The organism is Kitasatospora sp. SC0581, assembly GCF_048159585.1.
In the GTDB taxonomy this organism is placed as follows: domain Bacteria; phylum Actinomycetota; class Actinomycetes; order Streptomycetales; family Streptomycetaceae; genus Kitasatospora.
The window spans coordinates 1-57,185 of the sequence record NZ_JBLRWA010000020.1 but is presented as its reverse complement, the minus strand read 5'-3'; the positions used below and the strand labels follow the sequence as shown (position 1 = coordinate 57,185).

Annotated in this window: 47 protein-coding genes and 1 pseudogene (1 of these 48 running past the window's edge); 15 read left to right on the top strand and 33 right to left on the bottom strand. The window is 72.9% G+C overall.

The window, feature by feature from the left end:
- A protein-coding gene (locus tag ACLWS4_RS25885; protein ID WP_416875329.1) for a hypothetical protein crosses the window boundary here: on the top strand, positions 1 to 488 show its 3' portion. 331 nt of this gene lie to the left of the window's left edge; the window shows 488 of its 819 coding nt (coding positions 332–819); its start codon lies off the left edge, out of view; the stop codon is at positions 486 to 488.
- Positions 489 to 613: 125 nt separating this feature from the next.
- Here the strand turns inward: ACLWS4_RS25885 and dapC are convergent, their stop codons facing one another.
- Entirely contained in the window at positions 614 to 1,762 is a 1,149-nt protein-coding gene (gene dapC, locus ACLWS4_RS25880; RefSeq protein ID WP_074001371.1) for a succinyldiaminopimelate transaminase, read from the bottom strand.
- Positions 1,763 to 1,782: 20 nt separating this feature from the next.
- Complete coding sequence (gene fdxA, locus ACLWS4_RS25875; protein ID WP_030061559.1) at positions 1,783 to 2,109, bottom strand: ferredoxin; 327 nt, start codon at positions 2,107 to 2,109, stop codon at positions 1,783 to 1,785.
- 289 nt (positions 2,110 to 2,398) lie between these two features.
- On the opposite strand from fdxA, the gene ACLWS4_RS25870 reads away from it, so the two are divergent.
- Both ACLWS4_RS25870 and ACLWS4_RS25865 read left to right on the top strand, forming a co-directional pair.
- Complete coding sequence (locus tag ACLWS4_RS25870) at positions 2,399 to 3,253, top strand: GNAT family N-acetyltransferase (RefSeq protein ID WP_416875328.1); 855 nt, start codon at positions 2,399 to 2,401, stop codon at positions 3,251 to 3,253.
- Positions 3,254 to 3,351: 98 nt separating this feature from the next.
- Positions 3,352 to 4,224, top strand: a complete 873-nt coding sequence (locus ACLWS4_RS25865; RefSeq protein ID WP_074001369.1) for a transglutaminase-like domain-containing protein — start codon at positions 3,352 to 3,354, stop codon at positions 4,222 to 4,224.
- Positions 4,225 to 4,265: 41 nt separating this feature from the next.
- On the opposite strand, the gene ACLWS4_RS25860 is transcribed toward ACLWS4_RS25865, so the two are convergent.
- Positions 4,266 to 4,895 (bottom strand): response regulator transcription factor, encoded by a 630-nt coding sequence (locus tag ACLWS4_RS25860; protein ID WP_049657358.1) that lies wholly within the window; start codon positions 4,893 to 4,895, stop codon positions 4,266 to 4,268.
- A gap of 64 nt (positions 4,896 to 4,959) precedes the next feature.
- On the opposite strand from ACLWS4_RS25860, the gene ACLWS4_RS25855 reads away from it, so the two are divergent.
- Positions 4,960 to 5,901 (top strand): MerR family transcriptional regulator, encoded by a 942-nt coding sequence (locus ACLWS4_RS25855; RefSeq protein WP_416875327.1) that lies wholly within the window; start codon positions 4,960 to 4,962, stop codon positions 5,899 to 5,901.
- On the top strand, positions 5,898 to 6,389 hold the full coding sequence (locus ACLWS4_RS25850; protein WP_074001366.1) for a GNAT family N-acetyltransferase: 492 nt from the start codon (positions 5,898 to 5,900) through the stop codon (positions 6,387 to 6,389). The genes ACLWS4_RS25855 and ACLWS4_RS25850 overlap by 4 nt, the downstream gene beginning before the upstream one ends.
- 52 nt (positions 6,390 to 6,441) lie before the next feature.
- Here ACLWS4_RS25850 and ACLWS4_RS25845 read toward each other — a convergent pair whose 3' ends face one another.
- Genes ACLWS4_RS25845 through murJ form a run of 3 tightly spaced genes read right to left on the bottom strand, consistent with a single transcriptional unit; the run spans position 6,442 to position 8,707 of the window.
- Entirely contained in the window at positions 6,442 to 6,795 is a 354-nt protein-coding gene (locus ACLWS4_RS25845; protein ID WP_117489428.1) for a hypothetical protein, read from the bottom strand.
- 14 nt (positions 6,796 to 6,809) lie between these two features.
- Positions 6,810 to 7,130 (bottom strand): hypothetical protein, encoded by a 321-nt coding sequence (locus ACLWS4_RS25840; RefSeq protein WP_049657348.1) that lies wholly within the window; start codon positions 7,128 to 7,130, stop codon positions 6,810 to 6,812.
- Positions 7,127 to 8,707 carry a murein biosynthesis integral membrane protein MurJ gene (gene murJ / locus ACLWS4_RS25835; RefSeq protein ID WP_416875326.1) on the bottom strand — a complete coding sequence of 527 codons (1,581 nt, stop codon included), beginning with the start codon at positions 8,705 to 8,707 and terminating at the stop codon, positions 7,127 to 7,129. Before murJ ends, ACLWS4_RS25840 begins: the two co-directional genes overlap by 4 nt.
- Positions 8,708 to 8,874: 167 nt before the next feature.
- Between murJ and ACLWS4_RS25830 the strand changes: the two genes are divergently transcribed.
- Positions 8,875 to 9,540 carry a response regulator transcription factor gene (locus ACLWS4_RS25830; protein ID WP_049657347.1) on the top strand — a complete coding sequence of 222 codons (666 nt, stop codon included), beginning with the start codon at positions 8,875 to 8,877 and terminating at the stop codon, positions 9,538 to 9,540.
- A 3-nt stretch (positions 9,541 to 9,543) separates the two neighbouring features.
- A complete protein-coding gene (locus ACLWS4_RS25825; protein WP_387821817.1) occupies positions 9,544 to 10,962 on the top strand; it encodes a sensor histidine kinase in 1,419 nt (472 codons plus the stop codon).
- A gap of 17 nt (positions 10,963 to 10,979) precedes the next feature.
- On the opposite strand, the gene ACLWS4_RS25820 is transcribed toward ACLWS4_RS25825, so the two are convergent.
- From ACLWS4_RS25820 to ACLWS4_RS25805, 4 genes are all read right to left on the bottom strand, one after another.
- Entirely contained in the window at positions 10,980 to 12,242 is a 1,263-nt protein-coding gene (locus ACLWS4_RS25820) for a sensor histidine kinase (protein ID WP_380741173.1), read from the bottom strand.
- A gap of 8 nt (positions 12,243 to 12,250) precedes the next feature.
- The gene (locus ACLWS4_RS25815) at positions 12,251 to 12,973 is read right to left on the bottom strand and encodes an ABC transporter permease (protein WP_416875325.1); all 723 of its coding nucleotides are present in this window, start codon (positions 12,971 to 12,973) and stop codon (positions 12,251 to 12,253) included.
- Entirely contained in the window at positions 12,970 to 14,004 is a 1,035-nt protein-coding gene (locus ACLWS4_RS25810; RefSeq protein WP_416875324.1) for an ABC transporter ATP-binding protein, read from the bottom strand. Before ACLWS4_RS25810 ends, ACLWS4_RS25815 begins: the two co-directional genes overlap by 4 nt.
- 195 nt (positions 14,005 to 14,199) lie before the next feature.
- Positions 14,200 to 16,353 (bottom strand): prolyl oligopeptidase family serine peptidase, encoded by a 2,154-nt coding sequence (locus ACLWS4_RS25805; RefSeq protein WP_416875323.1) that lies wholly within the window; start codon positions 16,351 to 16,353, stop codon positions 14,200 to 14,202.
- A gap of 313 nt (positions 16,354 to 16,666) precedes the next feature.
- Between ACLWS4_RS25805 and ACLWS4_RS25800 the strand changes: the two genes are divergently transcribed.
- The 5 genes from ACLWS4_RS25800 to ACLWS4_RS25780 all read left to right on the top strand — a co-directional run bounded on the left by ACLWS4_RS25800 (position 16,667) and on the right by ACLWS4_RS25780 (position 22,847).
- The gene (locus tag ACLWS4_RS25800) at positions 16,667 to 16,861 is read left to right on the top strand and encodes a DUF2304 family protein (protein ID WP_049658010.1); all 195 of its coding nucleotides are present in this window, start codon (positions 16,667 to 16,669) and stop codon (positions 16,859 to 16,861) included.
- A gap of 31 nt (positions 16,862 to 16,892) precedes the next feature.
- A complete protein-coding gene (gene mshB / locus ACLWS4_RS25795; protein ID WP_049658011.1) occupies positions 16,893 to 17,801 on the top strand; it encodes an N-acetyl-1-D-myo-inositol-2-amino-2-deoxy-alpha-D-glucopyranoside deacetylase in 909 nt (302 codons plus the stop codon).
- On the top strand, positions 17,798 to 18,256 hold the full coding sequence (locus tag ACLWS4_RS25790) for a DUF6113 family protein (protein ID WP_220450057.1): 459 nt from the start codon (positions 17,798 to 17,800) through the stop codon (positions 18,254 to 18,256). The genes mshB and ACLWS4_RS25790 overlap by 4 nt, the downstream gene beginning before the upstream one ends.
- 244 nt (positions 18,257 to 18,500) lie before the next feature.
- A complete protein-coding gene (locus ACLWS4_RS25785) occupies positions 18,501 to 20,969 on the top strand; it encodes a hypothetical protein (RefSeq protein ID WP_416875322.1) in 2,469 nt (822 codons plus the stop codon).
- Between the two features lie 165 nt (positions 20,970 to 21,134).
- Positions 21,135 to 22,847: an ABC transporter family substrate-binding protein gene (locus ACLWS4_RS25780; protein ID WP_117489416.1), complete on the top strand. Its 1,713-nt coding sequence runs from the start codon at positions 21,135 to 21,137 to the stop codon at positions 22,845 to 22,847.
- A 13-nt stretch (positions 22,848 to 22,860) separates the two neighbouring features.
- Here the strand turns inward: ACLWS4_RS25780 and ACLWS4_RS25775 are convergent, their stop codons facing one another.
- From ACLWS4_RS25775 to ACLWS4_RS25685, 19 genes are all read right to left on the bottom strand, one after another.
- Positions 22,861 to 23,910, bottom strand: a complete 1,050-nt coding sequence (locus ACLWS4_RS25775) for an ABC transporter ATP-binding protein (RefSeq protein ID WP_074001357.1) — start codon at positions 23,908 to 23,910, stop codon at positions 22,861 to 22,863.
- Positions 23,911 to 24,067: 157 nt separating this feature from the next.
- A complete protein-coding gene (locus ACLWS4_RS25770) occupies positions 24,068 to 25,162 on the bottom strand; it encodes an ABC transporter ATP-binding protein (protein WP_074001356.1) in 1,095 nt (364 codons plus the stop codon).
- Entirely contained in the window at positions 25,152 to 26,204 is a 1,053-nt protein-coding gene (locus ACLWS4_RS25765) for an ABC transporter ATP-binding protein (RefSeq protein ID WP_074001355.1), read from the bottom strand. The genes ACLWS4_RS25770 and ACLWS4_RS25765 overlap by 11 nt, the downstream gene beginning before the upstream one ends.
- Before the next feature lie 16 nt (positions 26,205 to 26,220).
- Positions 26,221 to 27,135 (bottom strand): ABC transporter permease, encoded by a 915-nt coding sequence (locus ACLWS4_RS25760; RefSeq protein WP_117491938.1) that lies wholly within the window; start codon positions 27,133 to 27,135, stop codon positions 26,221 to 26,223.
- A gap of 76 nt (positions 27,136 to 27,211) precedes the next feature.
- Entirely contained in the window at positions 27,212 to 28,138 is a 927-nt protein-coding gene (locus tag ACLWS4_RS25755; RefSeq protein WP_049654864.1) for an ABC transporter permease, read from the bottom strand.
- Positions 28,139 to 28,253: 115 nt separating this feature from the next.
- Complete coding sequence (locus tag ACLWS4_RS25750; protein ID WP_049654867.1) at positions 28,254 to 29,879, bottom strand: peptide ABC transporter substrate-binding protein; 1,626 nt, start codon at positions 29,877 to 29,879, stop codon at positions 28,254 to 28,256.
- A gap of 203 nt (positions 29,880 to 30,082) precedes the next feature.
- Entirely contained in the window at positions 30,083 to 31,099 is a 1,017-nt protein-coding gene (locus tag ACLWS4_RS25745) for an ABC transporter ATP-binding protein (protein ID WP_074001353.1), read from the bottom strand.
- Positions 31,092 to 32,141, bottom strand: a complete 1,050-nt coding sequence (locus ACLWS4_RS25740) for an ABC transporter ATP-binding protein (protein WP_074001352.1) — start codon at positions 32,139 to 32,141, stop codon at positions 31,092 to 31,094. Before ACLWS4_RS25740 ends, ACLWS4_RS25745 begins: the two co-directional genes overlap by 8 nt.
- 20 nt (positions 32,142 to 32,161) lie before the next feature.
- Positions 32,162 to 33,103, bottom strand: coding sequence for an ABC transporter permease (locus ACLWS4_RS25735; protein WP_375874152.1), 942 nt, complete (start codon positions 33,101 to 33,103; stop codon positions 32,162 to 32,164).
- Positions 33,096 to 34,022, bottom strand: coding sequence for an ABC transporter permease (locus ACLWS4_RS25730; RefSeq protein WP_074001350.1), 927 nt, complete (start codon positions 34,020 to 34,022; stop codon positions 33,096 to 33,098). Before ACLWS4_RS25730 ends, ACLWS4_RS25735 begins: the two co-directional genes overlap by 8 nt.
- A 140-nt stretch (positions 34,023 to 34,162) precedes the next feature.
- The gene (locus ACLWS4_RS25725) at positions 34,163 to 35,806 is read right to left on the bottom strand and encodes a peptide ABC transporter substrate-binding protein (protein WP_416875321.1); all 1,644 of its coding nucleotides are present in this window, start codon (positions 35,804 to 35,806) and stop codon (positions 34,163 to 34,165) included.
- Positions 35,807 to 36,237: 431 nt separating this feature from the next.
- Positions 36,238 to 38,142, bottom strand: coding sequence for a translational GTPase TypA (gene typA / locus ACLWS4_RS25720; RefSeq protein ID WP_049654883.1), 1,905 nt, complete (start codon positions 38,140 to 38,142; stop codon positions 36,238 to 36,240).
- A 353-nt stretch (positions 38,143 to 38,495) separates the two neighbouring features.
- Complete coding sequence (locus tag ACLWS4_RS25715; RefSeq protein ID WP_416875320.1) at positions 38,496 to 40,307, bottom strand: ABC transporter family substrate-binding protein; 1,812 nt, start codon at positions 40,305 to 40,307, stop codon at positions 38,496 to 38,498.
- Between the two features lie 93 nt (positions 40,308 to 40,400).
- Positions 40,401 to 43,001, bottom strand: a complete 2,601-nt coding sequence (locus tag ACLWS4_RS25710) for a SpoIIE family protein phosphatase (protein ID WP_375874154.1) — start codon at positions 42,999 to 43,001, stop codon at positions 40,401 to 40,403.
- 228 nt (positions 43,002 to 43,229) lie between these two features.
- The gene (locus ACLWS4_RS25705; protein ID WP_416875319.1) at positions 43,230 to 45,989 is read right to left on the bottom strand and encodes a SpoIIE family protein phosphatase; all 2,760 of its coding nucleotides are present in this window, start codon (positions 45,987 to 45,989) and stop codon (positions 43,230 to 43,232) included.
- Between the two features lie 139 nt (positions 45,990 to 46,128).
- Positions 46,129 to 46,617 carry an NUDIX domain-containing protein gene (locus tag ACLWS4_RS25700; protein ID WP_416875318.1) on the bottom strand — a complete coding sequence of 163 codons (489 nt, stop codon included), beginning with the start codon at positions 46,615 to 46,617 and terminating at the stop codon, positions 46,129 to 46,131.
- A gap of 100 nt (positions 46,618 to 46,717) precedes the next feature.
- A complete protein-coding gene (locus ACLWS4_RS25695; protein ID WP_049660479.1) occupies positions 46,718 to 46,912 on the bottom strand; it encodes a hypothetical protein in 195 nt (64 codons plus the stop codon).
- A 168-nt stretch (positions 46,913 to 47,080) separates the two neighbouring features.
- Positions 47,081 to 48,613, bottom strand: a complete 1,533-nt coding sequence (locus ACLWS4_RS25690) for a DUF4190 domain-containing protein (RefSeq protein WP_416875317.1) — start codon at positions 48,611 to 48,613, stop codon at positions 47,081 to 47,083.
- Between the two features lie 171 nt (positions 48,614 to 48,784).
- On the bottom strand, positions 48,785 to 49,603 hold the full coding sequence (locus tag ACLWS4_RS25685) for a methyltransferase domain-containing protein (RefSeq protein WP_375874158.1): 819 nt from the start codon (positions 49,601 to 49,603) through the stop codon (positions 48,785 to 48,787).
- 165 nt (positions 49,604 to 49,768) lie between these two features.
- Between ACLWS4_RS25685 and ACLWS4_RS25680 the strand changes: the two are divergent.
- Positions 49,769 to 50,910, top strand: a pseudogene (locus ACLWS4_RS25680) (dihydrofolate reductase family protein).
- A gap of 76 nt (positions 50,911 to 50,986) precedes the next feature.
- Positions 50,987 to 51,649 carry an HAD-IA family hydrolase gene (locus ACLWS4_RS25675; RefSeq protein WP_074001343.1) on the top strand — a complete coding sequence of 221 codons (663 nt, stop codon included), beginning with the start codon at positions 50,987 to 50,989 and terminating at the stop codon, positions 51,647 to 51,649.
- Positions 51,650 to 51,843: 194 nt separating this feature from the next.
- On the opposite strand, the gene ACLWS4_RS25670 is transcribed toward ACLWS4_RS25675, so the two are convergent.
- From ACLWS4_RS25670 to ACLWS4_RS25660, 3 genes are all read right to left on the bottom strand, one after another.
- The gene (locus ACLWS4_RS25670; protein WP_380743709.1) at positions 51,844 to 53,511 is read right to left on the bottom strand and encodes a DUF262 domain-containing protein; all 1,668 of its coding nucleotides are present in this window, start codon (positions 53,509 to 53,511) and stop codon (positions 51,844 to 51,846) included.
- A 251-nt stretch (positions 53,512 to 53,762) separates the two neighbouring features.
- Entirely contained in the window at positions 53,763 to 54,836 is a 1,074-nt protein-coding gene (gene ychF, locus ACLWS4_RS25665; protein ID WP_049658400.1) for a redox-regulated ATPase YchF, read from the bottom strand.
- An 84-nt stretch (positions 54,837 to 54,920) separates the two neighbouring features.
- Positions 54,921 to 55,310: a VOC family protein gene (locus ACLWS4_RS25660; protein WP_387821768.1), complete on the bottom strand. Its 390-nt coding sequence runs from the start codon at positions 55,308 to 55,310 to the stop codon at positions 54,921 to 54,923.
- 188 nt (positions 55,311 to 55,498) lie between these two features.
- Between ACLWS4_RS25660 and ACLWS4_RS25655 the strand changes: the two genes are divergently transcribed.
- On the top strand, positions 55,499 to 56,140 hold the full coding sequence (locus ACLWS4_RS25655) for a DUF6542 domain-containing protein (protein WP_074001337.1): 642 nt from the start codon (positions 55,499 to 55,501) through the stop codon (positions 56,138 to 56,140).
- Positions 56,141 to 56,241: 101 nt separating this feature from the next.
- Here the strand turns inward: ACLWS4_RS25655 and ppgK are convergent, their stop codons facing one another.
- Positions 56,242 to 56,988, bottom strand: coding sequence for a polyphosphate--glucose phosphotransferase (gene ppgK, locus ACLWS4_RS25650; protein WP_049651727.1), 747 nt, complete (start codon positions 56,986 to 56,988; stop codon positions 56,242 to 56,244).
- Positions 56,989 to 57,185 lie beyond the last annotated feature (197 nt).

The window sequence follows — 57,185 nt, the reverse complement described above, 5'->3', positions numbered from 1 at the left end:
TCGACCAGACCGCGGCGACCGCGGGCCAGCTCTCCTCGGTCACCCCGAAGGTCGCCTCGTCCCTGGCCGGCAAGCTCGGCGAGGCCGTCACCGGCAAGAGCGCGGAGACCCGCAGCGCCACCGCCGGCACCGGCCCGCTCGGCGGACTGACCCAGACCGGCTCGGTCACCCAGGCCGTGCCCGGTGCCGAGACGCTCACCGGCGCCGTCCCCGGCGGCACCGCCGTCGCCGACGCCCTGCCGGTCGGCGCGGTGCAGCGCGCGCTGCCGCTCGGCTCGGTCGAGCACGCCCTGCCCGCCGACCTGCCCGCCACCGACGTGCTCGGCCTGGCCGAGCACGGGTCGGCCAACCGCCTCGGCGGTGCCGACCTCGGCGCGAACAGCCCGCTGTCCGGTCTCACCGGCGTGCTCGGCCCGCTCGGCGGCCTGCTGGGCGGCCTGGGCGGCGGCAACCTGAGCGGCGGCAGCCTCAGCGGCCTGCCGCTGTAACCCCCGCCGCCGCACAACCCCCGGCTCGGGGAGAACCCCGAAGGGGGCCGGTGTCCGTGACACCGGCCCCCTTCGGGGTACGGTCGCCCGCTACGGTCGGCGCGCCGAGCTCGGCGCGGTCGCGGTCAGCTCGCCGCGCCCAGCCGCTCCACGGCCGCGGCGACCCGCTCGTCGGTCGCCGTGAACGCGACCCGCACGAAGCGGTCGCCGGCCGGCCCGTAGAAGTCGCCGGGCGCCACCAGGATGCCCAGCCCGGCCAGTTCGGCCACGGTCTCCCAGCACGGGCGGTCCTGGGTCGCCCACAGGTAGAGGCTCGCCTCGGAGTGCTCGATCCGGAAGCCGTACGCCTCCAGCGCCGCCCGCAGCGCCGAGCGCCGGGCCGCGTACCGCTCGCGCTGCTCGGCCACGTGGGCGTCGTCCGCGAGCGCGGCGACCGTCGCCGCCTGGACCGGCGCCGGCACGATCATGCCGCCGTGCTTGCGCACCTCCAGCAGTTCCCTGACCACCACCGGGTCGCCCGCCACGAAGGAGGCGCGGTAGCCGGCCAGGTTGGAGCGCTTGGAGAGCGAGTGGACGGCCAGCAGGCCCTCGTGGCCGTCGCCGCAGACGTCCGGGTGCAGGACGGAGACCGGCTCGGCCTCCCAGCCCAGCTCCAGGTAGCACTCGTCGCTGACCAGCAGCGCCCCGTGCTCCCTGGCCCACTCGACGGCCCGGCGCAGCTCGTCCGCGCCCAGCACCCGGCCGGTCGGGTTGGACGGAGAGTTCACCCAGAGCAGGCGCACCCGGGAGCCGTCCAGCTCGTCCACCGAGTCGTACTCGACCGGCTCGGCGCCGCACAGCCGGGCGCCCACCTCGTAGGTCGGGTAGGCCAGGCGCGGGTAGGCGACCTGGTCGCCGGGGCCGAGGCCGAGCTGGGTCGGCAGCCAGGCCACCAGCTCCTTGGAGCCGACGGTCGGGAGCACGGCCTGCGGGCCGGTCTCCGCGCCGAGGCGGCGGTGCAGCCAGCCGGCGATCGCCTCGCGCAGCTCCAGCGGGCCCCAGACGGTCGGGTAGCCGGGGGTGTCGGTGTGCGCGGCCAGCGCCTTCTGGATCACCTCGGGGACCGGGTCCACCGGGGTGCCGACGGAGAAGTCGCAGAGCCCGCCGGGGTGGGCCAGGGCGGTCGCCTTGTACGGCTCCAGCTTGTCCCAGGGGAAGACGGGGAGCTTGTCCGAAACGCGGCGCGCCGCCCCCGGGTGACCCGGGAACGGCGCGCGCGTGCTGTTGGTACTCACAGCTGTTGTGCCACCGATCGTCAGTGGTCGGCGTTCTGCGGCGGCAGAGCGGCGATGAACGGGTGGTCACGCTCGATCAGACCGAGCTTGGAGGCGCCGCCGGGGGAACCCAGGTCGTCGAAGAACTCGACGTTCGCCTTGTAGTAGTCCTTCCACTCCTCCGGAGTGTCGTCCTCGTAGAAGATCGCCTCGACCGGGCAGACCGGCTCGCACGCGCCACAGTCGACACACTCATCCGGGTGGATGTAGAGCGATCGCTCGCCCTCGTAGATGCAGTCAACCGGGCACTCTTCGATGCACGCCTTGTCCTTCACGTCGACACAAGGCTGCGCGATGACGTAGGTCACGCTGTCGTTCCTCCTCGGAAGGGCCTGGTGGCCCGTTCTGTTCTGCTGCCGTGCGCGGTGAGCGCGGCGTCGTCGATGCCCGCCCCTAGTATCGCGGGTCGGAGACCGCAAATGCACAGGAGGTGGCCAGATGGCGACGCACGACCCGGTCGGCGACCGTCCGGAAGTCCGGATAGACCGCTCTGACGTGGGACGACGCGTGTCCGTCCGCCGCCTCGCGGAGTTCGTGGACGACCGGCCGGTGTTCCGGGATTCGATCGGCGTGCTCACATCGTGGGACGATCATGGGTTGACGATCGCCCCTCGAACCGGCGATCCGGTGTTCTTGCCGGAGAAGCTGCTGGTCGCAGGCAAGACCGTGCCGCCGTTCCCGGCCCGGCGCGTCCCGTTGCCGGTCACCGAGCCGGTCGAACTGCAGCGGATCGCGGGCCGCGGCTGGCCGGCCGTCGAGCAGGAGCCGCTCGGCGAGTGGACGCTGCGCGCCGCCGCCGGGTTCACCCGGCGGGCCAACTCCGTCCAGGCGCTCGGGGACCCGGGACTGCCGCTGCCCCGGGCGCTGGCGGCCGTCCGCGCCTGGTACGCGGCGCGCGGACTGCCCGCGTGCGTCGAGGTGATCTCCCCCGGCTCGCCCCCGGCGCTGGTCGCCGAACTCGACCGGCTCGGCGCCGGGTACGCGCCCACCCTGGTCCGCACCGCCCCGCTGGCCGGGCTCGCCCGGGCCGGCGCCGGGCACGACAGGGTGCGCCTCGCGCGGACCGCGGACGACCGGTGGCTGTCGGTGTACCGGCGGGTGAGCGGCGACCCGGCGGTGGAGGAGGCGGCCCGGCGGGTGCTGCACGGCGGGCCCTCGGTCTGGTTCGCCACCGTGCCGGGCGCCCCCGGGCAGCCGCCGCTGGCGATCGGACGCTGCGTCATCGAGGGCGCCTGGGCCTGCTTCGGCGCGATCGAGGTCCAGCCGTACGCCCGGCGGGCCGGACTGGCGACGACGGTCATGGCGGTGCTCGCCTCGCGCGCGGCCGAGGAGGGCGCGAGCGGCGGCTACCTCCAGGTCGAGGCGGAGAACGCGGGGGCGATCGCGCTCTATGACGGACTCGGCTTCACGACCAGTCACACTTACCACTACGCGCTCCTCCCCCAGGGGTAGCCGCCAGGCCGTACCGTCCGTCCGTTCGTCCGATCGCCCCGCCCGATCGTCCGTCCGCCGCCTTGTCCGTCCGCCGTACGAAAGCCGTCGCCGTCACCGTGACCGAGCAGAGCAGAGACCGCTTCCGGACCGCCGCCCGCGCCGAGCAGCCCGACCCGGTGCTGCTGTGCCTGCTCGCCGCCGCCGAGCACGGCATGGTGCCCGACCCCGGCGACCCCGGCGAACCGCCGGGCGTGGACGCGCTGCTCGCCGCCTGCGAGGCCGCGTTCGAGCGGCACGCGGCGGCGGTCCGGACGGCCGTCGCCGAGCGGGCGCCGACCGGGCCGGAGGAGACCGCCGCCCTGCTCGCCGCGGTGCTCGGCGGGCGGGAGCGCTTCCACGGGCGGCAGTCGGACTACCGGCGGCTGGAGTCCTCGCTGCTGCCCGAGGTGCTGCGGCGCCGGCGCGGGCTGCCGATCACGCTCTCCCTGGTGTGGATGGCGGTCGGCCGGCGGGCCGGGCTGACCGTCCACGGCATCGCGCTGCCCGGCCACTTCATCGTCGCGGTGGGCGGCCCGGCCGGCGGCGAGGACTACGTCCTGGCCGACCCGTTCCACGGCGGGCGGCTGCTCGACCCGGCGGACGTCGAACGGCTGGTCGCCGCCGCCGGGGCGGAGTTCACCCCCGCCCTGCTCACCCCGGCCCAGCCGCTGGAGGTCGTGCTGCGGGTGCTCGGCAACATCCGGCTCTGGGCCGCCGACCGCCCCGAGCACGCCCGCACCCAGCTCTGGGCCACCGAACTCGCCCTGCTGCTGCCCCGGCACCCCGCCCAGCTGCGCCTGGAACGGGCCGAACTCCTCGTCCGCACCGGGGACTTCCTCGGCGGCTCGGCGGAGATGGACGCCTACGCGCAGATCCTCGACGCCTTCGACCCGGACACCGCCGCCAAGGTCCGGCAGGAGGCCCGGGCGGCCCGGCACCGGCTCAACTGACCCCCGTCTGCGGGCCGACGCCGGGGGCTTGAAGACGGGCCCTACAGCCAGCCCTTCTCCCGGGCGATCCGGACCGCCTCGGTGCGGTTGCGGGCCTCGGTCTTCTGGATCGCCATCGACAGGTAGTTGCGCACCGTCCCCTCGGACAGGTGCAGCCGCCGGGCGATGTCCGCGTTCACCGCGCCGTCGGCCGCCGCGCCCAGCACGTCCCGCTCGCGCGGGGTCAGCGGGTTGGCGCCCTCGGCCAGCGCGGCGGCGGCCAGCGCCGGGTCGATCACCCGCTCGCCGCGCAGCACCCGGCGGATCGCCTCCGCCAGCTCGGCGGCCGGCGCGTCCTTCACCAGGAACGCGTCCGCGCCCGATTCCATCGCCCGGCGCAGGTAGCCGGGCCGGCCGAAGGTCGTCGCGATGACCACCTTGGTCCGGGGCGCCCGGTCGCGCAGCTCGGCGGCCGCCTCGATGCCCGTCATCCCCGGCATCTCGATGTCCAGCACGGCGACCTGCACGTCGTTCGCGAGCACCGCCGCCACCACCTCGTCCCCGCGGCCGACCTGCGCGACGACGTCGATGTCCCCCTCCAGCCCGAGCAGCGCGGCCAGCGCCTCCCGGACCATCCCCTGGTCCTCGGCGAGCAGCACGCGGATCGAGGCCCCGTTGTCAGTGTCGTTCATGGCCACGACCTTAGAGGGCCGCGGGCTTGCGTCTCCGGTAAGGGGAGAGTCCAGAGTGGTCCCCATGGACGGCAGCGAAACGCTCTACCCGATCGGCGACCTCGCCCGGCGCACCGGACTCACCGTCAAGACCATCCGGTTCTACGCCGACACCGGCCTCGTCCCGCCCACCGGGCGCAGCGCCGCCGGCTACCGGCTGTACGACGTGCACGCCCTCGCCCGGCTGGACCTCGTCCGCACCCTGCGCGAACTCGGGCTCGACCTGCCCGCGATCCGCCGGGTGCTGGAACGGGAGGCCCCGCTGCACGAGGTGGCCGCCGCACACGCCGAGGCGCTGGAGGTGCAGATCCGCACCCTCCGGCTGCGCCGGGCGGTGCTGCTCGCCGTCGCCCAACGCGCTTCCACACCCGAGGAGATGGGACTCATGCACAAGCTCGCCAAACTCTCCGACGCCGAACGCCGGCGCCTGGTCCACGACTTCGTCGACGAGGCCTTCGGCGGCCTGGACGCCAACCCCGAGTTCGTCGCCATGATGCGCTCCGCCATGCCCGAACTGCCGGACGAGCCAAGGACGGAGCAGGTCGAGGCCTGGGTCGAACTCGGTGAACTCGTCCAGGACCCGGACTTCCGCGCGGCCGTCCGGCGGATGGCCGAACAGCAGGCCGCCGAACGGGCCGAGGGCGACCGCGGCGGGCTGCACCACGCGCTCACCGAGACCGTACGGTCCCTGGTCGGTGCGGCGCTGGCCGCCGGCACCGACCCCGCCTCCCCCGCGGCCGGCCCCGTCCTCGACGCCCTCACCGCCGCCTACGCCGAGACCTTCGGCCGTCCCGACGACGCCGGGTTGCGGCGCTGGCTGCTCGACCGCCTGGAGAGCGCCGACGACCCGCGCGCCGAGCGCTACTGGCAGCTGCTGGCGGTCATCAACGGCTGGCCCGTCCCGGAGAGCCTCACCGGGGTATTCCGGTGGTTCACCGGGGCGCTGCGGGCCAGACTGGCGCGATGATCACCCTGGAACCCCTGCGCCCCGACCACGCCGAGGCCCTGCTGGCCTTCGAACGCGCCAACCGCGCGTACTTCGCCCGCAGCATCCCGGACCGCGGCGACGCCTACTTCGCCGGCTTCGCGGACCGCCACGCCGCCCTCCTCGCCGAACAGGCCGAGGGCACCTGCCGGTTCCACGTGGTGCTCGACGCGGCCGGCGGGCTGGTCGGCCGCGCCAACCTCGTCGACCTCGCCGACGGCAGCGCCGAACTCGGCTACCGGATCGCCGAATCGGCCGCCGGCCGCGGCGTCGCGAAGGCCGCCGTCGCCGAGGCCTGCCGCCTCGCGGCCACCGCCTACGGCCTGACCGTCCTGACCGCCGTCACCACCGTCGACAACCCCGCCTCCCAGGCCGTCCTCGCCCGCAACGGCTTCGCGCTCAGCCACCGGTTCCTCCTCGCCGACCGCCCCGCCCTCGCCTACCGCCGCCCCCTGGGCGACCTCGGCTGAGCGCGGGCCCGGCGCGGGCCCGGCGCGGGCTGAAGGCCGGGCCGGCGTCCCGCTACGGCAGCCAGCGGCGGGCGGCCTCGACGCTGTCGGCGGGGCTGGTGTTGAAGGCGACGGCCGCCTGCGGGGCGTGACGGCGGACCAGGTTGACGACCGCCTCGAAGAACGGCAGCGCCGGTTCGGGCTTGCGGATGCCGCCGCCGATGACGACGACGTCCCAGCGGCGCCCGGCGAGGGCCGCCACGACGGCGGGTTCGGCGGTGTCGTCGGGGGCGACCAGGGTCACGGCGGCGTCGATGCCGTGCTCGGTGAAGCGGGCGAGTTCGGCGTCGAGGAGGGCCCGCACCGCGTCGCCGTCCACGCCGGGGACGGTGTGCGGGTCGAAGCCGAGGATGAGAACGGTGGGCATGCCCGGTACGACGCTCACTCCGGCCGCCCGGGTTCCCCGCCGAGGTAGCGGGCGGCGTCGACGAGGGTGAGCTTGGGGTCGGTCCAGGAGCAGACCTCCAGCCAGGAGAGCCGGCCGTCCTCGGCGAAGAGCAGGATCTCGCCGTCGGAGCCGATCGCCGCCTCGGCGACCACCTCCGAGCGGGCGCCGTCCTGGACGCCGGCGAACAGGGCGGTGCTGCAGCCGCACCGGCAGCGGGACTCGACGCGCAGGTGCGGGACCTGGGCGCGCAGGGGGTGGCCCTCGGGGAGGAGGAAGTCGAGGACCCGGGCGACGTCGCTGGGGAGGAGGGTCATGGGCGCCTGCGCAATCGTGTGGTGAGGACGGACAGTTCTTCGATCCGGAGGAGGTGGGCGAGCAGGAGGTAGCCGACGGCGAGGGCGGCGGCGGCCGGCAGGAGGCCGTACCGGGTGGCCCACCAGGCGCCCGCGGCGGCCGGCAGGGCGGCCAGCAGCGGCTTCCCGTGGGCTCCCAGGACCCGCAGCGGCCCGAGCCGCCGGCGCAGCAGCAGGGCGGCGGCCGCGCAGGTGAGCAGGAACGACGCCCCGTAGCAGCCGGCCATCCCGGTGACGGCCCAGCGCAGCGGCAGCAGCCGGTGGCAGAGCACCGCGCCCAGCGCCGTGGCGGCGACCGGCAGCAGGTTGAGCAGGAAGGGCGTACGGCTGTCGCCGAGCGCGTAGAAGACGCGGGTCAGCGCGTAGCCGGCGGAGTACAGGACCAGGCCGGGCGCGAAGGCGGTCAGCATCCCGGCGATGGCCCGCACGTCGTCGGCGCCGGTGCTCCCGTGCCCGAAGGCGAGCGCGCACAGCTGCGGTGCGAGGACCGCGAACGCGCAGGCCGCCGGGACGGTGACCACCGCGATGGTGCGGACGGTGCGGGCGAGCAGCGCGCGGACGGCCCGCGGGGAGTCGGCGGCGGCGGTGAGCGCGGGAACGACCGCCGTCACCACCGACACCGTGACCACCCCGTGCGGCACGATCCACAGCAGGTACGCGCTGCTGTACGCGGTGTACCCGACGCCCGGCAGCCCGGCCTCGGCGGCCCGCGAACCGACCGAGGTCGACAGCCGGGTCACCACCCAGTAGCCCACCTGGTCGCCGAGCACCAGCAGCAGCGTCCACCCGGCGGCCCGCAGCGGCTCGCCGAGCCCGGCCTGCCGCCAGTCCCAGCGCGGCCGGGGCCGCACGCCGGCGGCCCGCAGGCAGGGCAGCAGCACCAGGCTCTGCGCCACCACCCCGGCCGTCGTACCGGCCCCGAGCACGGTCACGTCGGCCGTGGAGAAGGACCGTTGGCCGAGGTACCCGGCGAACACCCCGATCACCACCAGGTTGTTGAGCACCGGAGCCCAGGCCATCGGCGCGAACCGCTGCCGGGCGTTGAGGAGTTGGCCGAGCACGGTGAACAGTCCGTAGAAGAACACCTGCGGCAGGCACAGGTACGCCAGCAGCACCGTCCGGTCCAACTGCGCACCGCCGTAAGCGGTGTAGGCACGCACGAGGTACGGCGCGCCCGGCACCACCACCGCCGTCAGCACCAGCAGGGTGACCACCAGCACCGTCACCAGCCGGTCGACGTGCGCCGCCCCGCCGTCCGCCGACTCCTTGGCGGCGCGCACCAGGTGGGGCACCAGCGCGGTGTTCAGCGCGCCGCCGATCAGCAGCACGAACAGCAGATTGGGCACCGTGTTGGCCACGTTGTACCCGTCCGCGAGCAGCCCCGAGCCGAGGACCGCCACCAGCAGCGCCGAGCGGACGAAGCCGGTGGCCCGGGAGACCACCGTCCCGGCCGCCATCACCAGGCTGGGCGGCGGCGTGCGGCGCGGCCGCCGGTGGCGGGCGGGCCGCGGCGGACCGGGCAGCGGAGGGCGGGGCAACGGAGGACCCTCCAGTACGGTCATCCGCCGGCACCTCCCGTGTCAGGCACCGACTCGAACTGATCGGCGGAAACGGCGAGAGCATGCACCCGCGCCCCTGAAGCGGGGCTGAGAAAGCTGAAGACGGCTTAAGGAACGGATCCGGCGCCGGTGGCATCCTGATCCGCATGGAGATTCTGGTGGTGGAGGACGACGCCCAGGTCGCGGCCGCCGTACGGCGCGGCCTGGAGGTCGAGGGCTACACCGTCGACCTCGCCCCGGACGGCCTCACCGGCCTGCGGCTGGCCCAGCGGCACGCCTACCGGGCGATCGTGCTCGACATCATGCTGCCCGGCCTGAACGGCTACAAGGTGTGCGAGGCACTGCGCGCCGACGGCGTCACCACCCCGATCCTGATGCTGACCGCCAAGGACGGCGAGTACGACGAGGCCGAGGGCCTGGACACCGGCGCCGACGACTACCTCACCAAGCCGTTCTCCTACCTGGTCTTCCTGGCCCGGCTGCGCGCCCTGATCCGCCGCAGCCAGACGCCGGGCCCGCTGCTGCGGGTCGGCGACCTCTGGCTGGACCCGGCGGGCCGCCGCTGCGGCCGGGGCGGCGCCGAGATCACCCTCACCGAGCGGGAGTTCGCCGTCCTGCGCTGCCTCGCCGAGCACCCCGGCGAGGTGCTGTCCAAGCGCCGGATCGTCGACGAGGTGTGGGACATCGCCTTCGACGGCGAGGAGTCCATCGTCGAGGTGTACGTCAGCATGCTGCGCCGCAAGGTGGACGCGCCGTTCGGCGTCCGTTCGATCACCACCGTGCGCGGCGTCGGCTACCGGCTGGAGGCCTGACCGGTGCCCGGCAGGCTCTCCACCCGGCTGCGCACCTCGCTGGCGGCCGGCCTGGCCGCGCTGCTGCTGCTCGGCGTCGGCGCCTGGTGGCTGCGCGGCCACATGTACGACGCCCAGCTGGAGGCGGCCGAGGCGGACGCCCAGGCCCAGGCCCGCGAGATCAGCAGCGGCTACAAGCACGGCCAGCAGCTCGCGGACTACGGGCGGCTGCCGTACCTCGTGCTGGACAGCGACGGCCGGGTGCTGACCATGGGCGGCCCGCTGACCACCCAGCACCTGGCCGGGGACCCGCCCGCCGCCGTACCGAAACTCGCGCCGGACGACTGGCAGTCGGTCCAGCGGGTCGCCATCGGCCCGGCCGGGGAGGCCGCCGCCAACCGCTACTCGGGGCGCACCTTCACCGCGCTGGGCAGCTGGAGCCCGCTGCTGCGGCAGAACGACGAGAACGGCCAGCCGGTCAAGCCGGTGGTCGGCCCGTTCACCGTGTACGTGCTGGCCACCCCGTTCGCCGCCGAGGCCTCGCTGCACACCATCGACCCGGTGCTGCAGGTGGGCGTGCCGGCCGCCGCGCTGCTGGTCGCGCTGACGGCCTGGGCGGCGACCAGCCGGGCGCTGCGCCCGGTGGAGGCGATCCGCGCCGAACTGGCCGAGATCGGCGAGCACCGGCTGGACCGCCGCGTCCCGGTGCCGCCCGCCGGCGACGAGCTCACCCGGATGGCCCGGACCACCAACGCCACCCTGGACCGGCTGGAGCGCTCGGCCGTGCAGCAGCAGCGCTTCGTCGCGGACGCCTCGCACGAGCTGCGCAGCCCGATCGCCGCGCTGCGCACCAATCTGGAGGTGTCGCTGGCGCACCCCGACCGCACCGACTGGCCGGCCACCACCCGGGAGGCGCTCACCTCGGTCGAGCGGCTCCAGCAGCTCACCGAGGACCTGCTGTTCCTGGCCCGGGGCGCGCACCCGGCGACGGCCGGCCGGCTCACCACCGTCGACCTGTCCGCCGTGCTGCGCGAGCTCGCCGACCAGTACCGCCCCGGCCTCGGCGCCCGGCTCGCCCTGCGGGTGGACGCGCCCGAGGCGGTGCCGGTGCTCGGCAGCCGCATCCGGCTGCACCGGCTGGTGCGCAACCTGCTGGACAACGCCCGGCGGCACGCGTCCGCCGAGGTGGTGCTGTCCGCGCGGCGGACCGCGCACGGCTGCGTCCTGGAGGTCCGGGACGACGGCCCGGGCGTGCCGCCGGAGGACCGCGAGCGGATCTTCGAGCCGTTCACCCGGCTCGACGAGGCCCGCAGCCGGGACTCCGGCGGCAGCGGCCTGGGCCTGGCCATCGCCGCGGACATCGCCACGCGGCACGGCGGCACCCTGCGGGTCGCCCACGCCCCGCGCGGCGCCCGCTTCGTCCTGGAGCTCCCCCCGGCCTGACGGCCTGCGCGGCAGCCCTAAAGAGGCTTCGACACCGGCGCCGGCGCCGCAGTGGGCGCCGTCCGCAGCGGCACCGAGGCCCGCAGCCGGAAGCCCCGCCCGCGCTCCCCCGGCCCGGTCTCCAGCCGCCCGCCGACCAGCGCCAGCCGCTCCTCCAGCCCGGACAGCCCGTTGCCCGGCTGGGACTTGCCCGGCCCGCGCCCGTTGTCGACGATCTCCAGGACGGCGTAGCGCTCGCCGCTCGCCTCCCAGCTCTCGTCCGCCGTGACCGTGCAGACGGTGGCGCCCTCGCCGTGCCGGACAACGTTGGTCACGGCCTCGCGCAGCGCCCAGGCCAGCGCGCCCGTCTCCTCCTCGGCCAGCGACGGCCAGGCGTCCACCAGCTCCGGCGCGGCCTCCAGCCGGACCTGCGCGGCGGCCAGCGCGGTACGGGCGGCGGCCAGTTCCACCGGCAGGGTCGGCCGGCGGAAGCCGGTCACCGCCTCCCGGACGTCGATCAGCGACTGCCGGGCGACCTGCTCGATGTCGGCGACCTGCGCCCGCGCCGCCTCGTCCTTGCCCGCGTCCATGAACCGCCCGGCCAGCTCGCTCTTCAGGGTGATCAGCGACAGCGAGTGCCCGAGCAGGTCGTGCAGGTCGCGGGCCATCCGCAGCCGCTCCTCGGAGGCGGCCAGGTGCGCGACGGCGGCCCGGGCCTCGCGCAGCTCCTTCATGGTGGCGACCAGCCGCTGCAACCCGGTCATCGCGACGCCGGAGAGGAAGGCGCTGAGCGCGAAGGTGGTGATGTTGTCGTTGCCCGCCCCGATCGCCGCCCCGACCACGGCGGTGAGCACGGCCATGGCGATCAGCACCCGCAGCGCGTAGCGGGCCGGCGTGATGATGGCGACGCACACCGAGGCGTAGATGAACAGCGTCAGGAAGGCGGAGCCGAGGACGACCGAGGTGGCGACGGCCAGCGCGACCATCGTCGTGACGATCGCCAGGCAGGCCCGCGGCCGCATCCCGGCCTGCGAGCGGAAGATCACCAGCAGCACGTAGGCGCCCACGAACCCGGCCAGGCAGCACCAGCCGAGCACCGTCCCGGCCGTGGTGTGGGCGCCGCTCAGCAGGTCGCCGGCCGGGTAGGCCAGGTAGAGCATCCACAGCAGCATCCAGGCGACCTTGACCAGCAGCTGCCGCCTGGTCTCCACCGGGGAGCCGGGCACGTTCATGAAGGAGGCGCGCGCCGCTCCCGCCTCCGGCGGTTCGTCGGTGCGGTGGGTCCGGCGCGCGTCGCTCATGCCGGTCATCATGCCTGGCGGGTGTCGCGGCGGTACAGCGCCGCCGCGGCGGCGGCGAACACCACGAGGAAGCCGGCCAGACCGGCGACCGCGACGGTGTCCAGGGAGTGCCCGGGCCGGGTGAAGCCGGCCAGTTGGTTGTACAGGTACACCGGGTTGAACCGGGCGAACTTCTCCAGCGAGCCGCTCACCGGGAACCAGGTGCCGCCGAGCAGGGCCATCGCCATGTAGGTGATCATCACGATCGGCTGCACCGCGTCCGGCGCGGCCGCGTACCCGAGCGCCACCCCGAGCGCGGCGAAGACGAAGCTGCCCAGCCAGAGCGCGGCCGTCAGTCCGGCCCACTGCGGCACGGTCAGCGAGACCCCCTGGCTCGCGCCGACCGCGAAGACCACCAGGATCGCCGGCAGCGTGGTGACCGCGGTCGCCGCGATCTTGCCGACGGTGTACGCCCGGCCGGGCAGCGCGGTCAGCCGCAGCTGGCGCACCCAGCCGCTCTTGCGCTCCAGCGAGATCCGCTGCGCGCCGCCGGTCAGCACCGCGCCGACGGCGCCGAAGGTGGCCATCGAGACCATGAAGTAGGTCTTCACCGGCAGGCCGCCGGCCAGCTGGGTGGAGCCGTAGGCGTTGATGAAGAAGAAGTACATCAGCGCCGGGTAGGCGATGGTGAAGAGCAGGTAGCGCCGGTTGCGCAGGGTCCGCAGGATCTCCAGCTTGATCAGGGTGGTCATCGCACGCTCTCCTTGTCGGCGCTCCGCTCGTCGGCGCTCCGCTCGTCGGTGCTCTGCTCGTCGGTGCTCTGCTCGTCGGTGCTCTGCTCGTCGGCGCGCCGGGCGCCGTCCTGGCGGTCCAGTTCGCCGGTGATGGTCAGGAAGGCCTGCTCCAGGCCCACGCCGGCCACCTCGAGCCCGCGCGGGTACAGCCCCGCCCGGTAGATCCCGGCCGCGGTGGCGTCGGCGTCCGCGGTCCGGATCCGCACCGTCCGCACCCCCGGGACCCGCGCGGTGACGTCCAGCGACTGCACGCCGGGCAGCGTGCGCAGCACGGACTCCTCGAACCCGCCGTCCGCGTCGTGGAGTTCGAAGGCGATCCGGCGGGCGCCGGCCCGCGCCTTGATCTCCGCCGAGCTGCCGTCGGCGATCAGCCGGCCGCGGTGCAGCACCAGGACGCGGTCGGCGATCGAGTCGGCCTCCTCCAGGTAGTGGGTGGCGAACAGCACCGTGCGCCCGGCGTCGGCCTGGGCGCGCATGCTCGCCCAGAACGACTGCCGCACGCTGACGTCCATGCCGGTGGTGGGCTCGTCGAGCACGATCAGGTCGTTGTCGCCCGCGATGGCCAGGGCGAAGCGGACCCGCTGCTCCTGGCCGCCGGACAGCTTGTCGACCCGGCGCTCCGCGAACTCGGTGATCCCGGCGTCGGTCAGCACCTCCGTGACCGACCGGCCGCGCGGGTGCACGTCGCAGGCGAGCTGGACCAGCTCGCGCACCTTGACGTCGGACATCAGCCCGCCGCTCTGCAGCATCGCGCCGACCCGGCCGTCCTCGATCGCCGCCCGCGGGGCGCCGCCGAACAGGGTCACGCTGCCCCGGTCGGGCTCGCGCAGGCCGAGCAGCAGGTCCAGGCTGGTGGACTTCCCGGCGCCGTTCGGCCCGAGCAGGGCGACGGTCTCGCCCGGTCGGAGCACGAGGTCCAGTCCGTCCACGGCGCGCACCCGCCCGTAGCTCTTGCCCACGCCGCGGAAGGCGGCCACCTCGGTAACCATTGCCCGGCTCCTCTTCCCTGACGGTGTCACGCTCGTGGTGTCACGACCGGTGCTGTTCGCACCACCTCAGAGTCCCGCGCGGGCGGGTGGCGGCGGCAGTGTCCGCCGTCGTGCCTTCGGCATGACGGATGTCATGCCGGCGGCCGGTACCCCCGTCAGGGGCACCGGCCGTCGAAAGCGCTGGTCAGACGGGTGTCACACGCCCAGCGAGCGCTTCACGAAGTCGACCTGGAGCAGCAGCAGGTTCTCCGCGACCTCCTCCTGCGGGGTCATGTGGGTGACGCCGGACAGCGGCAGCACGGTGTGCGGACGCCCGGCGGCGAGCAGCGCCGAGGACAGCCGCAGGGTGTGCGCGGCCACCACGTTGTCGTCCGCCAGCCCGTGGATGATCATCAGCGGGCACTCCAGCCCGGCCGCGTACCCGCTCAGCGAGTTGGCGGCGTACACCTCGGGCCGCTCGGCCGGGTCGCCCAGGTAGCGCTCGGTGTAGTGGGTGTCGTACAGCTCCCAGTCGGTCACCGGCGCCCCGGCCACCGCCGCGTGGAAGACGTCCGGGCGGCGCAGCACGGCGAGCGCGGAGAGGTAGCCGCCGTACGACCAGCCGCGGACGGCGACCCGGTCGAGGTCCAGCGGGAACTCCTCGGCGAGCGCCCGCAGCGCCTCCACCTGGTCGTCCAGGGTGGCCCCGGCGAAGTCGAAGGCGATCGACTTCTCCCAGGCCGGCCCGCGCCCGGGGGTGCCGCGCCCGTCGGCGACCACCACCGCGAAGCCCTGGTCGGCGAACCACTGCGAGTTGAGGTGCGGGTTGTGCGCCTGGAGGACGCGCTGGCCGTGCGGGCCGCCGTATGGGTCCATCAGGACGGGCAGCAGGCCGTCCCGCTCGCGGTCGTAGCCGGTGGGCAGGAAGACGGCGGACGGGATGCGGCGCTCGCCGGCGAAGCGGAAGACCGGGCGGGCGGTGATGGCCGGGGTCTCGGCGTACGAGGCGATGGTGGCGACGTCGTCGACCGCCAGGCCCTCCGGCAGGTCCCGGGCGACGGTGACCAGGGTGCCGGGCAGGTCGGGCTCGGCGGTGGCCCGGACGGTGATCCCGCCGCCGTGCACCGCACTGGTGACGGAGGTGAACGGCCGGCCGTTGGCGGACTCCCAGCCCAGCCGCGTGCCGTCGTGGCTGATCCGGCCGACGCCGATCCAGCCCGGCTCGGGGTCGGTCTCCTCGGCGCCGCCGGCGGCGCTGAAGAACACCTCCCGCTCGGTGACCGCGACGACCGAGCGGACGTGCAGGTCGGCCCCGGTCACGGCACGGTCGCCGATCACCAGCGCCCGCACTCCCCCCTCGTCGGAGATCCGGACCAGCTTGCCGTCCGGGGTCCAGGCCGGTGCGCCCTGGAACAGCTCCAGCCAGGCGCCGTCCTTCTCCTCGTGCAGCACCTCGGTGGCGCCGGTGGCCGTGTCCAGGCCGAGGATCCGCTGGCCGCGCTGGTCGCGGGTCTGGACCAGGAGCAGCGGCACACCGCCCTTCGACCAGTGCACCCGGCCCAGGTACGGGTAGGCCTCGCGGTCCCAGACCACCTCGGTGCGCCCGCCGTACAGGTCGAGCAGCCAGAGCCCGACCTCGGCGTTGGCGCCGCCGGCCGCCGGGTAGGCGACCTCGGCGGGCTCGCGGTCCGGGTTCGCCGGGTCGGCGATCCACCAGCGGCGCACCGGGCTGTCGTCGGCGCGCTCGACCAGCAGCCGGTCGCTGTCCGGGGACCACCAGAAGCCGCGGTCGCGGTCCATCTCCTCCTGGGCGATGAACTCGGCCTGGCCCCAGGTGACGTTCGGGCCGTCCGGCTCGGCGAGCACCCGGTCGCCGCCGCCGTCGGTGCGGGTCAGCCGCAGCTCGCCGGCGGCGTTGGCGTACGCGACGTGGGCGCCGTCCGGGGCCGGGCGCGGGTCCAACAGCGGGCCCTCGGCGGGCAGTTCGGCGGTGGCGCCGGTGCCGAGGTCGGCGGTGAACAGTCGGCCGGAGAGGGCGAAGGCGGCCAGCGCGCCGGACGCGTCCAGGGCGTAGCCGACGATGCCGGCCGAGCCCTCGCGGCTGCGCTCGCGGCGGGCCTTCTCGGCCGGCGACAGGTCCTCCCCGTCGCCGCCGAGCAGCGCGGCCGGGTCGGCGGCGACCCGCTCCTCGCCGGTGGCGGTGTCGAGGGTCCAGAGCAGGTTGGCCCGGTCGCGGCCCGAGCCGGAGCGGAGGAAGACGACCCGCGAGCCGTCGGGCGCGACGGAGAAGGAGCGGGGCGCGCCGACGGTGTAGCGCAGGGTCCGCGCGTACTGCCGTGGGAAGGTGTCGGCAGGGGTGTGGGAGGTCATGGCACCAGACCTTATGACGCCGGACCACCACCCCCGGGCGTGCACTGATCACTCGTTCGGAGCATCGTCGGCAAGTACGCCCCAAAGGGGTCCAAACCGCCTCCGACCGGCCCATGCGCCCCTCGGATGCCACGATGCCCCGGCGCGCGTGGCCTCACCGAGGGTAATGCCACCCTTACTCATCGGGTATGACTTGTCGCGCGAGCGGCCGTCCGGCCCCGTCCCGGACCGCGGTCGCCCGCAGCCCCCAGTCCCGCACCGTCCCTCGCCGCCTCCCCGGAGGCGGCGTGCCCGAGAAGGGGTGTGAGCCGACATGGCCATGAACATCTCCGCCGCCGTGCTGATGCTGGTCATCGTGGTGATCCTGATCCGCCGGTCCGGCCTGAAGCTGGCGCACGCGATCGTCTGCGCGCTGCTCGGCTTCTACCTGGCCTCCAGCTCGATCGCCCCGTCGATCAGCCAGGTCACCAGCAACCTCGCCGGAATGATCAACGGCCTGAGGCTCTGACCCCCACCGGCCGGTGGTTAGGCTTCACCCCATGACCGCGACTACCGGCCGCCGCCTCCTCCTGGTCCACGCGCACCCCGACGACGAGTCGATCGGCAACGGGGCCACCATGGCCCGGTACGCCGCCGAGGGCGCCCGGGTCACGCTGGTGACCTGCACCCTCGGCGAGGGCGGCGAGGTGATCCCCCCGGAGCTGGCCCACCTGACGGCCGATCGGGACGACACCCTCGGCGCGTACCGGATCGGCGAGCTGACCGAGGCGATGAGCGCCCTCGGCGTGTCCGACTTCCGCTTCCTCGGCGGCCCGGGGCGCTACCGCGACTCCGGGATGATGGGCGTGCCCGAGAACGACGTGCCCGGCTGCTTCTGGCAGGCGGACGTCGACGAGGCGGCCGGCCACCTGGTCGCGGTGGTCCGCGAGGTGCGCCCGCAGGTGCTGGTCACGTACGACCCGGACGGCGGCTACGGGCACCCGGACCACATCCAGGCGCACCGGGTCGCGATGCGCGCGTACGAGCTGGCCGCCGACCCGGCGCACCGGCCGGAGCTGGGCCCGGCCTGGCGGATCGCCAAGGTGTACTGGAACCGGATGCCCTGCTCGGTGATCGAGGCCGGGCTCGCCGAGGCCGCCGCCAAGGCGTCCTTCCCGGGTGTCGCGCAGCCCGCCGACGTCCCCGGCGTGGTCGACGACGAGGTGGTCACCACCGTGCTGGACGGCGCCGCGCAGGCGGGGCGCAAGACCGCCGCGATGACCGCCCACGCCACCCAGATCACCGTGGACGGCGCCTTCTTCGCGCTCTCCAACGACCTGGCCCAGCCGCTGTTCACCACCGAGTACTACCAGTTGGTGCGCGGCCAGGCCGGGCCGGGCGAGCCGGAGGACGACCTGTTCGCCGGCCTCGCGCCCGACGCCGCGCCCGCCGAGGAGGGCACCCGATGAGCAAGCCCGCCGCCCGGCCGACCCGCCGCCCGCTCGCCGCCGCCGTGCTCGGCACCCGCGAGGAGCGGCTGGCCGAGCCCCAGCCCCCGCGCGCCGCCCGGATCGCCGCCTACGCCCTGTTCTTCCTGCTGGGCGTCGCGGTGTCGGTCTGCGGATCCTTTGTGCAGGCCCTGTGGCCGCCGGTGGGGGTCCTGTTGGCGCTCGCCGCGACCGCGGCCACCTTCTACGCCGGCCTGCGGGTCACCGGCACCCGGCTCGGCGCGGGCGCGCCCGCGGCCGGCTGGTTCCTGGCGATGCTGCTGCTGATGGTGCCCCGGCCCGAGGGCGACAACGTGCTGTGGTCCAACGCCACCTCGCTGGCCTGGCTGTTCGCCGGCTCGGTACTGGGCGTGATCTGCGCCACCCTGCCCACCCGCACCAGCTGGTTCCCCGGGGTGCCCGGCCCCCCGCGCTGACCCCGGTCGTGCACGGCGTACCGTACCGCGTACGACGCGCAGTCAGGAGCGTACGGCCTTACTCTCATACCGGAGGAACCGGACGTATCAGGATCTGTCCGAAGCCGTTCGCCGCTCTGTTCTTCCCAGTATGGTGGTCCCGCAGAACGCCGTACCCGACCGCCGCCCGCCCCCGTCAAGGCCCGGCGACCACGAACCGCGGTCGCGCCGCACGGCCCGCCCGCGAACCCGGAGCAGAGCAGCATTGAGCAGCCGCGAATCTGACAACGCCCACCCGACGCCCCGGCGCACGGGTCCGGACGCCTACCCGTCGGGCACCCCGCCCTACGGCACACCGGGGCTCCCCGGCGGCGACCGGGCGGACGCCGGACCGGGCGCCGCGTCGGGCGGCGAGGACGACGGTCCGAAGACCGAGACCACCCTGACCACCCGGGTCCGGATCAACATCCCCGGCTCGCGTCCGATCCCGCCGGTCGTCGTCCGCAGCGCCGTCAAGAACGAGGACGGCCCCGGCGATGACGCCCCGGCGGCGGCCGCCGCCGAACCGGGCGGCCCGCGGCACCGGTCCGCGCCGACCTCGCCCGTCCTCGGTGTGATGGAGGACGGCGGCCGCCAGGCCGCCCCGCCGAACCTGCCGCCGGAGTGGCAGATCCCGCCGATCCCGCCGGCCACCTCAGAGTCGGAGTCCACCGGCGCCTGGTTCCGGCCGCGTCAGAAGAAGGCCCCGGTCGCCGAGCCCGCCCCGGCCGCCGTGCCCGCCGCCGTGCCGGCCGGTGCCGCCGGAGCGGCGGAGGCCCTGGCCGTGCCGGGCGCCGTCGCCGAGCCGCGCCCGCAGGGTGCCCACCCGGCCGCGGGCCAGGCCGCCCGCGCCAACGGCGCCCCGAACGGCCGCCCGGTGCCCGCCCAGGGCAAGCAGCCGCGCCCGGCCGCGCCCGCCGCGCCGTTCCAGGCCGAGGCCCCGGTGGAGGAGCCCGGCGTGTACGAGGCCGCCGCCCCCTTCACGCCGGTCGCCGATCCCTTCGCCCCGGTCGCCGACCCGTTCGCGCCGACCGCCGACCCGTTCGTCGCACCGGTCGCCGACCCGTTCGGCACCTCCGTCCCCGACGCCGGCCAGCAGGGCGGCCTCCCCCGGCGGGGCGGCGGCCAGCGGAACCGTCAGCAGCCGGGCGGGCAGCAGCTCGACGACCGGGCGGGCGGCCCGCGCCAGTCCGGTCCGCGCAACGACTTCCAGGCGAACGGCCACCCGGCCCCCGCACCGCACCCGCAGGCCGGACCGGCCGGTGAGCCGGGCCCGGAGGACACCTCGGTCGACGGCTTCGCGCCGATCCGCGACACCACCCCGCCGCCCACCGCGATACCCGGCCTGCCCCGGAACGGCGCCCCGCACGGCGCCGACGGCCGTCCGCAGCCGGGCCTGTTCGCCTCGGCCCCGACCGGCACCGACCCGTTCGCCGCCCAGCGCCCGACCGCTCCCGGCCAGGACGCCCCCGCCACCCCGGCGGGCCCCGGCGCCCTCTTCCCGGGCGCTCCCGGCGGCGCCCCGCAGCCCGGCGACCCGGAGGCCACCGCGGTCACCCCGCTGCCGGCCCCGGCCCCCGGCCCCCGGCCCGAGGCCGCCACGGACACCAAGGGCGGCAAGGGCAAGGCCGGCAAGGGTGGAAAGGGCACCAAGGACGCCAAGGGCGACAAGGCCGCCCCCACGCCGGCCCCCGCCAAGGCGAAGGCCGAGCCCGCCGCCCCCGCCAAGGCCAAGCGCGGCGGAGCCGGCAAGAAGCTGGTCAAGCTGGGCGTCTACGGCGGCGTCGCGGTGCTGTTCCTCGGCGCGGCCGCGTACGGCACCGGTCTGATGCTCAACCAGTCCGACGTCCCCAAGGGCACCGTGGTGCTCGGCGCCGAGATCGGCGGCAGCAGCCGCGACCAGGCGATCCACCAGCTGGACGAGTCGGTCGGCAAGGCCGGCCAGCAGCCGCTCAAGCTGAAGATCGGCGACCAGGCCGTGGACCTCGACCCGGCGGTCGCCGGGCTGAGCTTCGACACCACCGCCACCGTGGACGGCCTGGCCCAGCACAGCTACAACCCGGTCGACGTCATCAAGTCGCTCCAGGGCGGCACCAAGGCCGTCGCCCCGGAGGTCAAGGTCGACAAGGCCAAGCTCCGGGCCGCCCTGGACACCCTCGCGGGCGGCTCCGGCCAGGGCCTCCAGGAGGGCTACATCAAGTTCGGCGACGTCAACGGCGAGCCGATCGTCGTGCCCGGCCGGGCCGGGCAGGCGGTGGAGTCGGCGAGCGCCCTGGAGGCGATCGAGCAGGCCTACCGCGACCGCGCCGACGGCAAGCCCGACCAGCCGATCGCCCTCGCCGTCACGGCCGCCCAGCCGAAGATCTCCACCCAGGCCCTCCAGGCCGCCGCCGACAGCCTCGGCAAGCAGATCGCCGCGGGCAAGGTGCACGTCGTGGCCGGCGCGAAGACCTGGGACTTCGGCCCCAAGACCGCGGCCAAGGCGCTCACGCTCGTCCCGGACGCCTCCGGCAAGATCGTGCCCAAGTGGGACCTCGACGCGCTCGCCGCTCAACTGGGCACCGCGTTCGACAAGGTGAAGGTCAAGAAGAACGGCCAGGTCGCCGCGATCACCCCGCAGGACGTCGCGGACGGCATCACCTCGGTGTTCGACAAGACCGGCGACAAGGACCGCACCTTCAAGTTCGTGGTCTGACCCGTCCGCGGTCGGACACCCGCACGGTCGGGCGCGTCCGCCCCCGACGAACCCGCGCCCACGGGGGGCGGGCCCGCATCCGGGCCCGCCCCTCGACAACGCCCCCTCCCGGTCAGCAAGATGTGACGCCACACCATCCGCCACATCCACCCCGGGAGCACGCCGATGCACCGCCGCCTCCAGCGCCACGGGACGGCCCTGCTCGCCGGTCTCACCGCCCTCACGCTCTCGCTGGCGCTCTGCTCCTGCACCGCCGGCCAGGGCGGCGGCGACGCGCTGCCCTCCGGCACCACAGCGCCCAAGCTGACCGCGATCGACATCAACCCGCACGACCGGGCCCGACTGCGCCAGGGCGGCACCCTGAACCTGGCGATCGCCCAGTTCTCCCGCCAGTGGTCGCCGATCCACGCCGACGGCAGCGAGTCCTCGACCGTCATGGTCAGCAAGCCGCTGCTGCCGACCTTCTTCCGCTCGGACGCCGCCGGCACCCAGACGCCCAACCCCGCCTACCTGCAGGAGGCGCACGCGGAGCTCAGGGACGGCCGGCAGGTGGTCACCTGGACGCTCAACCCGAAGGCCCACTGGTCCGACGGCACCCCGATCACCTGGCGCGACATCGAGGCCAACTGGCGTGCCCTGAACGGGAAGGACCCGGCCTACAAGGCCTCCAGCAGCACCGGCTTCGAGCTGGTCTCGGCGGTCGAGCGCGGCAAGGACGACTACCAGGCCGTGATGACCTTCGACCGCCCGTTCTCCGAGTGGCAGTCGATGTTCAACAGCGCCGGCAACGCCCCGCTGCTGCCGGCCAGTAGGGTCTCCACCCCGGAGCTGTTCAACAGCTCCTACCTGGACGGGTTCCCGGTCAGCGCCGGCCCGTTCAAGGTCGAGCAGCTGGACCGCGCCACCCAGACCGTCACGCTGGTCGCCGACCCCTCCTGGTGGGGCGACAAGCCCGTGCTGGACCGGATCGTCTTCCACGCGATGCTGCCCGACGCGATGCCCGCCGCCTTCGCCCAGGGCCGGATCGACCTCGTCAACAACGGCCCGGACGTGGCCGGTTACCAGGTCATCAGGAACACCAAGGGCGCCGTGGTGCGCCGGGCCGGCGGCCCGGACTTCCGCCAGCTCACCCTGAACGCCCGCACCCCGGCGCTCAGCGACGCGACCGTGCGCCAGGCCGTCTTCCAGGCGATCAACCGGGACGTGGTGATCCGCGCCGACCTCAACGGCCTGGACTGGCCCGCCGTCCCGCTCAACAACCACCTGCTGGTCACCAACCAGAACGGCTACCGCGACAACTCCCTGGGCCTGGCCCGCTACGACCCCGCCGAGGCCGCCCGCAAGCTGGACGCGGCCGGCTGGAAGCTGGACGGCGACGTACGGAAGAAGGACGGCCGCGAGCTGAACCTGCGGATGGTCGTCCCGGCCGGCGTCACCCCGGCCCAGAGCGAGGCCGCCAACGCCACCGCCATGCTCAAGGACGTCGGCATCAAGGTGACCACGGTGACCGCCCCCGCCAACGAGTTCTTCGACCGGTACGTCAACCGCGACGACTTCGACATCGCCGCCTACTCGCTGATCGGCACCCCCTTCCCGGCCAGCGGCAACCGCGCCAACTTCGTCCAGAGCGGCGGCACCAACCACGTCGGCGCGGGCAGCCCGGCGGTGGACGCCGCGCTCGACCGGGCCGCCGCCGCGGCCGACGCGGGCACCGCCTCCGAGGCGATCAACCAGGCCGACGGCGAGCTCTGGAAGGTGGCCGGCGTCCTGCCGCTCTACCAGCGCCCGCAGCTGTACGGGGCCCGCGCCGACCTCGCCAACATCGGCGCGCAGGGCCTGTCCGACATCGTCTGGGAGAACGTCGGCTTCGTGAAGTAGCGGGTGGACGGGCTCAGCCGTGCAGCGTCTCGCGCCAGTAGTGGCAGGCGCTGCGGCGGCCCGCCAGCTCCGTCCCGTACTCGCTGGTGACCGGTGTCAGCGCCGGGAGTTCGGTGCGGCAGCGGTCCTGCGCCCGGTCGCAGCGCGGGTTGAAGGCGCAGCCCTCCGGCAGGCTCAGCAGGCTCGGCGGCAGGCCCTTGATGGCGTGCAGGTTCTGGCCCTTCTGGTCGAGCCGGGGGATCGAGTCCAGCAGGCCCCTGGTGTATGGGTGCGCGGGCCGGGCGTACAACTCCCTGACGGGGGCGGTCTCCACGATCCGGCCCGCGTACATCACCGCGATCTTGTCCGCGACGTCGGCGACCACGCCCAGGTCGTGGGTGATCAGGATCAGTCCCATGTTGTACTCGGCCTGCAAGTCGGCCAGCAGGTCCATCACCTGGGCCTGCACCGTCACGTCCAGCGCCGTGGTCGGCTCGTCCGCGATGATCAGGTCCGGCTCCAGCGCCAGCGCCATCGCGATCATGATCCGCTGCCGCATCCCGCCGGAGAACTGGTGCGGGAAGTCCCCGACGCGCTGCCTGGCGGCCGGGATGCGCACCCGGTCCATCAGCTCGACGGCCTTCTCCTTCGCCTCCTTGCGGGACACCCCCCGGTGCGCCCGGAACATCTCGCCGAGCTGGTAGCCCACGCTGAGCACCGGGTTCAGCGCCGACAGCGCGTCCTGGAAGATCATCGCGATGTGCCCGCCCCGGATGGACCGCCGGGCGGCCGTGCCCATGGTCAGCAGGTCCTCGCCGCGGAACAGGATCCGCCCCGCGGTGATCCGCCCCGGCGGCATGTCCAGGATGCCCATGACCGCCTGAGCCGTCACCGACTTGCCCGAGCCGGACTCCCCCAGCACCGCCAGCGTCTCCCCCGCCGCGACGGAGTAGCTCACCCCGTTCACCGCCTTGGCGACCCCGTCCCGGGTGTGGAACTCCACGTGCAGGTCGTCGACCTCCAGCAGCGGCGTCCCGGGCTCCACGCTCCCCCGGCCACCGCCGATCACCTCCACCGCGTCCATCAGAGCCGCCCTCCTCAGCACCGCGGCACCCACCGCTGGGCGCAGAGCAACTATCAGGGAAGGGAGGGTACTTGGCGAGCCCGCGGCAGATCTCTTTTCCGTCACGGGAAAGGGCGCGCCCCCACCTGCGAGGACGCGCCCTGGTAAGGGGGCGGTGTCAGCCGGACTCCCGCTCGACGCCCCGCTCCGCGGCGAAGTGGCACGCCGAGTCGTGCCGCGCCGCGTCGCCAAGCCAGGACGGCGCGACCAGCAGCGGCTCCTCGACCTCGCACCGCTGCTGCGCCTTCCAGCAGCGGGTGCGGAAGCGGCAGCCGGACGGCGGGTTGGCCGGCGAGGGCACGTCGCCGGTGAGCACGATCCGGTCCCGCGTCTCGCGCGCCGTCGGGTCCGGCACCGGCACCGCCGAGAGCAGTGCCTGGGTGTACGGGTGGGTCGCGTGGTCGTAGATCTCCGCGTCGCTGCCGATCTCGACCATCTTCCCCAGGTACATCACCCCGACCCGGTCGGAGATGTGCCGGACGATGGAGAGGTCGTGCGCGATGAACATGTACGACAGGTTGAAGTCGCCCTGCAGCTGCTCCAGCAGGTTGATCACCTGCGCCTGCACCGAGACGTCCAGCGCGGAGACCGGCTCGTCGCAGATGATGACCTCCGGCTTGAGCGCCAACCCCCGGGCGATGCCGATGCGTTGGCGCTGCCCGCCGGAGAACTGGTGCGGGTAGCGGTTGATGTACTCGGGGTTGAGCCCGACCACGTCCAGCAGGTCCTGGACGGCCTTGCGGCGGTCCCCCTTGGGCGCCACCTCGGGGTGGATCTCGAACGGTTCGCCGATGATGTCGCCGACCGTCATGCGCGGGTTGAGCGAGGTGTACGGGTCCTGGAACACCATCTGGATGTTCCGCCGGACGGCCTTCAGCCCCGCCCCGGAGAGCCGGGAGATCTCCTCCCCCTTGTAGCGGACCGATCCCGAGGTGGCCGGCTCCAGGTTCATCAGCACCTTGGCCAGCGTGGACTTCCCGCAGCCGGACTCGCCGACGATGCCGAGCGTCTCACCGTGCATCAGGTCGAAGGTGACCCCGTCGACCGCCTTCACCGCCCCGACCTGCCGCCGGAGGATGATGCCCTTGGTGAGCGGGAAGTGCTTGACCAGGTCCCGGACTTCGAGGATCGGCTCGCCGCGCGGCACCTCCCGCGCGAGGGCGACCTCCTCCGGCACCACCGCGCCCAGTGCGCTGGACCCGTTAACGGTCATGGAGGGTCTCCTTCCAGAAGAAGCAGGCGCTGCCGCGCCCCTCCAACGGCGTCCCGTCCTCCTCGGCGACCGGGAACAGCTCCGGCACCTCGGCCCGGCAGACGTCCTGGGCGCGCGGGCAGCGCGGGTTGAAGGCGCAGCCCGGGGGGATGCGCAGCAGGTTGGGCGGCAGGCCCTTGATCGCGTAGAGCTCCTGGCCCTTCTGGTCGAGCCGGGGGATCGAGTCCAGCAGGCCCCGGGTGTACGGGTGCGCGGGCCGGGCGTACAGCTCGTGCACCGGGGCGGTCTCCACGATCCGGCCCGCGTACATCACCGCGATCTTGTCCGCGACGTCGGCGACCACACCGAGGTCGTGGGTGATCAGGATCAGGCCCATGTTGTACTCGGCCTGCAGCTCGGCGAGCAGGTCCATCACCTGCGCCTGTACCGTCACGTCCAGCGCCGTGGTCGGCTCGTCCGCGATGATCAGGTCCGGCTCCAGCGCCAGCGCCATCGCGATCATGATCCGCTGCCGCATGCCCCCGGAGAACTGGTGCGGATAGTCGTTCACCCGCTCCTTGGCGGCCGGGATGCGCACCCGGTCCATCAGCTCGACGGCCTTGTCCCGCGCCTCCTTGCGGGACACCCCCCGGTGCGCCCGGAACATCTCGCCGAGCTGGTAGCCCACGCTGAGCACCGGGTTCAGCGCGGACAGCGCGTCCTGGAAGATCATCGCGATCTTCTGACCGCGGATCCGCCGCCGCTCCTCCTTGCCCATCCTGAGCATGTCCTGGCCCCGGTAGAGGATCTCGCCGCGCGGGATCCGGGCCGGCGGCATGTCCAGGATGCCCATGACCGCCTGCGCCGTCACCGACTTGCCCGAGCCGGACTCCCCCAGCACCGCCAGCGTCTCCCCCGCCGCGACGGAGTAGCTCACCCCGTTCACCGCCTTGGCGACCCCGTCCCGGGTGGCGAACTCGACGTGCAGGTCCCGGACGTCGAGCAGCGGCCCCTGGTACGGCGCCTTCCGCTCGTGCCCGGTGGTGTCCACCGCTGTACTCACGATGCGCTCCCCTCGCTCAGCGAAGCTTCGGATCGAGGGCGTCGCGCACCGCGTCGCCCAGCATGATGAAGGCCAGCACGGTGATCGAGAGCGCCGCGGCCGGGAAGAACAGCACGTACGGCGCCGTCCGGATCACCTTCTGGGCGGAGGAGATGTCGATGCCCCAGGAGATGGTCGGGTCCTGAAGACCGATGCCGAGGAAGCTCAGCGTCGCCTCGGTGGCGATGTAGCCGCCGAGCGCGATCGTCGCCACCACGATCACCGGGGCGATCGCGTTCGGCAGGATGTGCCGGAACATCAGCCGGCCCGTCCCGGCGCCGAGCGCCCGGCCGGCCACCACGTAGTCGGCCTGCTTGACGGTCAGCACCGCCCCGCGCATCACGCGGGCGATCTGGGTCCAGCCGAGCACGCCCAGCGCGATGACCACGCTCCACACCGTGCGGGTGGCGAAGGCGTTCAGCAGCACCAGCGCGCCGAGCAGCAGCGGGATGCCGAAGAAGATGTCGGTGATCCGGGAGAGCAGCGCGTCGACCCAGCCGCCGAAGAAGCCGGCCACCATCCCGGTCAGCCCGCCGAGCAGGGTGACGGCGGCGGTCACGAAGATGCCGACGGTGATCGAGGCGCGGGCGCCGTACACCACCCGGGCGTAGATGGACCGGCCCTGGGCGTCGTACCCGAACCAGCCGGCCCCGAAGACGTCGCCCCAGTTCGGCCGCCTGAGGTAGTCGTTCACCAGGTCGGCCTTGCGCGGGTCCGCGGAGGTGAACGCCCAGGGGAAGATCGCCATCACCACCAGCAGCACGATCAGCACCGCCGAGATCAGGAAGATCGGCCGCCGGCGCAGGTCCCGCCAGGCGTCGGCCCACAGGCTGCGGGCCTCCTCCCGCTTCACCACGTCCGGTTCGACTAACGTCTCCTGCTCGACCGCCATGCCCTGCTCGCCCGCGTAGTCGAGGCGCGAGACCCCGGGCTTGGGGTGCGGCTCGTACGAGTCCTCGTCGTGGATGTCAGGCATAGCGGATCCTCGGGTCCAGGACCGCGTAGAGCAGGTCGACGAGCAGGCTGGCGACCAGGTAGATGATCACCAGGACGGTCACGATGCCGACCACGGTGGGGCCCTCCTTCTGGTTGACCGCCCGGTACAGGACGTTGCCGATGCCCTGCACGTTGAAGACGCCCTCGGTGACGATCGCCCCGCCCATCAGCGCGCCGAGGTCGGTGCCGAGGAAGGTGATCACCGGGATCAGCGAGTTGCGCAGCAGGTGGCGGGAGATGATGGTGCGCCGGGGCAGGCCCTTGGCGACCGCGGTGCGCATGTAGTCGGCCCGCAGGTTCTCGCCGATCGACGTCCGGGTGAGCCGGGCCACGTACGCGAGCGAGAGCGAGCCCAGGACGACGGCCGGCAGCACCAGTTGGGTCAGGTCGTAGCTGTCCTGCACCGTCGGGGTGACCCAGCCCAGGTTGGTGGCGAACACCGTCTGGGCGATGTAGGCCAGCACGAAGACCGGGATCGAGATCACCACCAGGGTGAAGACCAGCACCAGGGTGTCCGCGACGCTGCCGCGCCGCAGGCCGGAGACCAGGCCGAGGGCCAGGCCCGCGATCATCTCGAAGACGAAGGCCATCAGGGCGAGCCGGATGGTGACCGGGAAGGCGTCCGCCATGATGTCGGTGACCGGACGGCCGGTGAAGCTGGTGCCGAAGTCCCCCTGGAAGAGGTTCCCCATGTAGTGCAGGTACTGCTTCCAGAGCGGCTGGTCCAGGTAGTACGTGTGCTTGATGCTGGCGACCACGGCCGGGTCGGCGGCCTTCTCCCCGAACAGCGCCGCCACCGGGTCGCCGGGCAGCGTGTAGACCATCAGGAAGATCAGCAGCGTGGTGCCGAAGAACACCGGGATCATCTGCAGCACCCGACGCAGCACGTAACTGCCCATCCGAGCCTCCTTCCTAGGTGTCCGACTGGGTGCCCGGCCGACCGGACCGGTCGGCCGAGAGACCGCGCCCCGCCCTCCGTGCGGGGAGGGCGGGGCCGGCGCGAGGGCTCGGGGCTCAGCCCTTGACCTCGACCTGGGTCCAGGCCGGGTTGCCGAAGGAGTCGAACTTCACGTTCTGCACCTTGGTCGAGTAGCCCGAGTTGGTGCGGTAGTACCAGAGCGGGATGGCGGGCATCCCGCTCGGCAGCACGGCCTCGGCCTGCTGGTAGCCGGTCACCGTGTCGGCGACGCTGGCGGCCTCGTCGGCCCTGGTGGCCGCGTCGTCGAACTGCGGGTTGCTGTAGCCGAAGTCGTTGGACGCGGCACCGGTGCGGTAGACGTCGGCCAGGAAGTTGGCGTTCAGCGGGTAGTCCTGCACCCAGCCGGTGCGGAAGGCGCCGTTGAGGGTGTGCCCGGTGATCGCGGCCCGCGCGGTCTTGAAGTCGGGCTTCGGGTCGCCCAGGCAGTCGACGCCGGTGTTCTGCCGGATCGAGTTGCAGACCGCGTCGACCCACTCCTTGTGGCCGCCGTCCGCGTTGTAGGTGATCAGCAGCTTGTTGCCGGGGACGCCGCCGCCCTCCTGGATCAGCTGCTTGGCCTTGGCCGCGTCGAACGTGCAGAACTCGCCGCAGGCGCCGTCCTTGTAGCCCTCGACGCCCTCGGCCACCCAGGCGGTGGCGGGCTTGCGGGAGCCCTGGAGCACCGTCTTGGTGATGGTGGCGCGGTCGATCGCCATCGACAGGCCCTGGCGCACCTTCGCCTTGTCCGGCGACGCCCAGTCGGCCTGGTAGAGCGTGAAGCCGATGTTCTGGATGGCGCCCTGCGGCGCGTCCACCGCCCGGTCCCCGAGGTCGCTCTTGTAGGTGGCCAGCGCGGACGGCGGCACCTGGTCCATCACGTCCAGGTTGTTGGACTGGAGGTCCGCGTAGGCGGCCTCGGACGTGGTGTACATCTTGAAGACGATGCCGCCGTTCTTCGGCTTGTCCACGCCCTGGTAGTCCGGGAAGGACTTGGTCACCACGTTGTTGTTGTGCGACCAGCTGACGAACTGGTACGGGCCGTTGCCCACCGGCTTCTGCCCGTACCCGGCCGGGTCCTTGAAGAAGCCCTCGGGCAGCGGCGAGAAGGCGATGTAGCCGAGCTTGTACTCGAAGTACGAGACCTTGTGGCTCAGCTTGACGGTGAAGTGCAGCTCGTCGGTGACGGTCAGCCCGGACATCTTGTCCGCGGTGGGCTGGCCGGAGGTCGGGTGGACGTCCTGGTAGCCCTCGATGTCGGAGAACCAGGAGCTGTTGATCTGGTTGTTGGCCGGGCTGGCGCCCCAGTTCCAGGCGTCGACGAAGTTCTGGGCGTGCACCGGGGTGCCGTCGTGGAACTTCCAGCCGTCCTTCAGCGTGATGTCGAAGGTCTGCGAGTCACTGGTGTCGATCTTGTCGGCGACCTGCATCCGGATCTTGGCGTTGCTCGGGTCGTAGTCGACCAGCCCCTTGAAGAGGTTCTGGATGATGCGACCGCCGCCGACCTCGTTCGCGTTGGCCGGCTGCAACGGGTTCTGCGGCTCGTTGCTCTGGTAGCTGAAGGACTTGCCGGCGTCCGACGAACCGCTGCCCCCTCCGCCGCTACTGCTGCTGCAGCCGGTGGCCACCAGGGCCACGGAGGTCGCAACGGCGAGGACCCAACGAGCACGGGCGGCTACGGGCATGGAGGTCCCTCCTCAGGGTGTGTTTCGCATCACACCCCATGAGAAGCGCGCCCCGGCGACGGCGCGCGTCAGGTGCACCCGGACGGGTGCGGTGACCCCCTGCCGAGTTGACGCGGCGCCGGACGACGCGGCGTGGGACCGGCGGAACGCGGGAAGGGCCCGCGGCGCGAACGCCACGGGCCCTTCCTGCGACTACCGGGGGATCAGGCCGCGGCCTGCTCCCGGACCTCAGGGAAGTGGCAGGCCGACTCGTGGGCGGCCGCGCCCTCCAGCAGCGAGGGGACCGCGAGCAGCGGGACCTCCTCGGAGCACCGCTCCTCCGCCTTCCAGCAGCGGGTGCGGAAGCGGCAGCCGGACGGCGGGTTGGCCGGCGAGGGGATGTCCCCGGTGAGGATGATCCGCTCGCGGGACTCGCGCGCCGTCGGGTCCGGCACCGGCACTGCGGAGAGCAGCGCCTGGGTGTACGGGTGGGTGGCGTTCTCGTAGATCTCCTCGTCCGAGCCGATCTCGACCATCTTGCCCAGGTACATCACGCCGACGCGGTCGGAGATGTGCCGGACGATGGAGAGGTCGTGCGCGATGAACATGTAGGAGAGGCCGAACTCGCCCTGCAGCTGCTCCAGCAGGTTGATCACCTGCGCCTGGACGGACACGTCCAGCGCGGAGACCGGCTCGTCGCAGATGATGATCTCGGGCTTGAGCGCGAGGCCGCGGGCGATGCCGATGCGCTGGCGCTGGCCGCCGGAGAACTGGTGCGGGTACCGGTTGATGTACTCCGGGTTCAGACCCACGACGTCCAGCAGGTCCTGGACGGCCTTGCGGCGGTCGCCCTTGGGCGCCACCTCGGGGTGGATCTCGAACGGCTCGCCGATGATGTCGCCGACCGTCATGCGCGGGTTGAGCGAGGTGTAGGGGTCCTGGAACACCATCTGGATGTTCCGGCGGACGGCCTTCAGGGCGGCGCCCTGCAGGGTGGAGATGTCCTCGCCCTTGAACAGCACCTGGCCGGAGGTGGCCCGCTCCAGGTTCATCAGCACCTTGGCCAGCGTGGACTTGCCACAGCCGGACTCGCCGACGATCCCGAGCGTCTCGCCCTTCTTCAGCTCGAAGGAGATGCCGTCGACCGCCTTGACCGCGCCGACCTGCTTCTTGAAGAGGATGCCCTGGGTCAGCGGGTAGTGCTTGACCAGGTCCTTGACCTCCAGGATGTTCTCAGCCATGGAGGGTCTCCTTCCAGAGGTGGCACGCGCTGCGGCGGCCGGTGAGCTCCTTGCCGTCCTTGTCCGTGACGTGGTGCAGCGCCGGGATCTCGGTGCGGCACAGGTCGGTGGCGACGTCGCAGCGGGGGTTGAACGCGCAGCCGGTCGGAACCTTCAGCAGGTTCGGGGGCAGGCCCTTGATCGCGTACAGCTCCTGGCCCTTCTGGTCCAGGCGCGGGATGGAGCGGAGCAGGCCCTTGGTGTACGGGTGCGCGGGGTTCGCGTACAGCTCGTGCACCGGGGCGGTCTCCACGATCCGGCCCGCGTACATCACGGCGATCTTGTCCGCGACGTCGGCGACCACGCCGAGGTCGTGGGTGATCAGGATCAGGCCCATGTTGTACTCGGCCTGCAGCTCGGCGAGCAGGTCCATCACCTGGGCCTGGACGGTCACGTCCAGGGCGGTGGTGGGCTCGTCCGCGATGATCAGGTCGGGCTGGAGCGACAGCGCCATCGCGATCATGATGCGCTGGCGCATGCCGCCGGAGAACTGGTGCGGGTAGTCGTTCACCCGCTCCCGGGCGGCGGGGATGCGCACCCGGTCCATCAGCTCGATGGCCTTCTCCTTCGCCTCCTTGCGGGAGGCGCCCTGGTGCACGCGGAACATCTCGCCGAGCTGGTAGCCGACGGAGAGCACCGGGTTCAGCGCGGACAGCGCGTCCTGGAAGATCATCGCGATCTTCCGGCCGCGGATCCGGCGCCGCTCCTCGTTGCTCATCGTGAGCATGTCCTTGCCGCGGTACAGGATCTGGCCCTGGGTCACCTTGCCCGGGGGCATGTCCAGGATGCCCATGATGGTCTGCGCCGTCACGGACTTGCCGGAGCCGGACTCGCCGAGCACGGCGAGCGTCTCGCCGGCCGCGACGGAGTAGTTGACGCCGTTCACGGCCTTGGCGACACCGTCCCGGGTGTGGAACTCCACATGGAGGTCCTTCACCTCGAGAAGAGGAGTGCCAACTTCGAGACGGTCGTTCTTCTGGTCGTTCTCGATCACGGTGGTCATCGGGGTCGTCACCTCTTCTCTCAGCGGAGCTTCGGGTCGAGGGCGTCGCGCACCGCGTCGCCGAGCATGATGAACGCGAGCACGGTAAGGCTCAGCATTCCGGCGGGGAAGAACAGGGCGAACGGAGCCGTACGGATCACCTTCTGGGCCGAGTTGATGTCGATGCCCCAGGAGATGGTCGGGTCCTGAAGACCGATGCCGAGGAAGCTCAGCGTCGCCTCGGTGGCGATGTAGCCGCCGAGCGCGATGGTCGCGACGACGATCACCGGGGCGACCGCGTTCGGCAGGATGTGCTTGAACATGATCCGCCAGGTGCCGGCGCCGAGCGCCTTGGCGGCCGTCACGAAGTCGGCCTGCTTGACCGTGATCACCGAGCCGCGCATGACACGGGTCATCTGGGTCCAACCCAGGGCGACCAGCGCGAAGACCACGCTCCACACGGTGCGCGAGGTGAAGGCGTTCAGGACCACCAGCGAGCCGAGCAGCAGCGGGATGCCGAAGAAGATGTCGGTGACGCGGGAGATGATCGTGTCGACCCAGCCGCCGAAGTAGCCGGCCACCATGCCGGCCAGGCCGCCGAGGATGGTCACACCCAGGGTGACGCAGATGCCGACGATGATCGAGGCGCGGGCGCCGTAGACGACGCGGGCGTAGATGCTGCGGCCCTGGAGGTCGTAGCCGAACCAGTCCGCCTGGAACAGGTGGCCGTAGTTCGGCTTCGTCAGGTAGTGGTTGCGCAGGTCGCCGGCCCGCGGGTCCACCGAGGTGAACAGACCGGGGGCGATCGCGATGACGATCAGCAGCAGGATCAGCACGGCGGAGATCACGAAGATCGGCTTGCGCCGCAGGTCGTGCCACGCGTCGGAGCCGAGGCTGCGGGGCTTCTCGGGCTTGGCGGCCGCGGTGGCGGCGCGCTGCGCCGGGATGTCCCCGGCGGTCTTCTTCTCGGTCAGGTCAGGCATAACGGATCCTCGGGTCCAGGACCGCGTAAAGCAGGTCGACGAGCAGGCCGGCGGCCAGGTAGACGATCACCAGGAAGGCGACGAAGCCGGAGACCGTCGCGCCCTCCTTCATGTTGATCGCTTGGAAGAGCGCGTGGCCCACACCCTGGACGTTGAAGATGCCCTCGGTGACGATCGCCCCGCCCATCAGCGCACCGAGGTCGGTGCCGAGGAAGGTGACCACCGGGATCAGCGAGTTGCGCAGCAGGTGGGTACCGATCACCTTGCGCCGCGGCAGGCCCTTGGCCACCGCGGTGCGGACGTAGTCCGCCTTGATGTTCTCGGCGATGGAGGTACGGGTGAGGCGCGCGACGTAGGCCAGCGAGAGCGAGCCGAGCACCACGGCCGGCAGCACCAGCTGGGTGATGTCGTTGCTGTCCTGGACCGTCGGGGTGACCCACTTCAGGTTCTGCCCGAAGACCGTCTGGAAGATGAAGCCGAGCACCGGGACCGGGATCGAGATCAGCAGCAGGGTCATGACCAGGGCGCCCTTGTCGAAGAGCTTGCCGCGGCGCAGACCGGCGTACAGGCCGATCCCGATGCCGAGCACGATCTCGATGAGGAACGCGAACAGCGCCAGCCGGACCGTGACCGGCAGCGCCTCGGTGATCTTGTCGATGACCGGACGCTGGTCCAGGCCGATGCCGAAGTCACCGGTGAACAGCTTCCCCATGTAGCTGAGGTACTGCTGCAGCAGCGGCTTGTCGAAGCCCTGCTGGTGCCTCAGGGCGGCAACCTGCACCGGGTCCGGCGCCTTGTCGCCCCACAACGCTGCGACCGGGTCACCGGGCAGCAAGTGCACCATGAAAAAGATGAGTGCGGTCGTTCCGAGGAACACCGGGATCATCTGGAGCAGTCGCCTTGCGACAAAGCGCCCCATCGTGCCTCCATGTATGACTCTGCCGGGCCCGTCAACCCGGCAAGAGATAAGTCGGCGTGCCAACGGCCGGTGCCAGTCCTCGCCCTTGTGGGGATGGACGGGCACCGGCCGTTGTCACCGGGTCAGGCGGTGCCGACCGATTACTTCTTCTTCTTGACCTCGACGTCGGTGTAGACCGGGTCGCCGAAGGAGTTGAACTTCACGTTCTGGACGTTCTTGGAGTAGCCGGAGCTGGTCTTGTAGTACCAGAGCGGGATGGCCGGCATGTCCTTGGCCAGAACGGCCTCGGCCTGCTGGTAGAGCTCCGCGGTCTTCTCGACCGTGGTGGCGGCGTCCGCCTCCTTCGACAGCTTGTCGAACTCCGGGCTGGAGTAGCTGCCGTCGTTGGCCGCGGCACCGGTGCCGTAGACGTCGCGCAGGAAGTTGGCGTTCAGCGGGTAGTCCTGCACCCAGCCGGTACGCATCATGCTCTGGACCTGCTTGTTGGTGACCAGGTCACGCGAGGTCTTGAAGTCCGGCTTCGGGTCACCGAGGCACTCGACGCCGACCGACTGGCGGATCGAGTTGCAGACCGCGTCCACCCACTCCTTGTGGCTGCCGTCGGAGTTGTACAGGATGGTGATCTTGCCGCCGGGAACGCCGCCGCCCTCGGCGATGAGCTGCTTGGCCTTCTCCGGGTTGAACTTGCAGGCGTCGCCGCAGGTGCCGGCCTTGTAGCCCATGACGCCGGGCGCCACGAACGAGTCGGCGGGGATGCGGTTGCCGTTCAGCACGGTCTTGGTGATGGTGTCGCGGTCGATCGCCATCGAGAGGCCCTGACGGACCTTCTCCTTGCCCTGCGCGTTCCAGTCGCCCTGGTACAGCGCGAAGGAGATGTTCTGGATGGCGCCCTGCGGCTGGTCGACCGCGCGCTTGCCCAGGTCGTCCTTGTACTTCGGCAGGTCGGTCGAGTCGACCTGGTCCAGGACGTCCAGGGTGTCGGACATCAGGTCCTTGTACGCGGCCTCACCGGCGGTGTAGTTCCGGAAGACGACGCCGCCGTTCTTCGGCTTGTCGATGCCCGTGTACTTGTCGTAGGCGGCCAGCGTGATGGCCTTGTTGTGCTCCCACGAGACGAACTTGTAGGGGCCGTTGCCGACCGGCTTCTGGCCGTAGCCGGCCGGGTCGGTGAAGAAGCCCTCGGGCAGCGGGAAGAAGGCCGAGTAGCCGAGCTTGTACGTGAAGTACGAGACCGGGGTGGACAGTTCGATCGTGAAGTGGGTGTCGTCGACGACCTTCAGACCGGACATCTCGGTGGCCGTCGGGTCACCCTTGTCCTTGTCCGGGTGGACCGCGTCGTAGCCGACGATGTCGGAGAACCAGTCCGAGTTGATCTGGTTGTTCTTCGGGTTGGCCGACCAGTTCCAGGAGCTCACGAAGGACTTGGCGGTGACCGGGGTGCCGTCGTGGAAGGTCCAACCGGACTTCAGCGTGACGGTGTAGTTCTTGGCGTCGGTGGTCTCGATCTTGTCGGCCACCTGGTTGCGCAGCGCACCGGTCGCGGGGTCGTAGTCGACGAGGCCCTTGAAGAGCTGCTTGACGATACGGCCGCCCTGGTTCTCCATGGCGTTGGCCGGCTGGAGCGGGCGCTGCGGCTCCGCGCTCTGGTAGCTGAAGCTGGCGCCCGGGTCGACCGCAGCGCTGTCGGAGCTGCCCCCGGAGGAGTCGCTGCTGCTGCACGCAGTCGCAGCGAGGGCGACAGCAACAGCTGCGACAACCCACTTGGCCTGGCTCGCACCGCGCATCGGTGTGCCTCCTGAATTCGACGTTGCAACGAGGAGGGCACTGCGGAACGGTTCCCACCGGACCCGCTGTGCCGTCCGCGCTCGTGGTTTCGGCGCGCACCCCTGCGCGTTCACCCTTGACCCGAGCCTGACTGCACCCACTATCCGTCACGCACGGACACGAAAGTGACCAGTGACGATCTCAATTAGGTCACATGAACAGTCGGTAAGTTTCGAAAACCGGACATTTGAGACATAGCCAGACAGGCACCAAACGGACAGTCGTCACGGATGACGAACTGTCACGTCCGCTCAGCGGACACCTGGGTGTGATGAGCGCTATTCCGTGAATAGCGGCCCCGACAACTTGGAGTAGTTGAAAAAGTTCGCCCCCCTCTCCATGGGAAAGGGGGGCGAATCATTCCGGCCAATGGCCGTTCAGTGCGTCCGGATCACGCCTTCTTGGCGCGCGAGGCGGTGCGACCGCGGTCCTTCTGGTCGAGGACGACCTTACGGATGCGAACCGTCTCCGGGGTCACCTCGATGCACTCGTCCTCGCGGCAGAACTCCAGCGACTGCTCCAGCGAGAGCTTGCGCGGCGGGACGATCGACTCGGCCACGTCGGCGTTCGCCGAGCGCATGTTGGTGAGCTTCTTCTCCTTGGTGATGTTCACGTCCATGTCGTCGGCACGCGAGTTCTCACCGACGATCATGCCCTCGTACACCTCGGTGCCCGGCTCGCAGAAGAGCACGCCGCGCTCCTGCAGGTTGGTCATCGCGAAGGCGGTGACCACACCGGCCCGGTCGGCGACCAGCGAACCGTTGTTGCGGGTGGTCAGGTTGCCGAACCACGGCTCGTGACCCTCGTGGATCGAGTGCGCGATGCCGGTGCCGCGGGTGTTGGTGAGGAACTCGGTACGGAAGCCGATCAGGCCGCGGGACGGCACGACGAACTCCATCCGGACCCAGCCCGAGCCGTGGTTGGACATGTTGTCCATCCGGCCCTTGCGGATGCCCATGAGCTGGGTGACGGCACCCATGTGCTCCTCGGGCACGTCCACCGTGAGGCGCTCGACGGGCTCGTGGGTCTTGCCGTTGACCTGCTTGGTGACCACCTGCGGCTTGCCGACGGTCAGCTCGAAGCCCTCGCGGCGCATGGTCTCGATCAGGATGGCCAGCGCCAGCTCACCGCGGCCCTGCACCTCCCAGGCGTCCGGACGCTCGGTGTCGAGCACGCGCAGCGAGACGTTACCGATCAGCTCGCGGTCCAGGCGGTCCTTCACCTGGCGGGCGGTGACCTTGCGGTCCACCTTGACGCCGGCCTTGGCGTCCGCGCCCTTGCCGCTGCCGCCACGGCCGACCAGCGGCGAGGTGTTGGTGCCGATGGTCATCGAGATGGCCGGCTCGTCCACCGTGATCAGCGGCAGCGCGATCGGGTTCTCCGGGTCGGCCAGGGTCTCGCCGATCATGATCTCGCCGATGCCGGCGACGGCGCAGATGTCACCGGGGCCGGCCACCTCGGCCGGCTTGCGGGTGAGCGCCTCGGTCATCAGCAGCTCGGAGATGCGGACGTTCTGGATCGAGCCGTCACGCTTGATCCAGGCCACGGTCTGGCCCTTGCGCAGCTCGCCCTGCTCGACGCGGAGCAGCGCGATGCGGCCGAGGAAGTTGTCGGCGTCCAGGTTGGTGACGTGGGCCTGGAGCGGGGCGTCCTCGTCGTAGCTGGGGGCCGGGACGTGCTCCAGCAGGGTGGAGAAGAAGGGCTCCAGGCTGGTGCTGTCGGCCGGGACGGTGCCGTTCTCCGGCTTGGTCAGCGAGGCGACGCCGTCACGGGCGCAGGCGTAGACGATCGGGAACTCGATCTGGTCCTCGTCCGCGTCCAGGTCCAGGAACAGGTCGTAGGTCTCGTTGATGACCTCGTCGATCCGGGAGTCCGGACGGTCGGTCTTGTTGATGCAGAGGATGACGGGCAGGCGGGCGGTGAGCGCCTTGCGGAGCACGAACCGGGTCTGCGGCAGCGGGCCTTCGGAGGCGTCGACCAGGAGGACGACCGCGTCCACCATCGACAGACCGCGCTCGACCTCGCCACCGAAGTCGGCGTGGCCCGGGGTGTCGATGATGTTGATGGTGATCGGCGCGCCACCATCCTTGGGGTGGTACTTGACCGCGGTGTTCTTCGCGAGAATGGTGATGCCCTTCTCGCGCTCCAGGTCGTTGGAGTCCATCATCCGGTCATCGAGCTGCTGGTGGGCTGCGAAGGCGCCGGCCTGCTTGAGCATGGCGTCGACCAGCGTGGTCTTGCCGTGGTCGACGTGGGCGACGATGGCGACGTTACGGATGTCGTTGCGCGTGGGCATGCCTAGCGGATTCTCCCGGAATCGTGGGTTACGGCGCCCGGCCGCGAGACGCGCACTTGCGGCCCTTTCGGCCGCTGCCACCCGTTCCGCCTGCTACTACCGGTCCACCCGCCGGGCATATCGACATGCCTCGGCTTCCTCCTATCGTACGGGGAAGCGCCCAGGTGAGCAGAAACGAGCAGGTCGCAGGGGATCAAGATCACAGGCGGATCACACGGCGGCCACCCGGCGACCGGGCTCCGGCCCCCTTCCGTTCGTGCTCCGACGGCCCGGCCCACGCCCCGGGCGGACGCCCCCGGAGCGGTCTCCGGGAGGCGTCCGCCGACGCCGTGCGCCGCCCCGCCGGGGAAGCCCTACCCGCCCCAGCCCACGTCCTGGAAGCGCGGCCACCCGAAGCCGTACGCGCCCGCGCCGACCACCCCGGTCCGGACCCCGACCAGCTCCGGCCGCTGGTAGAGCGGCACCGAGTGCCCGAGCTGCCAGATCCGTACGTCCGCCTCCTGGAGCAGGTCGAGCCGGGCCGCCGGGTCCGGTTCGGCGGCCGCCCGGTCGAACAGCCGGTCGATCTCCTCGGTGCCGCCGCGGCCGAAGTTGCCGCCCGGGTCCGGCACTCCGTCGGGGTCCGGCCGGGGCTTGGCGTAGGCGGGGCGCTGTTCGCTCGCCGGGCTGGGGCCGACCGGCCGGGAGAAGAGCGCGAGGTCGTAGTCCCCGGCCGCCAGGTGCTCCCCGACGAAGGACTCGGCGGACACGGGCACCTGTCGCACCGCGATCCCGGCGTCCCCGAGGCCGGCGGTGAGCGCGTCGGCGGTGCGCTTGGCGGTCGCCGAACCGGCCGGGAGCAGCAGCGAGAGGGAGAGCGGCTTGCCGCCCCTGCTCCGGACGCCCCCGCCGGTGGGCCGCATCCAGCCCGCCTCGTCCAGCAGCAGGCCCGGGTCCGCCTGGTCGACCGCGCCGCTGTTGTCCCGGTAGCCCTCCTGGTCGCCGGCGAGCAGGTGGCTGCCCAGCGGCGCGGCGGGCAGGCCGAGCGGGGTGAGCGCGGCGGCGGCGATCCGCTGCCGGTCGACGGCCCGGGTGAGGGCCCGGCGCACCAGCGGGTCGGTCAGCGGGGCGCGCTCGGCGTTGAGGGTGAGCTGGGTGAGCGAGGCCGCGGCGGCCCGGTGCACGGTGACGCCGGGCAGCGACTCGGCCCGCCGCAGCGCCAGCGCCGCCGACTCGGGCGCGGCCTCGGGCGGCGGCGCGACGGAGGGTGAGGCGGAGGCGGGAGCGGAGGAGGCATCGGCGGCCGGGGCCGGCACCGCCCGGTCCACCGCCGCGGTGAGCGGGGCGACGTCCAGCCGGTCCTGGTCCAGCGCGTCCAGCCGCTGCTCGGGCGGCGAGGCGAGGAAGTCGATCCGGTCGGCCTTCGCCGGCTCGCCCCACCAGAGCGGGTTGCGCACCACGGTGACCGTCCCGCCCTCGGCGTCGTACCGGGAGAGGGTGTACGGCCCGGCGCTCGGCCGGTCGCCGCCGGTCAGCGCCCGGTCGAAGTCGGCCGGGGTGGCCGTCTCGGCGGCCGGGTAGAGCGGCCCGAACAGCGAGCGCCACTCCGCGTACGGCCGCCGGAAGGTCACCCGCACCTCGTGCGGGTCGGCGCCCGGGGCGACCGACTCGACGGCGTCGTACCCGGCCGCCCGCCCGCCCCGGTACGCGGGGTCCAGGCCGGACAGCGCGGTCCGCTGGGCGTCGAGGTCGGCGGCCGAGACCGGGGTGCCGTCGCTCCAGACGGCGCGCGGGTTCAGCCGGTACGTCACCACCTGCGGCGACTGCCCGGGCGGGGTGGACTCGGCGCCCTCCAGGTAGTCCGGGTCGGGGGCGAGCCGGCCGTGCTCGTCGGGCCGGAACAGCGAGGGGTACAGCGCGTGGGCGAGCAGCGCCGAGTCGGCGGTCGCCGCGCCCTGGTAGACGTTCAGCGTGGCCGGGACGCGGTCGAGGGCCCAGCGCAGCGTGCCGCCGTCCCGGACGGCGGCGCGGTCGACCGGCCCGACGTCCCCGGTGGTGGCGGTGGGCTCGGCCGGGGCGGGCACGGCGGCGGGGGTGCGGGCGGGGCCCGGGTCGTCGGAGCAGCCGCCGAGACCGGCGGCGAGCAGCAGCGCGGCGGCTGCGGCGGTGAGCTGGCGGACGCGCATGGCGGCCATCGAACGCCGCCCCGGGCGCCCGGCCCGTGCCGACACGGCGGGCGGCCGGGCGACTGCACCCGTCCGGCCCACCGCTCCGGGCCGTTACAGCCCGAGCTCGAACCAGACGATCTTGCCCTTGGGCGTGCGCCGGCTGCCCCAGCGCTCGGCCAGCAGGCTGACCAGCTGCAGGCCGCGCCCGCCCTCGTCGGTCTCCTGCGCGCGCCGCTGCCGGGGCTGCGCGTAGCCGTCGTCCCAGACCTCGCAGACCAGGCCGCGCTCGCGCAGCAGCCGCAGCCGGATCTCGCCCCGCCCGTGCTTGAGCGCGTTGGTGACCAGCTCGCTGACCAGCAGCTCGGTGGTGTCGACCAGCTCGTCCAGCCCCCGGGCCAGCAGCCAGCTGCACGCCAGCTCGCGGGCCTTGGCCACCGAGGTGGGCTCGGGCGGCAGGAACCAGTTGCCGACGGCGTCCTCGGGGAAGGCGTGCACCTTGGCCATCAGCAGGGCGATGTCGTCCTCGCCGTGGTGCGGGTTGAGCTCGCCGAGCACGTGGTCGCAGAGGTCCTCCAGCCCCTTGCCCCCGTCGGAGAGCGCGGAGCGGAAGGCCCGCAGGCCCTCGTCCAGCTGGTGCTTGCGGCTCTCCACCAGGCCGTCGGTGTAGAGCGCGAGCACGGCGCCGTCCGGGAGGGTCAGCTCGACCTCCTCGAAGGGCTCGCCGCCGACGCCGAGCGGCAGGCCGGGCGGCACGTCGAGCATCCGGGAGCTCTCGCCGGGGCTGAGCAGGACGGGCGGCAGGTGGCCGGCGTTGGCGAAGACGCAGCGGCGGGTGACGGCGTCGTAGACCGCGTAGACGCAGGTCGCCAGGTAGACCTCGCGGGCCTCCTCGTCGGCCGTCGAGGTGAGCCGCCCGTACGGGGTGGGCGGGCCGGCCGGCACCGAGTCGTCGCCGAGGCCGCGGGCGATCTCGTCCAGGGCGCCGAGCACCTCGGCGGGGTCGAGGTCGAGCATCGCCAGGGTGCGGACGGCGGTGCGCAGCTGGCCCATCGCGACGGCGGCGCGCAGACCGCGGCCCATCACGTCGCCGATGACCAGCGCGGTGCGGTTGCCGGGCAGCGGGATGACGTCGAACCAGTCGCCGCCGACCTCGGTGTTGTTGTTGCTGGGCAGGTAGCGGCAGGCGATCTCCAGGCCGCTGGCGGCCGGGTTGCCCGGGGGCAGCAGGCTGCGCTGGAGGATCAGCGCCCGCTCGTGCTCGCGCCGGTAGAGCCGAGCGTTGTCGATGCAGACGGCGGCACGGGCGACCAGTTCCTCGGCGATCGCGACGTCGCGGGCGTCGAAGGGCTCGCTGCCGATCGCCCGGGAGAGCTGGACCAGGCCGAGCACCTGGTCACGGGCGACCAGCGGGACGATCAGGGTGGAGCGCAGCAGCGGGTCGCGCCCGGGCTCGGGGACGACGCTGCGGCCGGTGCGCAGCGCCCGGGCGTGCGGGGAGCGGCGCGGGTAGCAGAGGGTGCCGCCGGCCTCGGCGATCGGCAGGCCGGTGACCGAGCCGAGCACCGAGGAGGCGCCGCCGACCACGCTGGAGACGGCGACCCGGCGCAGTTCGCCGCTGCCGTCGGTGAGCACGGTGTCGCCGAGCCGGCCGGCGCTGGGCACGGTCTCGCCGGAGAGCAGCGCGGTGTAGAGGTCGACGGTCGCGAGGTCGCAGAACGGCGGGACGACGACGTCCAGCAGTTCCTTGGCGGTGGTCTCCAGGTCGAGCGTGGAGCCGATGTGCGCGCTGGCCTCGTTGAGCAGGGCCAGGTTGCGGCGCACCCCGTCGGCCTCGCGCTCGGCGACGTGCCGGCTGGTGACGTCGGAGACCTGCCCGGCGACGCCCATGGTCTGCCCGGCGGAGCCGTTCAGGCGGTACAGCGAGACGGCCCAGAGCCGGTTGCCCTCGCGGGTCGGGACGGCGCCGTGGAAGCGCAGGTCGAAGACGGGCTCGCCGGTGGCCACGACCTTGCGCAGGGCGGCGGTGAGCCGGTCCGCCTCGGACGGCGGGAAGAGGTCGTGCGGGGTGAGGCCCTCCAGGTCGGTGGGGACCAGTCCCATCCCGGAGGCGAAGGCGTCGTTGACCCGCTGCAGCCGCAGCCGGTCGTCGAACAGCACGAAGCCGGTGGGCGTCTGCCCGAAGACGGCCTCGGAGGCGGCCAGGTCGGTCTCGATCCGGCGCAGCCGCCCGAGGTCGACGGCCAGGCAGGTGGCGCCCGCGGTGGGCAGGGCGCTGTCGGGCATCAGGTAGAGCTCGGCGAGGCCCTCGCCGCCGTCGGCGTCCCGGTACGGGGTGGTGCCGACCCACTCCTCGCCCGCCAGGGTGCGCTCCAGCCGGGCCCGGCCGCGCTGCCAGAGCTCGCGGGGGACGAAGGTGGTGACCGGGTCGGCGCCGACGGCCTCGGCGGCCGGGATGCCGAAGAACTCGGCGGCGCGCTCGCTCCACTGGCTGATCCGCCCGTCGGGGCCGATCGCGAAGGTGGCGACCCGGATGTAGTCGTAGATCGAGCCGGGGTCGCCGGCGCCCCAGGCGCGATCCTCGGCGACGGGGTGGTGGCCGCGCCCGGCGACCGCGCCGTCCGGTACGGACAGGTGCGCGGAACCGGCCTGCCCGGGTACAGCGGCATGACCGCTGCTGCTCGGCGACACGCTCCGCGCCGGAGTGCTGTTCAACGGACCGACCCCTCCAACCCGCGACCGTCCGGATGTCGAGAAGACCGAGTATTCATCATCGAGGGGTACGTTCACACGCCCTCAACATCACAACATCAGATCGGGCGAAGGTTTTTGTCCTACCGCCCGCGCAACCACAATGCCACGCTCGCGCCCCCTTCCGGAGCGCGCGCTCCCCCTGAGCGCCCGATGGCATATGCGACCCCGCTCCCCTGCTGTTCGTTCCGCTCACGATCCATCGGGCTCACTACCCGGCAGCGCCTGCTCGAACCAGACCACCTTGCCGATGCCCTCGGCCCGGGCGCCCCAGCGCAGTGCCAGCCGGTGGACCAGCTCCAGGCCGCGCCCGCCCTCGTCGGCCTCGGCCGCGTGCCGCTCCCGGGGCGGGTCGGGCAGCGGGTCGGAGATCTCGACCAGCAGCGTCTCACCGAGCGTCAGCCGCACCCCGATGGGGGCGCTGGCGTACCGGATGGCGTTCGTGACCAGCTCGCTGACCAGCAGCTCGGCGGTGTCGGTGAGCTCCTCGACGCCCCACTCGACGAGCGTGGCGCGGACCAGCCGGCGGGCCCGGGAGACGGCGGTGGGCTCGGCCGGCAGGGTCCAGCCCACCGTCGGGGTGCCGGCCTGGCCGTGGCCGAGCCGGGCCAGCAGCAGCGCGACGTCGTCCGGCTCCCGGCCCTGCTCCATGGTGTCCAGCACCGCCTCGCAGGCGGCCTGGATGGAGGCGTGCGGCCCCTGGAGCACGGTGACCAGCCGGCCGAGGCCGACGTCCAGGTCCTTGTCCCGGGACTCGACCAGGCCGTCGGTGCACAGCGCCAGCAGGCTGCCCTCGGGGATCTTCAGTTCGACCGACTCGAACGGGACTCCGCCCACCCCGAGCGGGGCGCCGGAGGGCAGGTCGAGGATGCGGCCGGCGCCGCCGGGCAGCGGGCCGCCGGTGCGGGTCGGCTCCGCGGCGTCCTCGCCCGGCACCACCAGCACCGGCGGGATGTGCCCGGCCTTGGCGACGGTGAGCCGGGCCGTCGCCGGGTCGAAGACCGCGTAGACGCAGGTGGCCAGCAGCGCCTCGTCCGGGCCCTGGGCGAGGTCGTCGGCCAGCTCGTGGACGTGCCGCAGCAGGACGTCCGGCGGCAGGTCGAGGGCGGCCAGCACCCGGACGGCGGTGCGCAGCCGCCCCATCGTGGCGGCGGCCCGCAGGCCGTGGCCCATCACGTCGCCGACCACCAGCGCGGTGCGGTCGCCGGGCAGCGGGATGACGTCGAACCAGTCGCCGCCGACCTCGGTGCCGCTGCTGCCGGGCACGTACCGGTAGGCGACCTCGACGCCGGTGGGCTGCGGGACCTGCTGCGGGAGCAGGGTGCGCTGGAGGGTGAGCGCGGCGGTGCGCTCGCGGGCGTAGAGGCGGGCGTTGTCCAGCGAGCTGCCGGCCCGGTCGGCCAGTTCGACGGTGAAGGCCAGGTCGTCCCGGTCGAAGCCCTCGCGGTAGCCGGCCCGGCTGACCAGCAGCAGGCCGATCACGATGCCGCGGGCGCGCAGCGGCACGACCAGCATCGAGTGCACGCCCAGGTCCCGGGCGGCCTGCATCTTCGGGTCTCCGGGGTAGGTGACGTCGTCCAGCTGGTCGGCGCCGGACAGCAGCTCGGGCACGCCGGTGCGCAGCACCCGGCCGCAGACCGACTCCTCGGCGAAGGTGATCCGGGCGCCGCGGCGCAGCATCACGTCCACCTCGGGGCCGTCCTGGACGGAGGCGGTGCCGAGCTGGAGCAGCGAGGTGCGCCGGTCGTGGCCGTGCCGGGGCAGGTCGTCGCCGTGCGCGACGGCCTGGAGCAGGACCACCGCCGAGTGGTCGGTCAGCCGGGGGACGACCGAGCCGGCCAGCTCCTGGGCGATCCGGGAGGCGTCCAGCAGGTCGCCGACCCGGGAGCCGAACTCGTTGAGCAGCGAGAGCCGGCGCCGGGCGTGCTCGACCTTGGCGACCGCCCGGTAGCGCTCGGTCACGTCCATCACGGTGCCGGAGATGCCGAGCACCCGGCCGGAGCGGTCCGTCATCCGGCTGTAGGAGATCGAGCGGTAGCCGGCCCGGGTGGTGACCGGGGAGGCCAGGGTGACGTCGATGACCGGCTCGCCGGTGGCCAGCACCTGGCGCTGGATGGCGGTGATCTCGTCGGCGGCCCGCTCCGGCAGGGTCTCGCCGGTGGTGCGGCCGACGTGGTCGTCCGGGGCGACGCCGTTCATCTCGGCGAGGGTCCGGTTGACGGCCGTGTAGCGCAGGCCGGTGTCCATGATGGCGATGCCCAGCGGGGACTGCTCGAACAGCGCGTCGCGCACCGCGAGGTCCCGTTCGACGGCCTGGACGGCGGCCGCCTCGGCCATGTTGACCTGGAGGAACGGGGTGCCGTCGCCGTCCACCAGGAGGGAGATCCGGGCGTCCACGGCGACCGGGGCGCCGTCCCGGTCGCGCAGCTCGGCGTAGCCGGCCCAGCGGCCGTGCCGCAGGGTGTCCTGGATCGCGCCCCGGATCCGGGCGACCTGCTCCCGGTCGGGGATCAGCTCCTCGATCCGGCGGCCGACCAGCAGCTCGTTCGGCCAGCCGAGCAGCTCCTCGGCGGCGGGGCTCCAGAGCACCACCCGGCCCGCGGTGTCCAGGATCGCGATGGCGACCTTGAGCATGTCCAGCAGGCTGCCGCCGGCGGGCGTGCCGGGGGTGCCCGTGGCATCGGCCGGACCGCCGGGGAACGGCCGGGCGGGGCGTCCGCGCAGGCCGCCCCGGGTGCCCGGCTCGGCCACCGCCAGGGTCGGCGCCGGCTGGTCGGGCCGTACGGTGTCGGGCCGCGCGGTGTCGGGGGCCTCGACGGTGCCCCGGCGGCGGGCGGCCGACGACTGGGGGGCGGCCGGACGGGCGGCGCGGCGCAGTCGGGCGCGGGCGGCGGCGCTCCCCGCGGAGCCTGCCCGCCGCTCTCCCCCGCCGCCGTTCCCGGTACTCGACACCGACGGGGCCTCCGGCTCTGGTCGGGATCGGCGTCGCCGGCTGGGGACGGCTCACCGATGGTGACGAATAGTGCCGAAAAGTGACATACCCAGCAGCATCCAGGCTATCCCGGCCCCCGGGTCGTCTTGTCCGATTGACCTACCCGGCGGACTGCGCGTCGCCCACCGCCGACGCGCTTTCGGCGGCGCCCGCCGGGGCGCCCGCGAGCAGCCGGGCGACGTGCGGCAGCACGTCACGGTCGTGGTCGATCCAGTCCACGGCGTCCAGCTCGTCCGGGCCCAGCCAGCGCAGCGCGTCGTGGTCCTGCAGTGCGCGCGGCTCGCCGGACAGCAATTCGGCGGCCCAGAAGCGCAGCTCCAGGCCGGGGCGCACGGCCCACGCGCCCGGCAGCCGGACCAGCGCACGCGCCCGGACGCCGAGCTCCTCCAGCAGCTCCCGCTCCAGCGCCTGCGCCTCGGTCTCCCCCGGCTCGGCCTTCCCGCCGGGGAACTCCCACCGGCCGGCCACCGCCTCGGGCGCGCTGCGCCGGGCGGCGAGCACCCGGCCGCGGTGGACCAGCGCACCACCGACCACGATCCGGGGCGGGGCGGCGGGGGCGTCGGGGGCGGGGTCGTGGGTCGCGTCCATGGGCCCGACCCTACGGTCTGCGGTCGGGCCCGGGCGTCCGCGGAGGGCTCGGGCGCTGCGGAGGGCTCGGGGCCGCGGAGGGCTCGGGGCTGCGGAGGGCTCAGGCGTTGCGGACCGTCCCGTCCGCCGGTTCGGGCCGGGCCGCCTCCCCGTCCTCCTCGACCCAGTACAGCTGCTTGTGGCCGCGGGCCTCGAACTCGGCGGCCAGCCGCCGGGCCTCCGCCCGGTCGAGGTCCTTGGCGACCAGGAAGCGGTTGCCGTTGTCGTCCTGCCGCATCACCCGGTGGGTACCCATGGCCGGAGGGTACCGGGGGCTCCCCCGGGCCGGCCCGCCCCGGGGCGGACGGGCTGGTCCCCGGCTCGCGTGGGGGTCGGGCCGGGGACGTGCCCACGACCGTACGGCCGACGGGTTACCGGCAGGTACGGGCCCGGTCAACGGCCGGTAACCGCGCCTCCGGACGGCTCAGACCCGCAGGTCGGGCGCCTGCTCCCCGGTCGACAGGTCCAGCCCGCGGCGGATCTCCAGGGCCGTCGGCGTCGTCCTGGCCTCCAGCGCCCTGGCCTTGCGGAGGTCGCCCGCCAGGTCGGTGCCGGAGGCCGCGGCGTCCCATGCCGCGGCCGCCTGCGACTTGGCCTCGGCCAGCTTGGCGATCCTCGGCTGGACGTCGGCCGGCCAGGCCACCCCCGTCCTGGCCAGCACCGCCGCCTGGGTGCGGGAGGCAGAGGCCACCCGGCGCGCCCAGGCCCGGTAGTCGGCCTCGGCCTCGGCGACCTCCCGCTCCGGCTGGTCCAGGTAGTCGTCGTTGAAGGTCCGGGCGGCCTCCAGGTAGGCCAGCTGGGGCGCGGTCAGGTGGCTGCGGTCGGTGCGGACGGTGCCCCGGTGCCGGTCCTCGCGGTCCTCGTAGGCGCAGGTCACGTACCGCGAGCCGGACGCCCAGTTCTTCTCGGTCGGGTAGAGGTAGACGTCCTCCATGCCGTCGGGGACGGCCCACTGGTCGAGCGCGTAGCCGCTCAGCACCTGGCGGCACAGCCGGCCGGCCGACTCGCGGGCCGCGCGCTCGCCCGGGTAGGCGCCGGCGCCGAGCAGGAGGTCGGCGGTGCCCGCCACCTCGCCGTGGTGCGGCTCGGTGCAGGCCACCCGGTGCACCCAGTACACCGTCTCGTCGCCGCCCCCGTCCGCCGTCGACCCGCCCTGGGGGGAGTCGTAGCAGTCGCCCGCCTTGAGGTCGGACCAGTGCACCGAACCGGCCGGCGCCTTCGGGGGCAGGCCGGAGCGGCCGGCCCGCGCCGAGCTGAAGTCGGCCGCGCCGAGCAGCAGGGCCATCAGCACCGTGCCGATCGTGCCGAGCACCAGGCCGGTCACCGCCATGCCGGAGCCGCGCTCCTTGCGGCGGTTGATCTGGACCAGCGCGAGGACGCCGAACACCAGGGCCACCGGGGCCACCAGGAGCAGGCCGGTGACCAGGGAGCCGACGGCGAAGCCGTTGGTGGGGGCGGGGCCGGGGACGAACCCGGGGCCGACGAACCCGGGGCCGGGCGCGCCGGCCGGGCCCTGGCCGGGGGCCGGGGCGTACGGGTGGCCGGGCTGGAAGCCGGACTGGGCGGCGGGGGTGACGGAGGCCCAGCCCCCGGCGGGCAGCGGGTGCGGCGGCTGGGGCGGGGCGGCCGACGGCGGGACGGCCTGCGGGGCCGGGGCCGGGGCGGCGGACGGGCCGGCGGAGAGGTCGGGGGCGGCCCAGGGGTCGGCGGGGGCGGCGGGGGCCACCGGCTCGGCGGCGCTCGCGGGCTCGGCCGGGTTCGTGGGCTCGACCGGCCCCGTTGGCTCGGCGGCGGCCTTGCGGAAGTCCACCCGGGGGTCCTGACCGGCCGTCGGCGCCTCCGTCGCGTCCGTACCCCCCGCGCCAGCATCCGCGCCCGTACCCGCGTCGGTTCCCGTGGCCGCGGACGGCTCCGGCTCCGGCCCCGGGACGGGCGGCTCGGACTCAGGCTTGGACACGTGGACTCCCCCAACCCACCGGGGCGGGCATCGGCTCGGCGCTCGGCACCATGGCTCCGCGCCACGGCTCGGACCCGAACGGACCCTCACGGGCCCGATCTGAACGGTCGCGCGACTTTACCCGATCTTTCCGAACGCCTGCCCGACCTTTCCGGGCCGCCCTCCGCCCGCTCAGCCGCGGGCCAGGACCTCCCCGTGCAGCATCGAGAACCAGCCGTCCCCGGCGGCGCTCCACTCCCGCCAGCCGTCCGCGATCCGCTCCGGCTCGTCCTGCTCCGCGAAGCCCAGCCCGACCGCCGTCCGGCCCAGCGCAGTGCCCGTCACCCGGTCCGCCCACATCCCGCCCCACCAGGCGCGCTGCTCGGGCGTCGCGAACGTCCAGGTGGAGGAGCTCGCGGTGACCTCGGTGAAGCCGGCGGCGCGGGCCCAGGACAACAGCCGCCGGCCGGCGTCCGGCTCGCCGCCGTTGGCGCGGGCGGTCCGCCGGTACAGCTCCAGCCACCGGTCCAGCGCGGGCGCCTCCGGGAACCAGGTCATCGAGGCGTAGTCGACATCGCGGACCGCGACCACGCCGCCCGGCGCCGTCACCCTCCGCAGCTCGCGCAGCGCGGCCACCGGGTCGGCCACGTGCTGGAGCACCTGGTGGGCGTGCACCACGTCGAACTCGCCGTCCCGGTACGGCAGCCGGTGCACGTCGGCGCACTCGAAGGCGACGTTGGACAGCCCCCGCCCGGCGACGTGTCCGGCGGCCTGCTCCAGCACCTCGGCGGAGGCGTCCACCGCGACCACCCGCCCCTGCGGGCCGACCAGCGCGGCCAGGTCCGCGGTGATCGTGCCGGGACCGCAGCCGACGTCCAACAGGGCCTGGCCGGGCCGCAGTTCGGGCAGCAGGTAGCCGGCCGAGTCGGCGGCGGTGCGGGAGCGGTGCGAGCGCAGCACGGCCTCCTGGTGGCCGTGGGTGTAGACGGCGGCGGGCTGCGGTCCGGTCATGAGGTCCCCCCTGGGTGCGGTCGGCCGCGGTACTCCGCGACACCCCCGACGCTACTCCTCGTCCCGGATAGCGAGAAGATCCGTCTCGCATTCCGGTCGCTATGGGCCGGGGCCGCACCCGGCCGCCGTACCGTGGAGGCGCCCCCGACAGAACGGTCCCCGCCCATGCCCGGCCCGCGCCCCTACGTCCTGCTGAGCGCCGCCGTCTCGCTCGACGGCCACCTCGACGACGCCTCCCCCGACCGGCTGCTGCTCTCCAACGCCGCCGACTTCGACCGGGTCGACGAGGAGCGCGCCGCCGCCGACGCCGTCCTGGTCGGCGGCAACACGCTGCGCGCCGACAACCCCCGGCTGCTGGTCAACGACCCCGGGCGCCGGGCCGCCCGGCTGGCGGCCGGCCGGCCCGAGTACCCGCTGAAGGTGACGCTCAGCGCGAGCGGCGAACTCGACGCCGGCCTGCGCTTCTGGCACACCGGCGGCGCCCGGCTCGCCTACACCACGGAGGCCGGGGCGGCGGTGCTTCGCCCCCGGCTGGACGGGCTGGCCGAGGTGGTCGCGCTGGGCGACGCGGTGGACCTCGGCGCGGTGCTGGACGACCTGGGCGCCCGCGGGGTGCGCCGGCTGATGGTCGAGGGCGGCGGGGGCGTGCACACCCAGTTCCTGGCCCAGGGCCTGGCGGACGAGCTCCAGCTGGCCGTCGCCCCGCTGCTGGTCGGCCAGGCCGACGCACCCCGGTTCGTCCGCCCGGCGGCGTTCCCGGGCGGTCCGGCCCGACGGATGTGGCTGCTGGAGGCACGTACCGTGGGCGACGTCGTCCTGCTCAGGTACGCCCCGAAGGAGCCCGCGCCGTGACCCAGTCCGCCTCCACCGACCTCGACCACCTGCGCCGGGCCGTCGAGCTCTCCCGCCGCTGCCCGCCGTCCGGGACGGCCTTCTCGGTCGGCGCGGTGATCGTCGGCGCCGACGGCACGGTGCTGGCGGAGGGCTACAGCCGGGAGGCGGACCCGCACGACCACGCCGAGGAGGCGGCGCTGGCCAAGCTCCCGGCGGGCGACCCGCGGCTGCGCGGGGCGACGGTCTACAGCTCGCTGGAGCCCTGCGGGCAGCGCGCCTCGCGGCCGATGCCGTGCGCCCGGCTGCTCCTCGCGGCGGGCGTGCCGCGGGTGGTGGTCGCCTGGCGCGAGCCGGACCTGTTCGTCACCGACTGCCAGGGCACCGCGCTGCTGACGGCGGCCGGGGTCGAGGTGGTGGAGCTGTCGGAGCTGGCCGAGGAGGCCCGGGCGGTCAATGCCCACCTGCTCGGATGATCTTTTGTATCATCGAGAAACAAAGAGCTCGCATTCTCCGGCTCTCCCGTCGCCACACTCCCCGAGGAGCCGCCCCATGACCGCTGCCCCCGTCCGGCTGACCGCCCGCGCCCTCCTCCTGGACATGGACGGCACCCTCGTCAACTCCGACGCCGTGGTCGAGCGCTGCTTCAGCCGCTGGGCCGAGCGGAACGGCCTGGACCCCGCCGAGGTGCTCGCCGTCGCCCACGGCCGCCAGGGCCACGCGACCATGGCCCTCCTGCTGCCCGACCGCCCGGCCGAGCTCAACCTGGCCGACAACGAGCGGATCCTCGCCGAGGAGCGCGCCGACACCGAGGGCGTCGTCCCGGTGCCCGGCGCCGCCGCCTTCCTCGCCTCGCTGACCGGCCTCCCGCACGCCCTGGTCACCTCCGCCGACCTGCCGCTCGCCCGGATCCGGATGACCGCCGCCGGGCTCCCGATGCCGTCCGTCCTGGTCACCGCCGAGTCCGTCGGCGCCAGCAAGCCCGACCCCGAGGGCTTCCTCAAGGGCGCCGCCGACCTCGGCTTCGCCCCCGCCGACTGCCTCGCCTTCGAGGACTCCGGCGCCGGCATCGCCGCCGCCAAGGCCGCCGGCGTCCGCGTCGTCGGCGTCGGCCCGCGCGCCCTCCCCCACCACCCGGACGCCCACGCCGACACCCTCACCACCGTCACCGTCACCGCCGCCCCCGACGGCCTCCTCACCGTCACCGTCGGCTGACCCCGGAAACACCGCACCGCCCGGACCCCGTACGAACACGGGGCCCGGGCGGTCCGGGTACGCGGCGGCGGCCGGCCGTCAGACGTTGCAGCGGAACTCCACCACACCGTTGCGACCCAGGAAGTCACACTTCCGGACGCCATAGGATCAGCACCGAACCAGTATCACCACCACCGCCGCGGGCACCCGGAGCGTCAGTCCGTCACTCCGGATTCATTCTCGTCTCCCTGCCGATCCAGCAATGCCTCAATGGTCTCGAAATTCCAACCGCACATCTCGGTAAGGAAATTCTGAAGACTCTCCTGGACGGCCTGTTCGCGCAACTTGAGGAACTCTACCGTCCTCCCCGCGGCAAGCATGGCAGCCATATCGATGGTGATCGCATGAGATGCGAGAATATCCCTCCATTCGGCATCCCCGAGATGCATCGGCTGCATAGCGATAAGGCTGTCCACCTCATTGGCGGGGAGTTTATCCGAACTGAGAATGATCCGATTCCCGGCCGAGAACCTGTGGCTACTTCCCACATTTCTGGGGTTGACGATGTAGCCGATCGCCGTGGCCGCGGTATTGGAATCGCCGATAGAGCGAGCCAGGCGGGGCTGTTCGATACTGTCCGCCGCCACCAGGTCGCGCGGCCCCAGGGCCCAGAGTGAACACAGGATGATCTTGCCGGCTCCCTCATTCGTCCGAAGGCGCGCCGCATTGGGAACGGAACGCTCGGATCTCTCGACCACGTCGATGAGGCCTTGCAGCGATTCACTCATCGAACGGGGAGAAATTTTGTAGTTTTGAGTCCTCATCGCCCCCGTGGCGCTGCCGCGGAAGATGTAGGGCCCCACTACCGAGGCACGCCAGAACCAGCGCCTGAGGGCATCCAAAGCATCCGGCCCGGGGTCAGGGTGATGAGCGAAGAAGCGCGACAACACCACCAGGAGGAAACGATAGGGCAACAACTGGAAGTGCGGGACGCCCACCTTCTCCTGGACGAACGTCACGGCTCGCAGCAGGGCTTCCTCGCCCGCCTTGTAGGCCGCGTCGCGATCCTCACGACCATCCTCGAATTCATGGTGGATATCCCGTGTGACATCAGGGCCACGCCGGGCCAGGATCGCCCTCAGGATAGTATCGTCGTCAATCCCACCAAACTGCCGCTCGACATTGATCCCGTGGGCGATCCGCTCGATCGTGAGAGTCTCGTCCTGCTTCGCCTCATCACCCGCATATAGGGCCGAGAACACCTCGGCACGCTTGAGTCTCTTCCCGTAGTTGTTCATGCGGTCGAAAATGTCCTGCAGGACGTCCGGGCTGCCCTGTTTGACGACATAAGCGGGAATCGGAAATTGGCGGATCCGTTTCGTCACACTGGTCGCGGCGTCAAGGTAGTCGGCGATCTCTGGATGCCGCGCGAACCATTTGAGGATCTGCTGGAGATCGAACACCACCGGCAATGGAATGATCAAGGGGTCCGGCGAGAGCGGGGACGAAATGAATGCTCCCGTCCGCAGGTTGTACGAGAGTGCAAATCGCTGATCAGCCTGACCTGACGAATCCAACGCATTCGCCAGTGCCGTGATTCGCTGCTGGCCGTCTACGACCCATTGGGCCGCATCCGTGGCGGGAGCGTCGATACGCAATGCCCCCAGACTGACACGCTGCTCGGCAGCAGGACGCTCCCACAGGAGAAGGCTACCCACCGGGTATCCCTTCACTATGCTGTCGAACAGGCGCCGAACATCCTCACGCGCCCATCGGAAACCCCGCTGAAAATGCGGCACGCGAATCTCACCGTTCCACGCCGCCGTGACCAATGCCTCAACATCAAACGTGGCGGCCGCCGGCCTCTCATTCAGGCTGGACATACCCAGCCCCCCTCCTCAAGCCATGAAACCCACCGGAGTGGCCTGTCGCGATCAGGATCGCAGTGTGCGACCAATCGTGAGGGAGGAGTAAGGATCTCGACACACAACTTCTCTTACCCGCGTATAATCGCGCGGCCTGGACCAGGCTGCGGAAGGATGCCCCGTGGGCTTACGACACCTGGGCAGGTACGCCGAAGGGGTCGGACTTCCCCTGGAAGTCCGACCCCTTGTACGGGAGTTGCGCTAACCGGTCAGACGTTGAAGCGGAACTCCACGACGTCGCCGTCCTGCATGACGTACTCCTTGCCCTCGATGCGGGCCTTGCCCTTGGCGCGGGCCTCGGCGATGGAGCCGGTCTCGACCAGGTCGGCGAAGGAGATCACCTCGGCCTTGATGAAGCCCTTCTGGAAGTCGGTGTGGATGACTCCGGCGGCCTCGGGGGCGGTGGCGCCCTTCTTGATGGTCCAGGCGCGGGTTTCCTTGGGGCCGGCCGTCAGGTAGGTCTGGAGGCCGAGGGTGTTGAAGCCGACCCGGGCGAGGGTGGCGAGGCCGGGCTCCTCCTGGCCCATGGACTGGAGCAGTTCCAGGGCCTCGGCGTCGTCCAGCTCGATCAGCTCGGACTCGATCTTGGCGTTCAGGAAGATCGCCTCGGCCGGGGCGACCAGCTCGCGCTGGGCGTCCTTGAAGTCCTCGTCGGCCAACTCGGCCTCGTCCACGTTGAAGACGTAGAGGAAGGGCTTGGCGGTCAGCAGGTGGAGGTCGCGGATCGGGGCGGTGTCGAAGCCGGCCTCGAAGAGGGTCTTGCCGGTCTCCAGGATCGCCTGCGCGGCCTCGGCGGCGGCCAGCACGGGGGCGGTGTCCTTCTTGAGGCGCGCCTCCTTCTGGAGCCGCGGCAGGACCTTCTCGATGGTCTGGAGGTCGGCCAGGATCAGCTCGGTGTGGATGGTCTCGATGTCGTCCTTGGGCGACACCTTTCCGTCCACGTGCACCACGTCCGGGTCGGTGAAGGCGCGCACGACCTGGCAGATCGCGTCGGACTCGCGGATGTTGGCGAGGAACTTGTTGCCCAGGCCCTCGCCCTCGCTGGCGCCGCGCACGATGCCGGCGATGTCGACGAAGTCGACGGTGGCCGGGAGGATGCGCTGGGAGCCGAAGATCTCGGCGAGCTTGGCCAGCCGAGCGTCCGGGACGCCCACCACGCCGACGTTCGGCTCGATGGTGGCGAACGGGTAGTTGGCCGCCAGCACGTCGTTCTTGGTCAGGGCGTTGAACAGGGTCGACTTGCCGACGTTCGGCAGGCCGACGATTCCGATCGTGAGCGACATGAAGCGCAGTCCCGTGGGCTTGGAGGAGTTGGGTCGGCACCGTACGGGCCGACCCCCAAGTCTACGGGCAGCCCCCGCCCCGCCTCACTCCTCGGTCGGCGCCGCCCGGGGCTCCAGGAACTCCAGCCGGTTGCCCAGCTTGTCGGCGGTGTGGAAGCGCCGGTGGCCGGGCAGGTTGTCGTCCCAGGTCACCGGGTGGCCGTGCGCGGCGAGGCGGTCGGCGAGGGCGTCCAGCGAGCGGACCAGGATGCCCGGGTGCCCCTTGCGGGACGGGCGGAAGTCCGGGGCCACGCCCAGGTGCACCTCGACCCCGCCGCCGCGGAACCAGCAGCCGCCGCGGGCGGCCAGCACCGGCGGCTTCGCCAGCTCGGTCATGCCGAGCACTCCGGACCAGAAGGCGCGGCACTCGTCCTCGGCGCCGGCCGGGATGTCGAGCTGGACGTGGTCGAGCCGTTCGAAGGTGAAATCGGTCATGCTGTTCCCCCGTGGAGAGACCCGTGAACGGATCCGGTGGTCGTCGTACGCCGACTCGATCGGGCAGGTCAGCCGACCTGCGCGACGACCTGAGTGACGATCACATCAGTACTCCGTCCGGAGACACGGGACAAGACCTGAACGGTCCATTACACAGTGTGGCGATGATCGGACCGTACGTTGGGCGGGTGGAGCAGAGCATCCGTACCCAGCCGCCAGGGCCCAGACGCCGTCCGCCGACCGGCGCGGCCGCAGCCGCCGTCCCCGGTCCAGGCCGGGCTCCCGAGACCGCCGGAGCCCCCTCCGGACCCGCCCCCGGCTCCCGCCCGCGCCCTTCGGCCGGCCCGTCCGCCGCGCGCCCGGCCGCCCGCCCGGCCGCCCCCCGGCCGCGCCTGCGCCTACCGCTGCGCGGGCGCGGCGACGAGCCGCTGTACGGGCGGCGGCGCACCGGCCGGCCGACCCGGCTGACGGCCATCGGCACCGGGCTGGTCGCCGTCCTGGCGACGCTCGCGGTGGCGGGCGTGGACCGGCTGCTGTTCGACGGCCTGGGCTGGCTGTTCGGCCTCGGCTACCTGGTGGTCTGCTTCCAGCTCGCCGTCCGGGTACGCTACGCCGACCTGCTGGCCGCACCGATCAGCGGGCCGATCGCCTTCGCCCTCGCGCTGCTGCTGCTCGAACCGGTGGGCTCCCCGGGCGTCACCGCCCAGGTGGTCTCGCTGGCGACCGGGCTGGCGCTGCGGGCCGGCTGGCTGTTCTCCGGCACCGGGCTGGCCGCGCTGATCGTGCTCGCCCGGTTCGTCGCCCAGCGCCGGATCCAGCGCTCCCGCTGAGGCCGCTCCCGCTGAGCGGCGGCGCCGCAGGAGCGCCCCTCGCCCCCTCGCCCCCTCAGCCCCGACCCCGGCCCCTCAGTCCCCGGCCCGATCCCGGCTCCTCAGCCCCCGGCCCGGGCCGCCGCCATGGCGGCCCCGACGATGCCCGCGTCGTTGCGCAGCTCCGCCGGCACCACCCGTGCCCGGCGGTCCTTCAGCAGCGGCAGGAACTTCTCGTGCTTGCGGCTCACCCCGCCGCCGATCACGATCAGCCCCGGCGAGAAGAGCATCTCCACCAGGTCCAGGTACTCGTCGACCCGCCCGGCCCACTGCTCCCAGTCCAGCCCGTGCCGCTCCTTGGCGGCCGAGGAGGCCCGGCGCTCGGCGTCCTTGCCGCGCAGCTCCAGGTGGCCCAGCTCGGTGTTGGGCACCAGCGTCCCGTCGACGAACAGGGCGCTGCCGATGCCGGTGCCGAAGGTCAGCACCAGGACCACGCCCGACTCGCCCCGCCCGGCGCCGTGGGTCAGCTCGGCCAGCCCGGCCGCGTCCGCGTCGTTCAGGACGGTCGCGGGCATGCCGAGCGCCTGGCGGAAGAGGCCCGCCGCGTCCAGGCCGATCCAGCCCTTGTCCACGTTGGCGGCCGTCCTGGTGTGACCGTCGACGACCACGCCGGGGAAGGTCAGCCCGACCGGGCCCTGGTGGTCGAAGTGGCGGACCACCTCGCAGACGGCGGCGACCACGGCCTCGGGGGCGGACGGCTGCGGGGTGAGCACCTTCCGGCGCTCCTCGGCGAGCACGCCCCGGGCGAGGTCGACGGGCGCGCCCTTGATCCCCGAGCCGCCGATGTCCACGCCGAATACCGCCGTCATCACGTCCGCCCTCCGCCGTCGGCCGCGGACGGGCGTCCGCGGCCGGTGCCTTGTCCACAGCCTGTGCACAAAGCTACGAGAGCGCGCCCGGGCGCGCACAGCGGAAGGCCCGGTACCCCCCGCGGGGTACCCGGCCATCCGGGGGGGGTCAGAGCTTTCCCGCCCCCTCCGCGCGCCGGTCACCGCGCCCGTCCTTG

Bases quoted from the DNA above. Each gene is read 5' to 3' on its own strand.
- ACLWS4_RS25860 (WP_049657358.1), bottom strand. From the start codon at position 4,895: ATGAACGACACTGACAACGGGGCCTCGATCCGCGTGCTGCTCGCCGAG.
- ACLWS4_RS25855 (WP_416875327.1), top strand. From the start codon at position 4,960: ATGGACGGCAGCGAAACGCTCTACCCGATCGGCGACCTCGCCCGGCGC.
- ACLWS4_RS25850 (WP_074001366.1), top strand. From the start codon at position 5,898: ATGATCACCCTGGAACCCCTGCGCCCCGACCACGCCGAGGCCCTGCTG.
- ACLWS4_RS25845 (WP_117489428.1), bottom strand. From the start codon at position 6,795: ATGCCCACCGTTCTCATCCTCGGCTTCGACCCGCACACCGTCCCCGGC.
- ACLWS4_RS25840 (WP_049657348.1), bottom strand. From the start codon at position 7,130: ATGACCCTCCTCCCCAGCGACGTCGCCCGGGTCCTCGACTTCCTCCTC.
- ACLWS4_RS25830 (WP_049657347.1), top strand. From the start codon at position 8,875: ATGGAGATTCTGGTGGTGGAGGACGACGCCCAGGTCGCGGCCGCCGTA.
- ACLWS4_RS25820 (WP_380741173.1), bottom strand. From the start codon at position 12,242: ATGAGCGACGCGCGCCGGACCCACCGCACCGACGAACCGCCGGAGGCG.
- ACLWS4_RS25815 (WP_416875325.1), bottom strand. From the start codon at position 12,973: ATGACCACCCTGATCAAGCTGGAGATCCTGCGGACCCTGCGCAACCGG.
- ACLWS4_RS25810 (WP_416875324.1), bottom strand. From the start codon at position 14,004: ATGGTTACCGAGGTGGCCGCCTTCCGCGGCGTGGGCAAGAGCTACGGG.
- ACLWS4_RS25805 (WP_416875323.1), bottom strand. From the start codon at position 16,353: ATGACCTCCCACACCCCTGCCGACACCTTCCCACGGCAGTACGCGCGG.
- ACLWS4_RS25800 (WP_049658010.1), top strand. From the start codon at position 16,667: ATGGCCATGAACATCTCCGCCGCCGTGCTGATGCTGGTCATCGTGGTG.
- mshB (WP_049658011.1), top strand. From the start codon at position 16,893: ATGACCGCGACTACCGGCCGCCGCCTCCTCCTGGTCCACGCGCACCCC.
- ACLWS4_RS25790 (WP_220450057.1), top strand. From the start codon at position 17,798: ATGAGCAAGCCCGCCGCCCGGCCGACCCGCCGCCCGCTCGCCGCCGCC.
- ACLWS4_RS25780 (WP_117489416.1), top strand. From the start codon at position 21,135: ATGCACCGCCGCCTCCAGCGCCACGGGACGGCCCTGCTCGCCGGTCTC.
- ACLWS4_RS25775 (WP_074001357.1), bottom strand. From the start codon at position 23,910: ATGGACGCGGTGGAGGTGATCGGCGGTGGCCGGGGGAGCGTGGAGCCC.
- ACLWS4_RS25770 (WP_074001356.1), bottom strand. From the start codon at position 25,162: ATGACCGTTAACGGGTCCAGCGCACTGGGCGCGGTGGTGCCGGAGGAG.
- ACLWS4_RS25760 (WP_117491938.1), bottom strand. From the start codon at position 27,135: ATGGCGGTCGAGCAGGAGACGTTAGTCGAACCGGACGTGGTGAAGCGG.
- ACLWS4_RS25755 (WP_049654864.1), bottom strand. From the start codon at position 28,138: ATGGGCAGTTACGTGCTGCGTCGGGTGCTGCAGATGATCCCGGTGTTC.
- ACLWS4_RS25750 (WP_049654867.1), bottom strand. From the start codon at position 29,879: ATGCCCGTAGCCGCCCGTGCTCGTTGGGTCCTCGCCGTTGCGACCTCC.
- ACLWS4_RS25745 (WP_074001353.1), bottom strand. From the start codon at position 31,099: ATGGCTGAGAACATCCTGGAGGTCAAGGACCTGGTCAAGCACTACCCG.
- ACLWS4_RS25740 (WP_074001352.1), bottom strand. From the start codon at position 32,141: ATGACCACCGTGATCGAGAACGACCAGAAGAACGACCGTCTCGAAGTT.
- ACLWS4_RS25735 (WP_375874152.1), bottom strand. From the start codon at position 33,103: ATGCCTGACCTGACCGAGAAGAAGACCGCCGGGGACATCCCGGCGCAG.
- ACLWS4_RS25730 (WP_074001350.1), bottom strand. From the start codon at position 34,022: ATGGGGCGCTTTGTCGCAAGGCGACTGCTCCAGATGATCCCGGTGTTC.
- ACLWS4_RS25725 (WP_416875321.1), bottom strand. From the start codon at position 35,806: ATGCGCGGTGCGAGCCAGGCCAAGTGGGTTGTCGCAGCTGTTGCTGTC.
- typA (WP_049654883.1), bottom strand. From the start codon at position 38,142: ATGCCCACGCGCAACGACATCCGTAACGTCGCCATCGTCGCCCACGTC.
- ACLWS4_RS25715 (WP_416875320.1), bottom strand. From the start codon at position 40,307: ATGCGCGTCCGCCAGCTCACCGCCGCAGCCGCCGCGCTGCTGCTCGCC.
- ACLWS4_RS25700 (WP_416875318.1), bottom strand. From the start codon at position 46,617: ATGGACGCGACCCACGACCCCGCCCCCGACGCCCCCGCCGCCCCGCCC.
- ACLWS4_RS25695 (WP_049660479.1), bottom strand. From the start codon at position 46,912: ATGGGTACCCACCGGGTGATGCGGCAGGACGACAACGGCAACCGCTTC.
- ACLWS4_RS25685 (WP_375874158.1), bottom strand. From the start codon at position 49,603: ATGACCGGACCGCAGCCCGCCGCCGTCTACACCCACGGCCACCAGGAG.
- ACLWS4_RS25675 (WP_074001343.1), top strand. From the start codon at position 50,987: ATGACCGCTGCCCCCGTCCGGCTGACCGCCCGCGCCCTCCTCCTGGAC.
- ACLWS4_RS25670 (WP_380743709.1), bottom strand. From the start codon at position 53,511: ATGTCCAGCCTGAATGAGAGGCCGGCGGCCGCCACGTTTGATGTTGAG.
- ychF (WP_049658400.1), bottom strand. From the start codon at position 54,836: ATGTCGCTCACGATCGGAATCGTCGGCCTGCCGAACGTCGGCAAGTCG.
- ACLWS4_RS25660 (WP_387821768.1), bottom strand. From the start codon at position 55,310: ATGACCGATTTCACCTTCGAACGGCTCGACCACGTCCAGCTCGACATC.
- ppgK (WP_049651727.1), bottom strand. From the start codon at position 56,988: ATGACGGCGGTATTCGGCGTGGACATCGGCGGCTCGGGGATCAAGGGC.